This window comes from Micromonospora jinlongensis, from assembly GCF_013410645.1.
GTDB lineage: Bacteria > Actinomycetota > Actinomycetes > Mycobacteriales > Micromonosporaceae > Micromonospora > Micromonospora zamorensis.
In genome coordinates this window covers 2853400-2909232 of record NZ_JACCHK010000001.1, presented here as the reverse complement: position 1 = coordinate 2909232, position 55833 = coordinate 2853400, and the positions used below count along the sequence as shown (strand labels likewise).

Below are 55833 nucleotides of genomic sequence, written 5' to 3'. Positions count from 1 at the left end.
CACCGGGCGGGGGATAGCCGCCGGGCGGGGGGTAGCCACCCGCCGGAGGGTAGCCGCCTGACGGCGGTTGGTCACCGGTGGGCGGCGGATAGCCACCGGCCGGGGGATAGCCGCCCGGGCCGGGTGCCCCGGACAGTGGTGCGGTGGGCGGCTCCGACGACGGAAACGAGCCAGGGGAGGTCGGCTCCGGCGGGTAGTTACCGGGGTCACCCGCGCCGGGAGGGCGAGGAGGTTCAGTCATGGATGCCACCGTAGGGGCACGTGGCAACGCGGCACCAGAGCGACACCGCCCGGCCGTGAGGGTCGATCGGCCCGGCGGGGTGGCGCGGGCCGCACCGACGGGCAGCCGTTGATCATCGCGCTGGCGGGCACGCCGACGTAGACTGGCACTCGTTACAGTCGAGTGCCAGGACGGCCTGGCCGGCCGAGGACGCCGGCGGCCGACGTGCGACAGGAGGTGCGGAGGATGGGTCTCGACGACCGGAAACTCGCCGTGCTCCGCGCCATCGTCGAAGACTACGTCTCCACCCAGGAGCCGGTCGGCAGCAAGGCGCTGGTCGAGCGGCACCAGCTCGGGGTCTCCCCGGCCACGGTCCGCAACGACATGGCCGTGCTGGAGGAGGAGGGCTACATCCGGCAGCCGCACACCAGTGCCGGCCGGGTGCCCACCGACCGCGGCTACCGACTCTTCGTCGACCGGTTGTCCCGGGTCAAGCCGCTGAGCCCGGCCGAGCGCCGGGCCATCGAGCGCTTCCTGGTCGGCGCGGTCGACCTCGACGACGTGGTGCACCGCACGGTGCGGCTGCTCGCCCAGCTGACCCGGCAGGTGGCCGTCGTGCAGTACCCGAGCCTGGCCCGCTCCTCGGTGCGTCACCTGGAGCTGGTGCCGATCTCCACCACCCGGTTGATGGTCGTCATGATCGCCGACACCGGGCGGGTGGAGCAGCGTCTGGTGGAGCTGCCCGGGCCGGTGTCCGCCGACGACGTCACCGACCTGCGCCGACTGGTCAACGAGAAGCTCGCCGGCGCCCGGCTGTCCGACACGCCGCCGCTGGTGCAGGCACTGGTCGAGGAGTCGTCGCCCAAGCTGCGTCCGGCGATGACCACGCTCGCCACGGTGCTGCTGGAGACCCTGGTCGAGCGGCACGAGGAACGCATCGCCCTGGCCGGCACCGCCAACCTCACCCGGGGCGGCCTGCTCGACTTCCAGGGTTCCCTGCGACCGATCCTCGAGGCGCTGGAGGAGGAGGTCGTGCTGCTCAAGCTCATCGGCGAGACCGAGCCGAGCACGACCCGGGTGCTGATCGGCGACGAGAACGAGTTCGACAACCTGCGGGCCGCCTCCGTGGTCAGCACCGGCTACGGCCCGGGCGCCACGATCGTCGGCGGCCTGGGGGTGCTGGGGCCCACGCGGATGGACTACCCCGGCAACATCGCCACGGTTCGCGCCGTGGCACGCTACGTGGGCGAGTTGCTGGCCCAGAACTGATTGGTCAGGGCCGATGCGGCCGGCTGCGGCCGCCGACCGGCACAACGCGAGACGAACATGAGGACACGGAACGCAGTGGCCAGGGACTACTACGGCATTCTCGGTGTGAGCCGGGAAGCCTCCGATGACGAGATCAAGCGCGCCTACCGCAAGCTGGCGCGCCAGTTCCACCCGGACGTCAATCCGGACCCGGAGGCACAGGAGAAGTTCAAGGACATCAACGCCGCGTACGAGGTCCTCTCGGACGACCGGAAGCGGCAGATCGTCGACCTGGGTGGCGACCCGCTCGCCCCGGGCGGCGGCGGTGCCGGAGGCCCCGGAGGTCCCGGAGGTGCCGGCCCGTTCGTCGGTTTCCAGGACATCATGGACGCGTTCTTCGGCGGTGCCGCGGGCGGCGCCCGTGGTCCGCGTCCGCGTACCCGGCCGGGCGCCGACGCGATCCTGCGCCTCGAACTGGACCTGCACGAGACGGCGTTCGGCGTCGAGGCCCCGATCACCGTCGACACCGCGGTGCTGTGCACCACCTGCTCCGGCGCCGGCACGGCGGCCGGCACCCACCTGGCGACCTGCGAGGCGTGTGCCGGTCGGGGCGAGGTGCAGTCGGTGCAGCGCACCTTCCTCGGCCAGGTGGTCTCCGCCCGGCCGTGCACCGTGTGCCAGGGCTACGGCACGACCATCCCGCACCCCTGCCCCACCTGCGCCGGCGACGGCCGGGTGCGCACCCGCCGCTCGCTGACCGTCAAGATCCCGGCCGGCGTCGAGGACGGCATGCGGATCCGGCTCGCCCAGCAGGGTGAGGTCGGCCCGGGTGGTGGCACCGCCGGCGACCTCTACGTGGAGATCCACGAGCGGCCGCACGACGTCTACTCCCGCAAGGGCGACGACCTGCACTGCCGTGTCACCGTGCCGATGACCGCGGCGGCGCTGGGCACCCGGCTGACCATCAAGACCCTGGACAGCGAGGAGACGGTCGACGTCAAGGCCGGCACCCAGCCGGCGAGCACGCTGCGGCTGCGCGCCCGGGGCGTACCGCACCTGCGCGGCACCGGCCGAGGCGACCTCTACGTGCACCTGGACGTGCGGACGCCTACCAAGCTCGACCCCGACCAGGAAAAGATGCTGCGCGACTTCGCCAAGACCCGCGGTGAGGAGGTCGCCGAGTTGTCCAAGCAGGGCGGCTTCTTCTCCCGGATGCGCGACGCGTTCAACGGGCACGCCTGAGGTGTCCGCGCCGCTGTTCCTGGTCGAGGCGCTGCCCACCGGCGACGCGCTGACCCTGGACGGCCCCGAGGGTCACCACGCCGCCACCGTGCAGCGGCTGCGCGTCGGCGAGGAGCTGCTGCTCGCCGACGGGCGGGGTGGCACGGCCGCCGCCGTGGTCACCGCCGTCCGCCGGGGCACCCTGGAGGTCACCATCACCTCCCGGGGGTACGCGGACGCGCCCGTACCCCGGATCGTCACCGTGCAGGGCATCGCGAAGGGCGACCGGGGCGAGTTGGCCGTGCAGGCGATGACCGAGGTCGGCGTCGACGAGATCGTGCCCTGGGCGGCGTCGCGCTCGGTGGCCCAGTGGCGCGGTGACCGGGGCGTACGGGCCCGGGAGAAGTGGGTGGCGACCGCCCGGGAGGCGGCCAAGCAGGCCCGCCGGCCGTGGCTGCCGGTGGTGGCCGGTGCGCCGGACGAGTCGACCGCCACGGTGGTCCGCCGGATCGCCGGCGCCGCCGCCGGGTTCGTGTTGCACGAGGAGGCCGACGAGCGGCTCACCACCGCCGAGCTGCCCGCCACCGGTGAGATCGTCCTGGTGGTCGGCCCCGAGGGTGGCATCGCCCCGGCCGAGCTGACCGCGTTCCGCGAGGCCGGCGGCCGGCCGGTGCGGCTCGGGCCGGCGGTGCTGCGCACCTCCACCGCCGGAGTGGCGGCGCTCAGCGTGCTCGCCACCCGCCTCGGCCGCTGGTGACCGTGGGCTTCGGGCCCGTTCAGGGCCGGGGGAACACCGGCACCACCTCTTCCTCCGGCCGTAGGTCCAGCCCGGCCGACCCGATGATCTGTGGGTCGGGCGTGCCGACCACCTCGGGGTCCTTGCCGGCGTAGTCGAAACGGTGCAACACGTGTCGCATCGCCTCCAGCCGGGCCCGCTTCTTGTCGTTGCTCTTCACCACCGTCCACGGCGCGTCGGCGGTGTCGGTCCAGAAGAACATCGCCTCCTTGGCCTCCGTGTACTCGTCCCAACGGTCCAGTGACGCGATGTCCATCGGCGACAGCTTCCACTGCCGGACCGGGTCGACCTGGCGGATCGCGAACCGGGTGCGCTGCTCGTTCTGCGAGACCGAGAACCAGAACTTGACCAGCCGGATGCCCGAGCGCACCAGCATCCGCTCCAGCTCCGGGGCCTGACGCAGGAACTCCAGGTATTCCTTGCGGGAGCAGAAGCCCATCACCCGCTCCACGCCGGCCCTGTTGTACCAGGAACGGTCGAACAGCACGATCTCACCGGCCGCCGGCAGGTGCGCCAACCACCGCTGGAAGTACCACTGGCCGGCCTCCCGCTCGTCCGGCTTGGCGAGCGCCACCACCGACGCCCCACGCGGGTTCAGGTGTTCCATGAAACGTTTGATGGTGCCGCCCTTGCCGGCCGCGTCCCGACCCTCGAAGACGATCACCAGACGCTCGCCGGACTCCTTGATCCAGTCCTGGAGCTTGAGCAGCTCGATCTGGAGCAGCCGCTTGTCGCGGTCGTACTCGTCGCGGTCCATCCGTTCGTCGTACGGGTAGTCCTCCCGCCAGGTGTCGACGGGCGTCCCGTCGGGTCGGAGCAGGACGGGGTCGTCGTCGTGGCCATCGGCCACCCGGTAGTCGGCGGTGAGGTCCAGCAGCGCGGAGTCGGCCATGTCGGAGAGACTTACCCGCCCTCGGGCCGCGAACCACCCCCTGGCCGGGTGATGTGGGCGGCTGTTCCGCCGTCAGCTGCGCAGGTAGGAGGCGCCGTTGAGGTCGACGATCGTGCCGGAGGCCCACTCGGCCTGGGGCGAGGCCAGCCAGTGCACCGCGGCGGCGATCTCCTCCGGCTCGGCCACCCGGTCGAACGGGCTCTGCGCCCGGATCGCCGCACCGTGCTCGCCGCGCAGGTGCTCGGTGGTCATGTCGGTCGCCACGAAACCTGGCGCGACGGTGGCGACCGTGATGCCGTACGGCGCGAGCGCCACGGCGAGCGACTGACCCAGCGCGTTCAGACCCGCCTTGCTGGCGCCGTACGCGGGCTGGTCCGGCTCGCCCCGGAACGCACCACGGGACGAGACGTTGACGATCCGCCCACCGCGTTCGCGCATGTGCTGGGCGGCGCACCAGGTGACGTTGCCGGCACCGGTGAGGTTGGTTTCCACCACCCGCCGCCAGCGCTGCTGCCACTGCTCGTAGGAGGTGCCGAAGATCGGGTGCGGCTCGTCCCGCTCGCCGTACGTTCCGGCGTTGTTGACCAGCACGTCCAACCCGCCGAGCAACTCGGCGGCCCGGTCGACCATGGCCCGGACGGCGTCCGGGTCGGTGAGGTCCGCGCGGACCACCACGTGCCCGTTGCCGGGCAACTGCGCGCGCAGCTCCTCGGCCGCGTCGGCCGAGTCGCGGTGGTGGATTGCCACCCGGTCGCCACCGACCGCGAACGCCGTCGCCACCGCAGCGCCGATCCCGCGCGAGGCCCCGGTCACGAGTACCGCCCGATCCGTCATGCCGGCCATCCTGCCTCAGCCGGTCTCTCCTGCGAACAGGCCGGCGGCGCATGCTGCGCCGGGGCGCCCCCGGCCCGTTAGTCCTTACACTGCCCCGATGGGATCCGACTGCCTGTTCTGCCGCATCGTCGCCGGGGAGATCCCGGCCACCGTGGTCCGGGAGACCGACACCACGCTCGCCTTCCGCGACATCGACCCGAAGGCGCCGGTGCACGTCCTGGTCATTCCGAAGGAGCACTACGCCGACATCGCCACGCTCGCCCAGGGTGACCCGGCGCTGGCCGCCGACGTGCTGGCGACGTCCGCCGCGGTGGCGGAGGACGAGGGCCTGCTCGGCGACGGCTTCCGGTTGATGTTCAACACCGGCGCGTACGGCGGTCAGGAGGTGTTCCACGTGCACGCACATCTGCTCGGTGGCGCGCCGCTCGGCCCGATGCTCGCCCGGGACCTGACGTGAACGAGCGGACCAGCGGGCGCAGTTTCTCGGCGCCGCACCGCGGAGCGGTGGCGTGAGCGCCGGTCCGGCGCCGGACAGCCGGGTGGATGAGCGCCTTGGTCGGTTGGTCCGGCGGGTGCAGGCCGACGCCCGGGTGCCGGCGGTGTCGGCGGCGCTGCACCGGGCCGACCGCCCGCTCTGGAGCTGCACCGTCGGCGAGACCGGCACCGACAGCCCGCTGGGGCCGGGCACCCAGTTCCGGATCGGCTCGGTCACCAAGACCTTCACCGCGGCCCTCACCCTCCAGTGTCGCGACGACGGGCTGCTGGACCTGGACGACCCGGTGGGCCGGCACCTGGACCTTCCCGCGCATGGCGAGCTGACCGTGCGCCGGTTGCTGTCACACACCGCTGGTCTGCAACGCGAGCCGTTCGGCGACGTCTGGGACAGCCTGCGCGCACCGGACGCCGACCAGTTGGTGGCAGAGCTGGACCGGGCCGAGCGGGTGTTGCCGACGGCCCGCCGGTTCCACTACTCCAACCTGGGCCTGGCCGTGCTCGGTCAACTGGTCGCGCGGCTGCGCGGCGAGAGCTGGGCGCAGGCCCTCACCGAGCGGATCCTCACGCCGCTGGCGCTGACCGACACCACGGTGACCCCTCGGCCGACGGCGGCCACCGGCTTCCTGGTCGACGCGTACTCCGACGAGGCGCACCCGGAGCCGCCGACCGACTTCGGCGCGGTCGGCCCGGCCGCCCAGCTCTGGAGCACCGCGACCGACATGGCGCGCTGGGCGGCGTTCCTGGCCGACCCGGCGGCACTGGACCCGACCGGTACGGTGCTCGCCCCCGCCACCCTGGACGAGATGCGCTGGCCGCTGACCACCACCGACGAGACGCTCTGGGGCGCGGGCTTCGGGCTCGGTCTGATCCTCATCCCGCAGGGCGAACGGGTGATGCACGTGGGGCACGACGGGGCGATGCCCGGTTTCCTCGCCGGGGTGTACGGCCGGCGGGGCGGCGACGGCACGGCCGGCGCGATGGGTGCCGCGGTGCTCGGCTCGTCCGGCACTGCGGCCGAACTGTTCGACCTGCCGCACCGGCTGCTCGCCGCAGCGGTCGAGCACGACCCGGCCGAGATCGAGCCATGGCGACCTGGGGCACCCGCCCCGGCGGCCCTGCGGGGCGTGCTCGGTCGCTGGTGGGGGGAGGGTTTCGAGTACGTGTTCTCCTGGCGCGACGGTGCCCTGCGGGCGAGCGGGGCCGGTGACGCGGCCGGACGCCCGCCAGCGATCTTCACGCCCCTGCCGGACCAGCCGGACGTGTTCCGCACCGCCTCCGGTCGGGAGGTCGGTGAGCTGCTGCGGCTGACCCGGGACGAGGCCGGCGCGGTGGTCCGGATGCACTGGGCGACGTACCGGTTCACCCGCCACCAGGAGACCTTCGAGGGGTACGACTTCCGGGCCGGGAGTTGATCGCGGCCAGCGGAAATGGGCGCGATGCGGCCCGCGTTGAACGGATACGATGGGTGTAACGTCCGCACGCCAGGCCAGCAGGCCGGCGCCGAGATCGAGAGCAGGTGGCGCAGGGCCCTACGGGCCCGACCTATGACCGGCACCCCACCTCCCGGCCCGCCCCGGGTGCAGACCAGGATCACCGTGCCCGACTCGAAGATCATGGTCAATCTGCTCGGCGCAGGCGACGAGATCCTCCGACTCGTCGAACGCTCGGTCGCCAGTGACGTGCACGTTCGCGGCAATGAGATCACCATCACCGGTGAGCCCGCGGACAACGCCCTCGCCGAGCGGGTCTTCAGTGAGCTGCTCGAACTAATCGAGAAAGGCGAGACCCTGACCACTGACGCCGTCCGGCGTACCGTCGGCATGCTCGAGCAGGGCAGCGCCGAGCGGCCCGCCGAGGTTCTGACGCTCAACATTCTCTCCCGCCGCGGGCGCACCATCCGCCCCAAGACGCTCGGTCAGAAGCGGTACGTCGACGCGATCGACTCGAACACCATCGTCTTCGGCATCGGCCCGGCCGGCACCGGCAAGACCTACCTGGCGATGGCGAAAGCCGTCCAGGCGTTGCAGGCCAAGCAGGTCAACCGGATCATCCTGACCCGGCCGGCGGTGGAGGCGGGTGAGCGACTGGGCTTCCTGCCCGGCACGCTCAACGAGAAGATCGACCCGTACCTGCGTCCGCTCTACGACGCGCTGCACGAGATGCTCGACCCGGAGACGATCCCCAAGCTGATGGCCGCGGGCACGATCGAGGTCGCGCCTCTGGCATACATGCGGGGCCGGACGCTGAGTGACGCGTTCATCATCCTGGACGAGGCGCAGAACACGACGCCCGAGCAGATGAAGATGTTCCTCACCCGGCTCGGCTTCAACTCCAAGATCGTCGTGACCGGTGACGTCACCCAGGTGGACCTTCCCGGCGGGACGAGCAGCGGCCTGCGGGTCGTCCGGGAGATCCTGGGAAACGTCGACGACGTGCACTTCGCCCAGTTGTCCAGCACCGACGTGGTCCGCCACCGTCTGGTCGGGGAGATCGTCGACGCGTACGCCCGCTGGGACGCCGAGCGGGAGAACCAGCAGGCGCAGGGCGTCCACGCCGTGCCCGGGCGACCCGCCCAGGGCGGCCGGGCCGGCCGTCGCCGCTAAAGCAGAGGAAAGCAGTTGTCCATCGAGATCGCCAACGAGTCCGGTGTCGACGTCGACACTGACGCCGTGCTCGCCGTCGCCCGGCACGCCCTCGACGAGATGGGAGTCAACCCCCTCGCCGAGTTGTCCGTGCTGTTGGTCGACATCGACTACATGACCGAGCTGAACCACCGCTGGATGGGTGGCGAAGGCCCGACCGACGTGCTCGCCTTCCCCATGGACGAGGGCAGCGTCGACCACGGCCCGGGTGAGTCCGCGCCGGCCGGCGGCGAGCCCGCCCTGCTAGGCGACATCGTGCTGTGCCCCGAGGTCGCGGCCAAGCAGGCGGCGACCGCCGGGCACGCGCCGGCCGACGAGCTGCACCTGCTCACCGTCCACGGGGTGCTGCACCTGCTTGGCTACGACCACGCCGAGCCGGAGGAGGAGCGGGAGATGTTCGCGCTCCAGGCCCGACTGCTGGCCAGCTGGCGGTCGACCCGCACCCAGTGATGTCCACTCCTCCGTTACTTGCGGCCGGTGCCACCGCCGGCCTCCCTGACCTGCAGCTGATCGTCTTCGCGGCTGGCCTGGTGGTGCTGGCCGGTCTGATCGCGATGACCGAGGCGGCTCTCGCCGCGGTCTCGCCGGCCCGGGCTGCCGAGCTGGCCCGTGACGGTGTGCGCGGCGCGCGTACCCTCCAGGTCGTCGCCGGCGACGTCGTCCGGCACCTCAACCTGCTCCTGCTGTTGCGGCTGCTCGCCGAGTTGACAGCCACCACGCTGGTGGCGCTGGTCGCGGTGGACAGCTTCGGCGCCGGCTGGCGGGCCGCGCTGGTGACCGCCGGCGCGATGACCGTGGTCAGCTTCGTGGTGGTCGGCGTCGCGCCGCGCACCATCGGCCGGCAGCACGCGTACGCCGTGGGTCGTGCGGTGGCGCCGATGGTCCGCTGGCTGGGCCGGGCGCTCAACCCGCTCGCGTCGTTGCTGATCCTGATCGGCAACGCGGTCACCCCGGGGCGCGGCTTCCGTGAGGGACCGTTCGCCACCCAGGTGGAGTTGCGGGAGCTGGTCGACCTGGCCGAGCAGCGCGGCGTGGTCGAGCACGGCGAGCGCCAGATGATCCACTCGGTCTTCGCCCTCGGCGACACCATCGCCCGCGAGGTGATGGTGCCGCGTACGGAGATGGTGTGGATCGAGGAGGGCAAGACGCTCGCGCAGGCGCTGGCGCTCTTCCTGCGTTCCGGTTTCTCCCGCATCCCGGTGATCGGCGAGAGCGTCGACGACGTGCTGGGTGTGCTCTACCTCAAGGACCTGATCCGGCGCTCCCGGGGCGGTGACCCGGAGGCCGAGCAGTTGCCGGTGGCCGAGCTGATGCGTCCGGCGACCTTCGTGCCGGAGTCCAAGCCGGTCGACGACCTGCTCTCGGAGATGCAGGCGGCCCGCAACCACCTGGTCATCGTCGTCGACGAGTACGGCGGCACCGGCGGTCTGGTCACCATCGAGGACATCCTGGAGGAGATCGTCGGTGAGATCACCGACGAGTACGATGTCGAACGCCCGCCCGTCGAACGTCTGGCGGACTCCACGGTGCGGGTGACCGCCCGCCTGCCGGTGGAGAACCTGGGCGAGATGTTCGACACCGATCTGCCCACCGACGAGGTGGAGACGGTCGGTGGCCTGCTCGCCCAGTCGCTGGGGCGGGTGCCGATCCCCGGTGCGGAGGCGGAGGTCGCCGGCCTCCGGCTGGTCGCCGAGGGCACCACCGGCCGGCGCAACCGGATCGACACCGTCCTGGTCAGCCGGGTGGAGTCGGGCCACGAACAGGACAGAGCGGGGCGGGACGACCACGCCGGCCCCGGGGACGACACGGACAACTACCGAGATGACGAGAGGCAAGCTGCCGATGCCTGACACACCCGCCGCGCCCGCCGCCCGACCCGCCCCCACCGCGTCGGCGACGCTCAGCGCCGAGGACGGCAAGCTGGTCGTCCTGGCCCGGGGAGCCCGCGGACGGGTCGGCGCCGTGGAGGGCGCCGCGGTCCGGGATCAGGACGGCCGGACGTACGCGGCGGCCAGTGTCGCTCTGCCCTCGTTGACCCTCACCGCGTTGCAGTTGGCGGTCGCGTCGGCCGTAGCGGCCGGTGCGAGCCGGCTGGAGGCCGCGGCGGTGGTGACCGAGGCGTCGACGCTGGACGGCGCCGGTCATGCGGCGGTGCGTGACCTCGCGGTGGACGCGCCGATCCACCTGGCCGCTCCCGACGGCACGGTGCTCGGCACGGTGACCCAGTGAGCCCCGTGCAGGACCCGGAGGCGCGGCCGTACCGTGCCGGGTTCGGCTGCTTCGTCGGCCGGCCCAACGCGGGCAAGTCGACGCTGACGAACGCCATCGTCGGCACCAAGATCGCGATCACCTCGAACAAGCCGCAGACCACCCGGCACGTCATCCGGGCCGTGCTGCACCGACCGGAATCGCAGCTGGTCCTGGTCGACACCCCGGGCCTGCACCGCCCCCGTACGCTGCTCGGTGAGCGCCTCAACGACCTGGTCCGGTCCACCTGGACGGAGGTCGACGTGATCGGCCTGTGCATCCCGGCGGACGAGCCGGTGGGGCGCGGTGACCGGTTCATCACCGGTGAGCTGGCCGAGTTGAAGGCGACAGTGCTGGCGGTGGTCACCAAGACCGACCTGGTCGACAAGCGCCGCCTGGCGGAGCAGTTGCTCGCGGTGAGCCAGATGGGGGAGTTCGCCGAGATCGTGCCGGTGAGCGCGGTGTCCGGGCACCAGGTGGACACCCTGGTAGACGTGATGACCAAATATCTGCCGCCGTCGCCGCAGCTCTACCCGGACGACATGCTGACCGATGATCCCGAGCAGGTTCTCGTCGCGGAGCTGATCCGGGAGGCCGCCCTGGAGGGGGTCCGCGACGAGCTGCCGCACTCCATCGCCGTGGTGGTGGAGGAGATGATCCCCGAGGGTCAGGTCATGAAGATCTACGCCGACCTGTACGTGGAGCGGCCCAGCCAGAAGGCCATCGTTCTCGGTCACAAGGCGAGCCGGCTCAAGGAGGTCGGCACGAACGCCCGCCGGCAGATCGAGGAGTTGCTGGGCGGCCGGGTCTACCTCGACCTGCACGTCCGCGTCGCGAAGGACTGGCAGCGCGACCCGAAGCAGCTGCGCAAGCTGGGTTTCTGATTCACCAGCACCGACCGGCCGGGTGATCCGGTTCGGTCGGTGCGGGCGGAGGCGCCGCCGTACTCCATGGTCGTCTTCGGTCAGCTGGGTGGAAAGCCTCACGTTTGGTAGGGGTGGTGACCGTTTCGCGCGGGCACCGCGCAGGGTAGGGGAGTTACGCCCCGCGTCCCCGACCCAGATGCAGGCTGATGCGCAACCGCTATCTCGATCTGCTCCGTTTCCTGGCCATCGTTCGAGTTGTCGTCTATCACGTCACGGGATGGGCGACCCTCACCCTCGTCTTCCCCGCCATGTCGGTGATGTTCGCGCTGGCCGGCTCGCTGATGGCCGCGTCGCTGACCCGGTCCGGGCCGGCGGCGGTCGGGCGGCGGCTGCGGCGGCTGCTGCCGTCGTTGTGGGTGCTCGCGGTGGTCTTCGTGCCGGCCATGCTGCTCAGCGGGATGCCGATGAGCCCCCGGGTGCTGCTGTGGCTGTTTCCGATCGCCGACCCGCCGGCCAACAACTGGGGCGCACTGGCGCTGAGCATCATCTGGTACCTGCGCGACTACCTGTGGTTCGTGCTCGCCTCACCGGTCGCGTTCTGGCTGTTCCGGCGTGCCCCGCTGCTCACCCTGCTCGCCCCGTACCTCCTGCTGGTGGCGATCGAGGTGGGGATCTACCCGGCGCCTTCGGTGCTGCGCGAGTTCGGGCTCTACTTCGGAGCGTGGATGCTTGGCTTCGCCCATCACGCCGGGATGCTGCGCCGGCTCGCCGGCCGGGTGCTGTACCCGGTGGCCCTCGCGCTCGCGGTGATCGGCGGCGCCTGGATCGTCGGGCATCCCGGCCCACGCGGGTACGACCTCAACGACAACCACCTCGGCAACGCGCTCTGGTCGGCCGCGTTCATCCTGATCGTGCTGGGTCGGGCCCCCGCCGGGGTGGCCTGGCTGGGCCGAAGCCGGCTGGCCGACCGGGCGGTGACCCTGGTCAACCGGCGGGCGCTCACCATCTACCTCTGGCACATGCCGTTCGTGGTGGCGCTCACCCCGCTGGTCGACGTGGTGGGTTGGTCCCATCAGGACCCGGTGGGACTGGCCATCCGGGTGGCGCTGGTCTTCGCGCTGGTCGGGCTGGTCACCCTGGCCGTCGGCTGGGTCGAGGACGTCGCGGCCCGCCGCCGCCCGGAGCTGATCCCCGGCGGCCCGGTCCAGGCCACCGAGCTGGCCGGCCAGCCCGACGCCGAACGCCGCGAACAGCCCGACACCGGGCGCCGCGACCGTCCCGACGAGCAGCCCGCCGGGGCCACCCTCGGGCGGACGGTGGTGCCGCCGCAGCGGGCTGCGGCGGCACGGAGCGACGTCAGCGCTGGCTGATCGTGACGTCGCCGCTGCCGGCCGAGCCGTCGAGCACGTCGGTCGCGGCCGGGTCGTGCGTGACGGTGATCCTCGCGTCGCCGGAACCGGTGCTGGAGCGCACCTGGTAGCTGCCCGCCGGCACCAGCATCGTGACGTCGCCGCTGGAGGCGTGCGCCCGGGCCGAGGCGGGCTTGTCCAGCTCGACTGTGACATTGCCGGAGCCGGCCTCGGCGTCCGCCGCGCCACCGAGGCGGCGCGCCGTGATGTCCCCCGAGCCGGCGCGCAGGCGGATCGTCCCGCTGGCCTCGCTCACGTCGATGTTCCCGGACCCGGTCTCCACCCCGACCGTGCCGGAGGCGCCGGCGACCCGGACGTCACCGGAGCCCAGCCGCAGGTCCACCGCGCCGACCCGGCTCAGCTCGACATCGCCGGAGCCGGACTCGCCCTGGAGGGCGACGCCCTCCGGCACGGCCACCTCGTAGGAGACGCTGCACCGGTCGCCACAGTCGGTGTCCAGCACCAGCTCGCTGCCCTTGATCTCGTACCGGGCCTTGGGCTCGCCACCCTGGTAGCGCACCACCCGCTTGATCCGCGCCTCCGCGGCGGCGGCGGTGCCCCGGACGATCACGTCGCCGGCACCCGGCAGCACCCGGATGGTGGTGATCTTCACGGCCTCGGTGTCGTCGTAGTCGAGCCGCCGCATGGCCAGGTTGTCGCACCCGGCGAGCACGATGAGGGCGGTTGCCAGCCCCAGGGCGATGGGGGTGGCGGCGCGACGACGGCGGGCGTCGGTGGTGGGTTGCATTGCCATGGCCAGCACGCTACGGCCGGTGCGGAGCCACGCGCATCGGGGTTCATCCGCGCATCCACCCCGAACCGACCCTGATTTCACACCCCGAGGGAGAATGGCCCGATGGCCGGGTATCGCCGACAGCTCTACCGCGACGACGCGGTGGTGCTGCGTGTGCAGAAACTCGGCGAGTCCGACCGGATCATCACCCTGCTGACCCGTCGACATGGCCGGCTGCGCGCGGTGGCCCGAGGGATCCGCCGCACCACCAGCAAGTTCGGCGCCCGACTGGAGCCGTTCGGCCACGTCGACCTCCAGCTCGCCGGCGACCCGAAGGGCAACCACGGCAGCTCACTGCACACCGTCAGCCAGGTCGAGGGCATCGACCTGTACGGCAAGCGGTTCCTGGGGGATTACCCGCGCTACACGGCGGCGAGTGCGATCGCCGAGACCGCCGAGCGGCTGACCCCGGTGGAGCGGGAGCCGTCGCTGCGGCTGTTCCAGCTCACCGTGGGCGCGCTGAAGGCGCTGTCCCGGGGCGAGCACGCCACCACCCTGGTGCTCGACGCGTACCTGCTGCGGGGGATGGCCCTCGCGGGCTGGGCGCCGGCGCTGATCGCCTGCGCCGTCTGCGGCACCCCCGGCCGGCACCGGGCGTTCTCCGTGCCCGCCGGCGGCGCGGTCTGTCCCGATTGTCGGCCACCCGGCGCGGCCCACCCCGCGCCGGCCACCGTCGACCTGATGTCCGCGCTGACCACCGGCGACTGGGTGCTCGCCGACGCCACCGAAGCTGGCGTACGCCGGGAGTGCAGTGGGCTGGTCGCAGCTCACCTCCAGTGGCACCTGGAGCGCGCGCTACGCTCGCTGCCGCTGGTCGACCGGGGTCCCTCGGCGACCAGCACGGCCTCGCCGCCGGATGGCACCGGGGCCGTGGTGCTCCGGCCACGTGGCGACGTCGAGGCCGGGGCGGACGGCGCGAACAGGGAGTGACCGAGTGATCCGATCGAAGAAGGCCGGCCGGCGCGCGCCGACGCCGCCGACACCACACCCGTCCGGCGCCCGGCCGCCGGCGCTGCCCGGCGACGCGGTGCCGAAGCACGTGGCGGTGGTGATGGACGGCAACGGCCGCTGGGCCAAGGACCGCGGGCTGCCCCGCACGAAGGGGCACGAGGCGGGGGAGCACAGCCTCTTCGACACCATCGAGGGTGCGATCGAGATGGGCATCCCGTACCTGTCGGTGTACGCGTTCTCCACCGAGAACTGGCGACGCTCGCCCGACGAGGTCCGGTTCCTGATGGGGTTCAACCGGGACGTGATCCGTCGCCGCCGCGACGAGCTGGTCGACCTCGGCGTCCGGGTGGTCTGGTCGGGCCGGTCCGGGCGGTTGTGGAAGAGCGTCATCTCCGAGTTGCAGACCGCCGAGGAGATGTCCCGCGGCAACTCGACGCTGACCCTGCAGTTCTGCGTCAACTACGGCGGGCAGGCCGAGATCGGCGACGCCGCCGCCGCGATCGCCCGGGACGTGGCGGCCGGCCGGCTGGATCCGGCGAAGGTCACCGAGAAGACCGTCGCGAAGTACCTCTACCACCCGGAGGTCCCGGAGGTAGACCTGTTCCTGCGCCCCTCCGGGGAGGAGCGGATCTCCAACTTCCTGCTCTGGCAGGCCGCGTACGCCGAGCTCGTCTTCCTGGACACGCTCTGGCCCGACTTCGATCGCCGCCACCTCTGGTACGCGTGTGAGCTGTACGCGCAGCGGGACCGGCGCTTCGGCGGGGCGCTGCCCAACCCGGTCGCCCCGGTTCTCTGAATCGACGCGCTTACCCGCACGTCACTCTGGGTATCAGAGACGTCAGAAGCCACTGACGGAGGTGAACCCACATGATCCAGAAGCGCATTGCCCAGTGGGCGGTGATGGCGGTTGCGGTGCCACTGGCGGCTGCCGGTGCTCGCCGGCTCAGCCACACCCTGGAGGCCCGGCGTGGTCCCTCCGGGGTGACCCGGTTGCTGACCAAGGGCGCTGACCTGATGCGCCCGCAGAAGGCCAAGCGCCGCCGCTTCTTCTAACCCCAGACCCCCACCCTCCCCGGCGCCGCCCACACCTCGTGTGGGCGGCGCCTCCCCGTGTGCCCACCTCCGACCCCGTCGATCATGGAGTTGTGGTAGGGGGTTCCACTCCTTTCGCTACTTCTGTGCGGCACCACAACTGCATGATCGACGCGGCCGGGGCGGAGGGGTTCCGGCTGGGGGACGGAGTCTTCGTTTCGGGGTCTCGCGGAAGGGCGGCGGGTAAGGTCCGGAAGTGGCGGATTACGGCGGTTTGGGGTGGGTGTGCGGGATCTTCGGTTCAAGATGATCATGGCGTTGAACGCGGCCGATCTGGGTGACCCGATCTGCGAGCAGGTGGCCGAGATCTGCGCCGAGATCGCCGAGCAGCACTGCGCCGAGTTCGGCCACACCCCGCAGCTGCGCACCGGCGAGATCGCCGAGCTGGCCACCGGCGACCCGGCGCTGACCTGGGCGCCGTCGACCCCTGACGCCGGGCAGCGTGCCTGGTGACCGCCCCCGCCCCCGCCGTCGACGTCCGTCGTGGCGAGGACCGCTTCTCCACCCGGATCTCCTGGCTCGACTCCCACCACTCGTTCTCGTTCTCCCGGCACTACGACCCGGCCAACACCCACCACGGTCTGCTGCTGGTCAACAACGACGACGTGGTGCGACCGGGTGCCGGCTTCGAGACCCACCCGCACCAGGACATGGAGATCGTCACCTGGGTGCTGCGCGGTTCCCTGGTGCACCAGGACTCCACCGGGCACTCCGGGGTGATCTACCCGGGGCTGGCGCAGCGGATGAGCGCCGGCACCGGCATCCTGCACTCGGAGAAGAACGACGCCTGGCGACTCGACAACCAGGAGCCGCACAGCGACCCGGTCCACTTCGTGCAGATGTGGGTGCTCCCCGACGAGCAGGGCGGCGACCCCGGCTACGAGCAGTTGGAGATCGAAGACGAGCTGCTCCGCGGCGGCCTGGTGCCGATCGCCTCCGGGATGGAACGCTACGACGGGGCGTCCGCCATCCGGATCCGCAACCGGTACGCGACACTGCACGCCGCCCGGCTCGCCCCCGGCGACGAGGTCACCATCCCCGACGCGCCCTTCGTGCACCTGTACGTGCCCAACGGCACTGTCACCCTGGAGGGCAGTGGGCCGCTCGGCACCGGCGACGCGGCCCGGCTCACCATGACCGGCGGCCGGCGGGTCACCGCCGACGAGCCAGCCGAGATCCTCGTCTGGGAGATGCACGCCACGGTCACCTGACCCCACTGCGGGCGGGGCCAGGTGACCGTTGCCCAGGTCAGGCGGGGGACTCGGCGCGGTCGCCGGCCCAGGTGGTGTGGAACGAGCCGTCCCGGTCCACCCGCTGGTAGGTGTGCGCCCCGAAGTTGTCCCGCAGGCCCTGGATCAGGGCGGCGGGCAGCCGCTCGGCGCGCAGCGCGTCGAAGTACGCCAGCGACGACGAGAACGCGGGCGTCGGCACGCCGGCCCGGGTCGCGTCACCCACCACCCGGCGCCAGCTCGGCACACCGGCGGCGACCGCCTCGGCGAAGTACGGTGCCACCAGCAGCGTCGACAGGTCCGGCTGCTGGTCGTACGCCTCGCGGATCCGGTTGAGGAAGCGGGCACGGATGATGCAGCCGCCCCGCCAGATCGTCGCGGTGCCGCCGAGGTCGATGTCCCAGTTGTACTCTTCGCTGCCGGCCCGGATGTGGTCGAAGCCCTGCGCGTACGCGACGATCTTGGAAGCGAGCAGCGCCCGGCGGACGTCCTCGATGAACGCCTCCCGGTCGGCGACCTGCCACTTGTCACCCGCGTCCGGGAACGCCCGACGGGCCGCCTCCCGCTGGTCGACGTGGCCGGAGAGCGAACGGGCGAAGGTCGCCTCGGCGATCCCGGTGATCGGGATGCCCAGGTCCAGGGCGCTCTGCACGGTCCACCGGCCGGTGCCCTTCTGCTCGGCACGGTCCTGCACGATGTCCACGAACGCCCGGCCGGTCGCCGCGTCGGTGTGCGCGAGCACATCGGCGGTGATCTCGATGAGGAACGACTCCAGCTCGCCGTTGTTCCAGTCGCGGAAGATCTCCGCGATCTCCGCCGGCTCCGCGCCCAGACCGGCCCGCAGCAGGTCGTACGCCTCGGCGATGAGCTGCATGTCGGCGTACTCGATGCCGTTGTGCACCATCTTGACGAAGTGCCCGGCGCCGTCCGGTCCGACGTGCATGCAGCACGGCACACCGTCCACCTGCGCGGCGATCTTCTCGAACATCGGCCCGAGCTTGGCGTACGACTCGGCGGAACCGCCCGGCATGATGCTCGGCCCCCGCAGCGCGCCCTCCTCGCCACCGGAGACGCCGGTGCCGCTGAAGTGCAGGCCCTGCGCGCGCAGCGCCTCTTCCCGACGGCGGGTGTCGGCGAAGTGGGCGTTGCCGCAGTCGACGATGATGTCGCCCTCTTCCAGCAGCGGCACCAACTCGTCGATCACCGCGTCGGTGGGCGCGCCGGCCTTGACCATGACGATGACCGCGCGGGGGCGCTCCAACGACGCCACGAAATCGGCCATCGACTCGCCGGGCACGAACGTGCCCTCGTCACCGTGCTCGGCAACCAGGCTGCGGGTGCGTTCCGGCGACCGGTTGTGCACTGCCACCGTGAAGCCGTTGCGGGCCAGGTTGCGGGCCACATTCCGACCCATCACCGCCAGCCCTGTCACACCAATCTGCGCCCTCGCCTGCTCAACCATCCGTGCCGCCACCTCTCGCCGTCGTGTCAATGTGCTGCGACGGTATCGCGACGCAGGGGCCATGGGGGAGCGCTGCCCAACAGCCGGTCACCGACCGGTGGCGCTCAGCCCTGGGCCAGCCGGTCCTCCACGTGCGCCACCTTCGCGGTGAGCGCGTCGGTCACTCCCGGCCGGATGTCGGCCTTGAGCACCACACTCACCCGGGGCGCCTGCGCGGCCACCACGTCGACCGCCTGTTTGACGACCGCCATCACCTCGTCCCACTCACCCTCGACGGTGGTGAACATGGCATCGGTGCGGTTGGGCAGGCCCGAGTCGCGGACCACCCGTACCGCCTCGGCGACCAGGTCACCGACGGACTCACCGACACCGAGCGGGGTTATCGAGAACGCGATCAGCATGCCGCCGATGGTGCCAGGAAATTCGGCTGCACCGCCCCACCTGGGGCCGATAGAGTGCGGGCATGCGCAACTGACGCCCCATCTTCCGAGCCGGCCCGCCGCCCCGCGTCGCGGTCCGTGCGCTCCCGGGCGTCCCGCATCTCCCACCCGCCGTTCGGCGGCGCTGGCTGTGTTCCGACCCCGGTGAGCAGTCCCTTCCCCGTTGGACCGTCGCACGACGACGGTCACCAGCCGAACCGACCGACCGCCGGAGCGCGGGACCGGCCGTGTCGATCGGCCCGAAGGAGGCCCGGATGCCTGCCAGACGCAACCCGAAGAGGTCCCGTACCGCCACACCCACCTCCGCCGGCACAGACCCGGCGGCCGGCCATGACGCGCTCCTACCAAGCCGCCCCGATGTGGACCTCGCGGTCGAACCGGCGTTCCTGGCCGAGCTGGCGCTTCCCGCAGCGTTGGGTGAGCCGTCAGTCCTGGTCGAGCCGCCGCTGCCGGCGGTGCTGAATCAGACGGCTCTGCCGGGTGAGCTGGTGCCGCCGGTCGACGTGCCGGCAGTCGCCGACGCGCCGGTGGTGGCAGACCTGCCGAAGGTGACCGGGCGACCGAAGGCACCGACGGCCGGACCGCCGCAGGGTGGCGGGACGCGGGCGATTGGCGGGCGTGGCCAACAAGCTGGCCAAAGCCGCCGCTACGCCTTCCGCCGCAGCTGACCGACCCGCACCCACCGGCCGCGGTGTCCCGACGCCGTGGGCGGTGAGGCAGACAGCAACTTCAGGGATGGTGCTGCCTCACCGCCCAAGGAAGCAGCACCATCGCTGATGTTGTGCGGATCATGCCGGCGTGGCGACGCGGAGAGACGCCGGCCGGCGCGCTGGGTGGAGAGAAGGGGTCAGGTCAGCCGATCAGGGGGCGGAAACTGCCGAGGAGAATGCTCGTGGTCAGTGCGGCGCCGGCCAGGGCGGCCGCCCCGGCGACGAGCAGCCCGTCGGCCCGGGTGAAGCGCTGCCTGCGGGCCACGGTCCGGGGGGTGCCGGCGTCGAAACCACGCGCGTCCATCGCCACGGCCAGCCGGGTGCCCCGGCGGATCGCCCCGACCAGCAGCGCGAACGCTGTGGAGGCGAACAGTCGTAGCTTCGCCACCGGGTTGCGTCCCGCGTCGACGCCCCGCGCCCGCCGGGCCATGCTGATCATCTGCCACTCCTGACCGAGCAGCGGCACCAGGCGGAACGCGGCGAGCGCCCCGATGGCGAACCGGGCCGGCGCCTTCGCGTTCTGGATCAGCGCGTCGGCCAGGTCGGTGGGGTCGGTGGTCGCGAAGACGATCACGCCCGGCAGTGCCACCGCGAAGACCCGCAGCACCAGGCCGAGCGCGGTGAGCAGCACGCCGGTGCTCACGAACACCGGCCCCGCGTCCAGCAGGACCCGACCGGACCGGTCGGCGGCGAAGAGCACCAGGGTGACGAGGATGCCGGCGGCGCTGAGGAGCAGCGGCCAGGCCCGCCGGGCCAGCACCCGGTAGCGGATGCCGAACAGCGGGAGTACGGCGAGTTCGAGCGCGATGGCGATCGCCGGGGCCACCGGGTCCAGGGTGGCCAGCAGGGTGAACGAGAAGACCAGCGCCGCGGCGACCTTCGCCACCGGGTTGCGGCGGGCCAACGGCGCACCGGGCGCGGCGACCGGCTCGATGCTGATCATCGGGCACCGTCGCCGGTCACGGCCCGGTGCAGGGTGACGGTGCGGTCGGCGAGCGCGGCGACGAAATCCGCGTCGTGGGTGACCGCGACCACGCCGTGCCCGCCGTCGCGCAGCTCGGCGAAGAGGTCGACCAGCTCCCGCCAGGTCCGCCGATCCTGGCCGAAGGTCGGTTCGTCGCAGATCAACAGACGGGGCGCGGTGGCCAGGGCCGTCGCCACGCTCAACCGCCGCGCCTCGCCCCCGGAGAGGGTGTATGGGTTGGCGGCGGCGAGCCGATCCAGTCGTAGTCGCTCCAGCAGCCCGGCCACGGTCGCCCGCACTGCTGCCTCGGGTTGACCGGTGCGGCGCGGGCCGAGCGCCAGCTCGTCGAAGACGGTGCTCGTGACGAACTGGTGCTCCGGGTCCTGAAAGACCGACCCGATCCGGCGGGTCAGCGCGGGTGCCCGCCAACGGTGCGGGGGAGTGCGATGGTCCGCGCCGGCCAACCCGGCGGACGCGGTGACCCGGCCGGTGCCTGGCCGGAGCAGCCCGCCGAGCAGCAACGCCAGGGTGGACTTGCCGGCGCCGTTGGGTCCGCGTACGGCGAGGGCCTCTCCGGCGCGTACCGCGAGATCGGTGGAGGCCAGCCGGGGAGGCAGGCCGAGCCGGTCGGCGGTGAGCAACAGCTCGCCGGGGGCGGCGGTGGCCGGCCGGGGCGCGATGGGGTGACCCGGCACCCAGACTCCCTCGGCGGCCAGGGCGGCGCCGTGGGCGGCGAAGACCGCCTCGGGCGTGCCGTCCGCACGGACCCCGCCTCCCGGGTCCAGGACGACCACCCGGTCGACCAGTGGCAGCGCCTCGGCGACCCGGTGCTCGACCAGGATCAGCGTGGTGTCGGCGTCCAGCGCCCCGGCAACCGCCTGCCGGATCAGCTCGGCCCCGGCCGGGTCGAGATTCGCGGTCGGCTCGTCGAGCAGCAGCAGGCCGGGGCGCAGGGCCAGCGCGCCGGCCAGGGCCAGGCGTTGCTGCTCGCCGCCGGAGAGCGCGGCCGTGTTGCGGTCCCGGGAGTACGGGAAGCCGACCCGGTGCAGCGCCTCGTCCACCCGGGGCCAGATCTCGTCGGCGGGCACTCCCCGGTTCTCCAGCCCGAAGGCGACGTCGTCGCCGCAGCGGGCCATCACCAGTTGGGTTTCCGGGTCCTGGAAGACGATGCCGACCCGTTCCCGGCCCTTGCGGGGGTCGAGCCCGTCGATCTCGACGGTGCCCTCCTGCTCGCCGGAGTCCTCGGGCAGCAGTCCGGCCAGCGCGCTGAGCAGGGTGCTCTTGCCGGCCCCCGAGGGCCCGAGCAGCAGCACCCGCTCCCCGACCTCAACCCGCAGGTCGACCCCGCGCAGAGCCCACGCGCGCCGCCCAGCATGCCGCCAACCGAATCCGCGCAGCAGTACCCCGCCCACCAAACACCCCCTCCCAAGCCCCGGCTCCACCCTGCACGGTCGATCATGAGGTTGACGGTGGTTCTGAAGATCCATCCGCCCGTCAACCTCATGATCGACGCGAGTGGGCGGGGTCAGATCAGGGCGCGGTCCCGGCCTACCGGGAAACGGTCCAGGACACCGGTGTTGGCCAGGGCCCTGGTCAGCAGCCAGCCGCCGGCACCGGCGATCACCGTGGCGCTGACGATGGTGATCAGCGCGTACGGGATGCGGTAGTCGGCCAGCGCGTAGTCGACGTTCCAGATGAAGAAGTCGAACAACGCGGCGCTGAGACCGGTCAGCGCGCCGGCCACCACCGCGGTGGGCAGCCGGAACGACCGGTACCGGAAAGCGGCGAACGCCAGCTCGGCGCCAATGCCCTGCACGATGCCCTGCGGGATCACCGTGCCGGCCCACTGGCTGCCCAGCAGCGCGGAGAGGACCGCGGCCACCGTCTCGCAGTAGAGCGCGGCACCGGGCTTGCGGATGACCAGACCGCCGATCACGGCCGGCATCAACCAGACGCCGTACAGCAGCGCCTGCGCCGGCGGGAAGAAGGCGAACGCACCCTCGGTGGCGCTCCAGACCAGGCCCCACGCCCAGAAGATGACGCCGAAGGCGACCGCGATCACCGAGGCGACCACGATGTCGATGGTCCGCCAACGGTTGGTGGTGTTGTCCATGCTGTGCTCCCAGTTCAGTAAATCGAACCAGGAGAAGACGCACGCCGCGTCCGGTGGCACCGGACTGCGGCGCGGCTGGAGGTCGACCGAACTCCCTGCGCTGGCATTACCCAGATCAGGTTCGAGGGTCTGCGGGCGTGCCCGCACTCTCAGCGCTGTGCGCTCCCCTGTCGGATGTGAAGTTGTCTCGCTGACGCTAACACCGACCTGAGCCGCTGGCCCAGGAGGGCATCCGCCTGACCTGCGGCGAGCAGCCGGCCCGTCGTCGGCTGGGTACGCTTCCGATCATGCGGGTTGACGCGCGAGGCTTCACGTTCGAGGTAACCGCCGGTGGTCCGCCGGAGGGCGTACCCGTCCTGCTGTTGCACGGGTTCCCCCAGCACAGCGGCGAGTGGGACGAGGTCGTGCCGGCGCTGCACGCGGCCGGGCTGGGCACGTACGCGCTGGACCAGCGCGGTTACTCGCCGGGTGCCCGGCCCACGGCGGTGGCTGACTACCGGATCCCCGAGCTGGTCGCCGACGTCGTGGCGGTGCTCGACGCCCTCGGGTTGGACGCCGTCCACCTTGTCGGCCACGACTGGGGCGCGATCGTGGCCTGGGCGGTCGCCGCCGGGCACCCCGAGCGGGTCCGCACACTGACCGCGGTGTCCGTGCCACATCCGGCGGCCATGGCGCACGCCCTGGCCAACGACAGCCAGCAGAAGGCCCGCTCGTCGTACATCGCGCTGTTCCGTAAGCCGGACAAGGCGGAGAAGGTGCTGCTGGCGTGGCACGCCACCGCGCTGCGCAAACTGCTCGGCGGGGTGGGCGACGGGCCGCGGGTGGACCGCTACGCCGACCCGATGCGCGAGCCGGGAGCCCTCACCGCCGCACTGAACTGGTACCGGGCGATGTCCCGCTCCGACCTGGCGGCGGTCGGCCCGGTCGCGGTGCCCACCACGTACGTCTGGAGTGACCGGGACGTCGCCATCGGCCGGACCGCCGCCGAGGCGTGTGCGGCGAACGTCACCGGGGACTACCGCTTCGTGCAACTGGCCGGGGTGAGCCACTGGATCCCGGACGCGGCCCCGGGCCCGCTCGCCGAGGCGATCCTGGCCCGAGTCAGCGCAACGGCCTGAGTCGTGCGGGTCAGCGGGGGAGGACCATCATGACGACGGACGGCAGCGGGCCGGGCAGCCGCCGCTCGATCGCCGCGCAGCTACGCCTGCTGGGCGTACGCCCCGGCGCGACGCTGCTGGTGCACGCCGGCCTCCGTCCGCTGGGATTCATCAGCGGTGGTCCGCACGCGGTGGTGCTGGCCCTGCGTGACGCGCTCGGCCCGGACGGCACGATCGTCGTGCCCACCCACACACCGGAGAACAGCGACCCCGCCCAGTGGCGCAACCCGCCGGTGCCGGCGGACTGGTGGCCGCTGATCCGCTCGGAGATGCCCGGCTTCGACCCGGCGATCACCCCGAGCCGGTTCATGGGGGCGCTCGCCGAGACGGTCCGCGGCTGGCCCGGCGCTCTGCGCAGCTCGCATCCCCAGGTGTCGTTCGCCGCGCTCGGGCCGGCCGCCGAGCAGGTGGTGGCCGGGCACGCCCTGGCCGACATGCTCGGCGAGCAGTCCCCGCTGGCCCGGCTCTACGACCTGGACGCCGACGTGTTGCTGCTCGGTGTCGGCCACTCGGCGAGCACCTCGCTGCACCTGGCCGAATACCGCCGCGCCGGCTCACCTCGGGAGCGGGTCGGCGCCGCGGTGCGCACCGCCGACGGCGGCCGGGAGTGGGTGTGGTGGCAGGACGTACGGCTCGACGCGGGTGACTTCGACGCGTTGGGCGCGGCCCTGGAGGCCACCGGAGAGGTTCGCACCGGCCCGGTGGGTGCCGGGACCGGCAGGTTGATGCGCCAGCGGGCGGCGGTCGACTTCGCGGTGCACTGGTTGGCCCGCAATCGGACGACGGAGGACGCATGACGGTGAGTGCCGAGGACTACCTGGCCGTGGTGACCGAGACGATCGGCCGGGTGGCCGAAAGCCAGCGGGAGGCGGTGGGGCGGGCCGCGGATCTGATCGCCGACGCCGTACGCGCCGACGGCGTGGTGCACGCGTTCGGCACCGGGCACTCGGAGGCCCTCGCCATGGAGATCGCCGGCCGGGCGGGCGGTCTGGTGCCGACCAACCGGATCGCGCTCCGCGACCTGGTGCTGCTCGGCGGCGAACCGGCCGATCGGCTGGGCCCGATGCTGGAGCGGGACCCGTCGGTCGCGCACCGCCTCTACGAGCTGGCGCCGGTGCAGCCCACCGATGTCTTCGTGCTCGCCTCGAACTCCGGGGTCAACGGCGCGATGGTGGAGTTCGCCACGCTGGTCAAGGAACGCGGCCACGGGCTGGTCGCCATCACCTCCGCGCAGCACTCCGGTCGGATGACCTCCCGGCACCCGTCGGGGCGCAAGCTGGGCGACCTCGCCGACGTGGTGCTCGACAACGGCGCCCCGTACGGCGACGCGACGCTGCCGCTTCCCGGTGGTGGCGCGGTCGGCGCGGTCTCCTCGATCACCGCTGCGCTGCTCGCCCAGCAGATCACCGTGGAGGTGGTGGCGCGGTTGCTGGCAGCGGGGGAGCGTCCACCGGTCTACCTGTCGGCGAACATCCCGGACGGCGACGCGCACAACACGGCGTTGGAGGCCCGGTACGCGGGCCGCATCCGTCGCGGGTCCTGACGCCGCCGCGCGGTGCTCACGGTCGGCCCGGCATCGATTCTCGCTGCTGCTGGTGACCGACCTGCGTCCCCGAGGTGAACGGGAGATGTCGTGAACTTGTTTCGCGCTCGGGCGGGTGGGGCATTGGCGTTGCTGCCGGCGGCCGGGACCGCCGGCAGTAGCGTCTCACCGGAGGTAGCGCGTGTCCAAGGAGACCGACAAGCAGCGTTGGCAGCGCAATTTCGCCGACCTGCTCCAGGAGTTGCGGGTCGCACAGACCGGCGTGCAGATCCTCTTCGCCTTCCTGCTCACCCTGCCGTTCAGCAACGGGTTCACCGAGACCACGGAGTTCCAGCGGGACGTCTACATCGTGGCGTTGCTCGCGGCGGCCGCCGCCACCGCGCTGATCATCTCGCCGGTGGCGTTCCACCGGGCGCTGTTCCGGCAGGGGCGCAAGCCGGAGCTGGTGCGCTTCGCGCACCGGATGGCCACCGGTGGTCTCGCCTTCATGCTGGTCGCGATGGTCAGCGCGGTGCTGCTGATCACCGACTTCGTGCTGGACCGGCCGATCGCCTTCCTGCTCAGCGCGCTGACCGGTCTCTGGTTCCTGATGTTCTGGATGATCCTGCCGTTCGCCCGGCGCAGCTGGGGTGAGGACGACATCGACGATGATGACGACGACCCGGACACGATCGCCGGTCGCTGATCGCTGATCGCTGATCGCGCAGATCTTTACGCAGCGCTACCCCTGGGTAACAACCGGGGGTAGCGTGGCGGGTAGTCGCGCACGTCGACGCAGCCGCACCGAGCTTCGAGGGGGCAGCCGTGACCACGACGCAGGACGGCCGACCGGCACCGGACGGCCCCGACTCCGAAGCCGCGCCCAGCACCGCCGGTGCCGCGGCCCCGTTGCCCAAAGAAGCCGGGCAGGTCTCCGAGAAGGAGGCCCGGCAGGTCGCCGAGGCAGCCCGCGAGTCCACCTGGGACCGACCCAGCTTCGGCAAGGAGTTGTTCCTCGGTCGGTTCCGGCTCGACCTGATCGACCCGTGGCCCCGGTCCGACCCGGAGGACGTGGCGCGCGCCGAGGAGTTCCTCGGTCGCTTGCGCGCCTTCCTGACCACCGAGGTCGATGGCGCCGCCATCGAACGCGACGCGTCCATTCCGGACTCGGTGTTCCACGGTCTGGCCGACCTCGGCGCGTTCGGCATGAAGATCGACCGGAAGTACGGCGGGCTCGGGCTGAGCAACCTGCACTACTGCCGAGCGCTGATGCTGGCCGGTTCGGTCAGCCCGGCCATCGGCGCGCTGCTCTCGGCGCACCAGTCGATCGGGGTGCCACAGCCGCTGAAGATGTTCGGCACCGCCGAGCAGAAGCAACTCTTCCTGCCCCGCCTCGCCGCCGGTGAGGTGTCCGCGTTCCTGCTCACCGAGCCCGATGTCGGCTCCGACCCCGCCCGCCTGGGCACCATCGCCGAGCCGACCGAGGACGGCACCGGCTACCGGCTCAACGGGGTGAAGCTCTGGGCCACCAACGGCATCCTGGCCACCCTGCTGGTGGTGATGGCCCGGGTGCCGGCCACCGAGGGGCGTCGGGGCGGGATCACCGCGTTCGTGGTGGAGGGCGACAGCGAGGGCATCACCGTCGAGCGGCGCAACGAGTTCATCGGCCTGCGCGGCCTGGAAAACAGCCTCACCCGGTTCCACGACGTGTTCGTACCCGCTGAGAACGTCATCGGCGGCGAGGGCAAGGGTCTGAAGATCGCCCTGACCACGCTGAACACCGGCCGGCTCTCGCTGCCGGCGATGTGCGTGGGCGCCGGCAAGTGGGCGCTGAACGTGGCCCGGGGCTGGGCGGCCGACCGGGTCCAGTGGGGCCGGCCGGTGGGCGAGCACGAGGCGGTCGCGCAGAAGCTGTCCTTCATCGCCGCCACCACGTACGGCATGGAGACCATGCTCGACCTCTGCTGCCTGCTCGCCGACGACGACCGCAACGACATCCGGATCGAGGCGGCGCTGGTCAAGCTGTACGCCAGCGAGATGGCCTGGAAGATCGCCGACGAGCTGATCCAGATCCGGGGCGGACGCGGCTACGAAACGTCCGACTCGCTGGCCGCCCGTGGCGAACGCCCGGCCGCCGTCGAACAGATGCTGCGCGACCTGCGGATCAACCGGATCTTCGAGGGCTCCACCGAGATCATGCATCTGCTGATCGCCCGGGAGGCGGTCGACGCCCACCTGTCGGTGGCCGGCGACATCATCGACCCGGACGCGGGGCTGGGCCGCAAGGCACGGGCCGGCGCCCGAGCCGGTGCCTTCTACGCGAAGTGGTTGCCCACCCTCGCCGTGGGTCGGGGGCAGAGGCCCTCGGCGTACGCCGAGTTCGGGCCGCTCGCCGCGCACCTGCGCCAGGTCGAGCGCTCGTCGCGCAAGCTGGCCCGCTCGACGTTCTACGCGATGTCCCGCTGGCAGGGAAAGATGGAGCGTAAGCAGGCGTTCCTGGGCCGGGTGGTGGACATCGGCGCCGAGTTGTTCGCGATGTCCGCGGTCTGTGTCCGGGCCGTCGCCGAACGGGACAGCCGACCGGAAAACGTGGAGCTGGCCGACCTGTTCTGCCGGCAGGCGCGGGTGCGGGTGGACGCCCTGTTCGCCGCACTGTGGGACAACACCGACTCGGTCGACACCGCGGCGGCGAAGCGGATCCTCGCCGGCCGCTACGCGGGTCTGGAGGAGGGTGTGCTCACCCCGTCCGAGGAACTGCCGTGGGTGGCCGGCTGGTCACCCGGCCCGTCCACCGCCGAGGACGTCCGCCGCCGCATCCCACCAAGGCCGTAGGCCGCGCGGCCGTTGGGCCGGGCCGGTCGTTGCCCGCGTGTGTTGGTGGCGGGCTGGTCGTCGGCCCGGTGTGGGTGGCCGGGCTGGTCGTCGGCCGCGGTCAGCGGGAGACCGCCCAGGCCAGCACCCCGGCCAGGATCAGGCCGTTGAGCCCGGCCAGCGCCAGGTACGCCGCAGGCGGGATCTTCCTGCCCCGGCGCACGAAGGAGACCAGGACGGCGGCGTAGCCGAGCAGCAGGACGGCGATGACGACGAGGAAGTAGAACACCCGAAGACCTTAGCGGCTCCTGCCGCGCAGGCCGAGTTGGCGCAGCTCCAACGCGGCGAGGGCGTCGACAGTGGCGTCGTCGCCACGTCGCCACGCCTCGGCGACGTCCGGCGCGATCCGGGTCAGCCGGCCCAGCGGCTGGGTGGCCAGCGCGCGCAGGGCGAGCAGGTCCCGGCCGGCCGGTCCGGCGGCCAGCTTCGCCGCTGACCCGGCCCGACGCATCCAGCGCACCCGCAGCGGCAGCCAGCCGAGCAGCACGATGCCGAGCGGGAAGATCAGGACCGCGATGGCGAGCGCGAGGGCGAGCTGGTCGACCAGGTGCTGCTGGTCGCGGCCGGCGTCGGCGAGCCCCCGGGCCGCGTCGGCGGCCCGCTGGAAGGGTGCGGTCAGATCGTCACCGACCAGCGGGACCCGGCGGACCTTGCCGCCTGCGTCGGCGAGGTTGTCGGCGAGGCCGCTGCCCGCGCCCTCCAGCTTCTGCCCCGGTACGGCGAGCTTCTGCACCAGGTCGTGCAGCCACAGCGCGCCGCGGATCGCCACGTACACCCAGGCGACGACGAGCAGGTCGGTGAGCAACTGACGGGCGGCGGTCGGAAACCGATCGGCATAGATTTTCACGCCGGACAGCGTGTCACGAACGGCCCGGCGCGGCACCCGTCAAATCAGCCGACGGGACGGCCCGGGCGGCCCGGGCAGGCAGCAATATCGGGGATATTGCTGCCTCGCTGTCGAATGAGGCCGCAACATCGGGGATATTGCTGCCTCAAGGCGCGGCGACCAGTCCGCGGTGTGGAGTCAGCGGACGCAGGTCGGGCAGGTGCCGAAGATCTCCAGGGTGTGGCTGACGTCGGCGTAGCCGTGCTGCGCGGCGACCCGGTCGGCCCAGCTCTCCACCGCCGGGCCGGCCACCTCGACGGTGCGCCCGCAGGCCCGGCAGACCAGGTGGTGGTGGTGCCCCTCGCTGCACCGGCGGTAGAGGTGCTCGCCGCCGGGTGGGCGCATCACGTCGATCTCGCCGGCGTCGGCGAGCCCCTGCAGGGTGCGGTAGACGGTGGTGAGGCCGACCCGCTCGCCGCGCTGCCGCAGCATGGCGTGCAGGTCCTGGGCGCTGTGGAAGCCCTCCATCTCGCCCAGCAGCGCGCTAACCGCCGAGCGCTGCCGGGTGTTGCGCACCGCGGCGGTGCTCTCGCTCATGATCCCTCCCCGGCGTGGCTGACCGCGTCTGCCACGATGTGCGCGACGTGCTCGTCGACCAGGCTGTAGGCGATCTCCCGGCCGCGGCGGGAACCTCGCACCACTCCCGCGCCGCGCAGCACCCGCAGGTGCTGGGAGACCAACGGCTGTGCGGCACCGAGCTTCTCCACCAGCTCGTGCACGCACCGCTCACCGCCGGCCAGCTCGCTGACGATGGCCAGCCGGATCGGCGCGGACAGAGCGCGGAGCAACTCGCTGGCCCCGTCGAACCCGTCGTAGCCCGTCGCGCTGGTCATTCCGCAACGGTACCCATTACCACCGACGGTTCGCTGATCAGGATCAGCTCAGCACGACCTCGTGCGGTTCCGGCGTCGGCGTGGCGGCCGGTGTCGCCCGGCGGCGCAACGTCCGCCAGACGCCGCCGGCCACGGCCACGACCAGGAACGAGGCGATCGCCACCAGCACCACCGAGGCGCCCGGCGCGGTGTCCGCCGTAGCCGCCACCCAGACACCGGAACCGGCGGCGAAGAACCCGAGCGCCATCGCGGCGACCATCGTGCTGCGGAAACCCCGGGTCACCTGCTGGGCGGTGGCGACCGGCACCACCATCAGCGCGCTGATCAGGAGCACTCCGACAGCTCGCATCGCAATGGTCACGGTGACCGCGGTGGCGACCGCGATCAGCAGGTTCAGCGTGCGCACCGGGAGGCCGGAGACCCGGGCGTACTCCTCGTCGTGGCTGACCGCGAACAGCGCCGGGCGCAGCGCGATCATGGTGACCAGGATCGCCGCGCCGAGCACCGCGATGGTGACCAGGTCGTCGGGCGAGATGGTGGTCAGCGACCCGAACAGGTAGGCGTTGAGGTTCGCGCTGGTCGCGTCCGAGAGGCCGACCAGCAGTACGCCGCCCGCGATGCCGCCGTAGAAGAGCAGGGCCAGGGCCAGGTCACCGGACGTACGCCCCCGGGCGCGGACCACCTCGATGGCGATCGCGCCGATGGTGGCGGCGATCACCGCGACCAGCACCGGTGAGCGGTTGAGCAGCAGGCCCGCCCCGACGCCGGTCAGCGCCACGTGCCCGACACCGTCACCGATCAACGCCAGGCGGCGCTGCACCAGGTAGATGCCGAGCGCCGGCGCGGCCAGGCCGATCACCAGCGCGCCGATCAGGGCACGCTGCATGTAGGGGTACTGGAAGAGTTCCATGCGTCAGTTGCTCCACAGCCCGGCGGGCTCGTCGTAACAGTGCGGGTGCACGTGGTCGTGGTCGGGCTCCGCGTGATGGCCCGCCGGGTCCGGCACCGCGCCGTCGTGGATGATGCCACCCTCGTGGACGACGACCGCCCGGCTGATCACCGGTCGCAGCGGGCCCAGCTCGTGGGCGACCAACAGCACTGTCCCACCGTCGCCGACGAAGTCGCGCAGCGCGCCGGCGAACGCCTCCTGGCTGGCCGCGTCCACCCCGGCGGTGGGCTCGTCGAGGACCAGCAGTTCCGGTTCACCGGCCAGGGCGCGGGCGATCAGGGTGCGCTGCTGCTGGCCACCGGAGAGCGTGGACACCGGGTCGCCCGCCCGGTCGGCGAGCCCGACCGCGAGCAGTGCGGCGTCCACGGCGACCCGGTCGGCTCGACCCGGCGGGCGGAGCACCCCCCGGCGGGCCAGCCGGCCGGAGGCCACCACCTCGCGGACGGTGGCTGGTACGCCGCCGCCGGCGCCCAGGCGCTGCGGGACGTACCCGATGCGCGCCCACTGCCGGAACCGGCGCAACGGCCGGTCGAAGAGGGCGACCGAGCCGGCGCTGAGTGGCACCAGCCCGAGCACGGCGCGGATCAGGGTGGACTTGCCGGAGCCGTTCGCGCCGAGCACCGCGACCACCTCTCCGGCGGTCACGGTGAGCGAGATGTTCCGGAGCACGGGGCGGCCGTCGTAGCCGACCACCCCGTGCTCGACGGTGATGACAGGTGAGGTCACGAGCAGCTCAAGGCCGTCTGCAGGGTCTGCAGGTTGGTACGCATCACCGAAAGGTAGTCCCCGTTGCTGCCGGCGGCGAGCCCTTCGATCGGGTCGAGCACCGCGGTCTTCGCGCCGACCTGACCGGCGATGGTCTCGGCGACCTTCGGGCTGACCAGGGTCTCGAAGAAGATCGTGGTGGCCTGGTGCTCCTTCGCCTCCTCGATCACGTGCGCGAGTCGCTGCGGGGAGGGCTCGACGTCCGGGCTCAGCCCGGTGATGCCGACCTGGTCGAGCTGGTAGCGGTCGGCGAGGTAGCCGAACGCGGCGTGGCTGGTGACGATCTCGCGCCGCTGGCAGGTCGCCAGGCCCTGTTTGAACTCCCCGTCCAGGGTCGTCAGGTCGGCGCGCAGCGCCGCGGCACGGGCGGTGTAGTCGGCGGCGTGGGCAGCGTCGGCCTTGCCGAGCCGCTGGGCGAGCTGGTCACCGATGCCGGCCAGCCGGGTCGGGTCGAGCCAGACGTGCGGGTCCTTGCCGCCGCTCTCCTCGGTGTGCCCCTCCTCGCCCTCGTGGTCGTGCCCGCCGGCGGTCGCGTCCAGCAGCGGCTGCACGCTGGTCACGTCGAACGCCCGGTCTCCACCGTTCTGCGCGACGGCGTCGTCCACCGCCGGCTGGAAACCCTTGAGGTAGACGATCAGCTCCGCGTCGCTGACCTGGCCGACCTGACTCGGGTTGAGCTCCAGGTCGTGTGGCTCGGCACCCGGCTTGGCCAGGTTGGTCACCCGGACCGCGTCGCCGCCGATCCGCTCGGCCAGGAACTGGAGGGGGTAGAACGCGGCTACCACGTCGACCCGTTGGGGGTCGGCGCCGGCCGCGTCGCCGCTGGAGCAGCCGGCCCCGGCACCCAGGGCGAGGAGGGCGGTCGCGGCGGCCAGGACACGGTACGTGGTGCGGTTGGTCATGTCGTCAACTGTCCGTGGCAACGATAATGATTGTCAAAAACGCATGATTGCATGTCAGAGCAGCTTGGCGAGGCCCACCGTCACCAGCAGCGTGAGCATCACCAGGCGAATCAGGCGGGTCTGCGGCGCCTGAACCGCCCAGGTCGTCGCCAACAGGGCGATCAGGCCCGCGGCGAGCGCGAGCGTCAGCAGCCCGCCGATCACCCCGGGCGTGAAGAACGCCACCAGCACCACCACAAGGGTGAGCAGGAACACCGACGTCGGGTTCGCCCCGGCCAACCGGGCGAGCAGGGGGCGCTGCGTACGCTGCATCCCACAGACTCTACGAGGAGGGACCACCGTTGCTGGTGACCAACCGGTTCGTGGTCGACGTCGATGTCGCCGACGACTTCACCGAACGGGCGCACGCCGCCCTCACCGCCCTGGCCGCCTGCCCCGGCTACCTGCGCGGTCAACTGGTCCGGGCGCTCGACGACCCCCGGCACTGGTCGCTGGTCACCGAATGGGAGTCGGTCGGCACGTACCGGCGGGCCCTGGGCGCCTTCGAGGTCAAGGTCAGCGCCGTGCCGCTGCTCGCCGAGTCGGTCGACGAACCCTCCGCCTACGAGGCGCTGGCGACCGCGGCGCCCGGCGGAGCGGTGGTCGTCGCCGAGAGTGATCGGGCTGCGGGTCCTTACCGCTGAGCCGCCGGACACTACGCTGCTCCTATGACCGCACCCGCCCCGCCACCCGGTCCCGGGGTGGCTCCGCCGTTCGCCGCGCCGCCCACCGAGGGGCGCCGGACCCGGCTCTGGATCGGCCTCGGCGTCGGCGCGCTCGCCGTGGTGCTCTGCTGTGGCGGGGGCGGCGCCGCCGTCGTCGGCCTGGCCGTCAGCGGCGTGCAGGCGATCCGGGAGCAGGCCCGCACCGTGACCGGTGACTACTACCAGGCGCTGGTCGAGCGGGACTACGGGCGGGCGTACGAGCAGCTCTGCGACGACGCGCAGCGGCGTGAGTCCCGGCCCGAGTTCGAGCGGCGGGCCTCCGCCGAACCTCAGGTCTCGGCGTTCCGGGTGGGTGAGGTGGACACCACCAACCTGACCGTGCCGGTCGACGTGACACTCGCCGGTGGTGACCGGGAGCAGCAGCAGGTCAGCCTCGGGCAGGACGGGGAGACCGGCGGCGTGGAGGTCTGCGGGGTGAGCTGACCCGCCCCCGGTATTCTGCTGGGCTCAGGGCGACGGTGGTCGTACCGTTGTCCCGAACTGACCGTTCCATCCACATCTCGCCCCCGCCGACCGCCAGCCGGCGTAGGAGGAAACATGCCAGCCGACCGTATCGACGCCGTCGTCAGCCTCGCCAAGCGACGAGGCTTCGTCTTCCCCTCCAGCGAGATCTACGGAGGCACCCGATCGGCGTGGGACTACGGTCCGCTCGGCGTGGAGCTCAAGGAGAACGTCCGCCGGCAGTGGTGGAAGACCATGGTCCAGCAGCGCGACGACGTCGTCGGCCTCGACTCCGCCGTGATCCTTGCCCGCAAGGTGTGGGAGGCGTCCGGCCACATCGCCGAGTTCGTCGACCCGCTCACCGAGTGCCAGTTCTGCCACAAGCGCTTCCGGGCGGACCACCTGGAGGAGGCGTACGCCGAGAAGCACGGCAAGCCGCTGACCTCGCTCGCCGAGCTCAACTGCCCCAACTGCGGCAACAAGGGCACCTTCACCGAGCCGAAGATGTTCAACGGCCTGATGAAGACCTACCTGGGCCCGGTGGAGAGCGACGAGGGGCTGCACTACCTGCGCCCGGAGACCGCGCAGGGCATCTTCGTCAACTACAAGAACGTCGAGACGGTCGCCCGCAAGAAGCCGCCGTTCGGCATCGCGCAAACCGGCAAGTCGTTCCGCAACGAGATCACCCCGGGCAACTTCATCTTCCGGACCCGTGAGTTCGAGCAGATGGAGATGGAGTTCTTCGTCGAGCCGGGCACCGACGAGCAGTGGCACGAGTACTGGCTCCAGGAGCGCTGGAACTGGTACATCGACCTCGGCCTCTCGGCGGACAATCTGCGCCTCTTCGAGCACCCCGCCGAGAAGCTCTCGCACTACTCGAAGCGGACCGTGGACATCGAGTACCGCTTCCAGTTCGGTGGCACCGAGTTCGCCGAGCTGGAGGGTGTCGCCAACCGCACCGACTTCGACCTCTCCACACACAGCAAGCACTCGGGCGTCGACCTGTCGTACTTCGACCAGACCAAGAGTGAGCGCTGGATGCCGTACGTCATCGAGCCGGCCGCGGGTCTGACCCGCGCGGTGCTCGCCTTCCTGCTGGAGGCGTACGACGAGGACGAGGCCCCCAACACCAAGGGCGGCGTGGACAAGCGCACCGTGATGCGGTTCGACCCGCGCCTCGCCCCGGTCAAGGTGGCGGTGCTGCCGTTGTCCCGCAACGAGGCGCTGTCGCCGAAGGCCAAGGATCTCGCGACGCTGCTGCGCAAGCGCTGGGTGGTGGAGTTCGACGACTCGCAGGCGATCGGCCGCCGCTACCGCCGGCAGGACGAGATCGGCACCCCGTTCTGCGTGACTGTCGACTTCGACACGCTGGACGACAACGCCGTGACGGTGCGCAACCGGGACACGATGGCCCAGGAGCGGGTCTCCCTCGACCAGGTCGAGCGTTACCTGATCGAGCGTCTGCCCGGCTGCTGAGGCTGTGCGCACGGGGCCTCGGCCGACGCGATGAGCGCCGGTCGGGGCCCCGTACACTTGTCCGGTGACTGTCTCGACCATGCCCGCGCTGCGCCCGTTGACTCTCGGGCCGTACCAGGTGTGGCCGCCGGTGGTGCTCGCGCCGATGGCCGGGATCACCAACGTCGGGTTCCGCCGGCTCTGCCGTGAGCAGGGCGGCGGCATCTACGTCTGCGAGATGATCACCACCCGGGCTCTGGTCGAGCGGAACCCGAAGACGCTGCGCATGATCACGTTCGGCGACGACGAGAAGCCGCGCAGCCTCCAGCTCTACGGCACCGACCCGGAGATCACCGCCGCCGCCGTCCGGATCGTCGTCGAGCGCAACCTGGCCGATCACATCGACCTCAACTTCGGCTGCCCGGTCCCCAAGGTCACCCGGCGTGGCGGCGGCGCGGCGTTGCCGTGGCGACGCCGGCTCTTCGCCCGACTGGTGCGGGCCGCGGTGGACGCCGCGTCACCGGCCGGGGTGCCGGTCACGGTCAAGATGCGCAAGGGTATCGACGACGACCACCTGACGTACGTCGAAGCGGGGCTCGCCGCCCAGGAAGCCGGCGTGGCCGCGGTGGCCCTGCACGGGCGGACGGCCGCGCAGCGCTACTCGGGCACCGCCGACTGGGACGCGATCGCCACCCTGAAGCAGGCCCTCGACGTGCCGGTGCTCGGCAACGGTGACATCTGGGAGGCCGACGACGCGCTGCGGATGGTCGCGCACACCGGCGTGGACGGCGTGGTCGTCGGGCGCGGCTGCCTGGGTCGGCCGTGGCTCTTCGCCGACCTGGAGGCCGCCTTCAACGGCCGGCCGGAGCGGCGACTGCCCACCCTCGGCGAGGTGGCGGTGACCATGCGCCGGCACGCCGAGTTGCTGGTGGACCAGTTCGTGGCCGGTGCCCGCAACCCGGCCCGGGGCGAACGGGACGGCTGCACCGACTTCCGCAAGCACGTCGCCTGGTATCTCAAGGGCTTCCCGGTCGGTGGCGAGCTGCGCCGCTCATTGGCGATGATCGAAAGCCTGGCCCAGCTCGACGACCTGCTCGGCAAGCTCGACCCGACCGAGCCGTTCCCGGTGACCGCTCTGGGCCAGCCCCGAGGGCGCACCAACTCGCCGGGCAAGGTCTCCCTGCCCGACGGGTGGCTGGCCAGCCGGGACGACGACACCGTCCCCGAAGGCGCCGAGATGGACGACTCCGGCGGCTGACCGCCGGGTGGGCGGCGAACTCTGGACATGCCGAAGGGCCGGACCCCGTGGTGGGATCCGGCCCTTCGTCGTGCGTGCCTCTTAGCTGGCGGCGTAGCCGCGGGTGGCGATCCAGTCGGCGAGGTGCTCGACGGTGACCTCGTAGGAGGCGGTGTTCGGGTCGGCGGAGTCGGCGATCTTGACGATGTTGCCGTTGTCGCGGTAGCCGACGACGCTGATGTAGTGCCCACCCTCGAAGGAGTGGATACCACCGTCGGTGTCAGTGGTGGTGCCGGCGATGTTGGCGACCACAGCACGGCCGTCGTCGACGGTCTTGACGATGTCGGCGCGCAGCTTGTCGGTCTGCTTGTCGTCTGCCGCGGGCGTGCTGATCTCGACGGAGTGGTAGGCGTCGTTCTTGCCGGTCTCCTTGTTCAGCACGGGAGTGATGTCGTTGATGGAGTTGGTGCCGGCCTCGGTGGTGCCCATCTCCTTGGCCATGGCGTCGACGCTGATGTCCTTGCCCTGTACGGACAGGGCGTTGCGGGCGGCGGCGGGGCCGCAGTAGTAGAAGTTCGGCTGCGCCTCGTAGCGCACGCCCAGCTGACGCTCACCGTGGCCCTTGCGGTCGGTCTGCGCCTGCGACGCCGGCTTGCTGGTGTTCGGGGCGGCGAACGCGGTGGTGACGGGTCCGGCGATGGCGCCACCGGTGAACGCGAGACCAGCGGCGGTGAGTGCGGTCTTACGAATCAGATCGGTACGCATGATGGCGTGCTCCTCTGCATCGGGGGTGCACGGCACGCCCGGGGGGTGGGCGTGCCGCACCTTCAAGGGGGGAAGCTTCGAAGTTCTTGCCCGGCGGCCATGGGGGGCCGGCGTCGGGTAAGGGTGTAACGGTGCGGGGCGGCGGGTGATTCCACCTGGCTCCCCGGCTTGTGGTGCTCGGGGGTGCGGGGTGTGTAACCGGCCGGGCCGGCGAGTCATTCCGCCGGGCTCCCGGCCTGTGTGGCTCGGGGTGTAACCGGCCGGGCCGGCGAGTGATTCCGCCGGGCTCCCCGCCAGGGTGCTCCGGGGTGTAACCGGCCGGGCCGGCGACGCATTCCGCCCACTGGCGGTGGATGCTCCGGGGGAGGTAACCGGGGCGGCCGGTCGGGTGTTCCCGGCGGCTGCCGCGCCCCACGACCCGAAGTCGCGGTGGCATGCCAGGTATAACGACCCCGCCCGGCCCACGATTCCGCCGTCAGGGTGGCCCCGACCACGGGACGACATCCGACAAAACGGACAAGATACCCGACCCGGCCGCGCTCGCCTCGCTTGATCCACTCGGGTTTGCTGATGTCGGGGTATCCGGGCGGCGGGACACCCCGACATCAAGGAAACCGAGTGGATCATGGCGGTTTGCGTGGTTTGCGCAGGTCGGGGTGCGCGACCGAGACCGGGGTCTCCGCGACTGCGGGCCGCGTCAGTGGGCCGCGTCAGTGGGCGGCGGTGTCGGTCCGGGGCGTGTCGCGCTGGGTGGGGATGGTGGGGGTGGTCGGCCAGGGGATCTCGGGCGCGCGGTGGAAGGTGACGCCGGCGGTCGCCCAGCGCGGGCCCTGACCGGCCAACCGGTCACGGAAGTCGGCCCAGTCGTGGGTCGCCCGGCTGGACCAGCCCAACTCGGCGATGGCGGGGAGTCGGGGCAGGAGCAGGAACTCGATGTCGGCCAGCGAGGTGACCGATTCGGTCCAGAGCGGGGCCTCCACACCGAGCACAGCCTCGGCCGGTACGCCTGCGACGTGCGTGCCGGGGTCCCAGTCGTACGCCTTTCGTACGTCGATCAGACCGGCCCAGTCGTGCCCGATCGGGGTGTCCGGGGCGTACTTCATGTCCAGGTAGGCGTGGTTGCCGGGGGAGAGGATCAGCCGGGCGCCCTGACGGACGGCCTCGGCGGTGGTGGGGTCCGCGCTGGTGGTGCCCCACCACTGCAGGACCCGGCCGTCCAGGTGGGCGGCCGGCGCGAGCTGGTGCCAACCCACGACGGTCTTACCGAGGTCGGCCACGATGCGCTGGACCCGCTCGACGAAACCGGTGTAGACCTCGCCGGTGACCTTGAACGCCTCGTCGCCACCGATGTGCAGCCACGGCCCGGGGGTGAGCGCGGCCACCTCGCCCAGCACGTCGGCGATGAAGTCGTACGTCCGCTCGTCGGCCGGGTCGACGTAGCTGAAACCGACCTCGGTGCCGGTGTACGGCGGTGGCGCGATCTTGTCCGGTGCCAGCACCGGGTACGCGACCAGCGCCGCGTTGGTGTGGCCGGGGAGGTCGATCTCCGGGACGACGGTGATGTGCCGGGCGGCCGCGTAGGAGACGATCCGCGCGTAGTCGGCCTTCGTGTAGTGCCCGCCGGGGCCGCCGCCGACCTCGGTCGCCCCGCCGACGGTGGTCAGCCTCGGCCACGAGTCGACGGCGATCCGCCAGCCCTGGTCGTCGGTGAGGTGCAGGTGCAGGTGGTTGAGCTTGTAGCGGGCCAGGTGGTCGATCACCCGCAGCACGTCCTCGACGGCGAAGAAGTGCCGGGCGACGTCGAGCATCGCGCCCCGGTACGGGAAGCGGGGTGCGTCGGTGATCGTCCCGCCGGGCAGCGCCCAGTGCTCGGCGACCGGGGTCGGGCTCTCGATCGCGGCCGGCAACAGTTGGCGCAGGGTCTGCACGCCGTGGAAGAGGCCGGTGGCGGTGACGGCGGTGAGGCGTACCCCGTCGGTGGCGACGTCGAGCCGGTAGCCCTCCGCGCCGAGATCGGCGGCCTCGTCCAGCACCAGCGCGATGCCGCCGACCCGCCCTGGCCCGGTGGCGTCGGCGACCCGCAGCGGGTGGGCGGCAGTATCGGTGACCGGGAGCGGGTAGCCGGTGGCCGGGCGCAGCAGTTCGGCGAGCTGCTCGGCGACGGCCAGCGCGGCCGGGTCGGCGCTGACCACGATGACCGCTCCGGCCGGCAGCACCCAGTCCGCGGTCGGGTCCGGCTGGACCTGCTGCGGGGCGGGCACGACGTCGGCGAGCCGGTGCGGGGTTGCCGCGGTGAGCACGGTGACCGCCGTCTGCTCGGCCGCGCGGGCCAGCGTGGCCGCGTCCGGCTCCCCCGCCGACAGTGGCGCGGGAACGGCGGTGGTGCTGGGGGAGGGGGTGGTCGACACGGCGGCGACTCCGGGGGTGTATTCGCGTCGGTTATGGCAAAAGCGACGTTCACCGGCTGGCGTGCCATTCAGCGTACGGCGCGCGGCCGGGATGCGTGATGGTGCGCATGGAAGCGTTCCCAAAAACCGGTACGAACACGGATAGTCGTGATGGCTGTGCCAATTGTCACCGAACGGTCCCAGGTCGCTCGATGTTCGCTTAACCTTCGCCCACCGATCGGCGTCGACCCGGGGATTACCGGTGGTCCGCTGCGGGGTAGAAGAAAACTGAACCTTCGTTAAGTGTCAATCCGGCGCGTGTGTTGTGGAGGCTCTGGTGGCAGCGCAAGAGACCGTCGATCACAAGTACGTCTACGACTTCTCTGAAGGAAACAAGGACCTCAAGGACCTGCTCGGCGGCAAGGGGGCCAACCTCGCCGAGATGACCAACCTCGGCCTGCCCGTTCCGCCCGGCTTCACCATCACCACCGAGGCCTGCAAGGCGTACCTCGCGACGGGTCGGCAGCCGGACGGGCTCGCCGGTCAGATCGAGGCGCACCTGGAATCGTTGGAGCGTGCGATGGGCAAGCGTCTCGGCGACCCGCAGGATCCGCTGCTGGTCTCCGTCCGCTCCGGCGCCAAGTTCTCCATGCCCGGCATGATGGAGACCGTCCTCAACGTCGGCCTCAACGACCAGAGCGTCGTCGGGCTCTCCGCACAGGCCGGCGGGAACGACAGGTTCGCCTGGGACTCCTACCGCCGCCTCATCCAGATGTTCGGCAAGACCGTCTGCGAGGTGCCGGGCGAGGAGTTCGAGCACGCGCTGGACGAGGCCAAGAGCGCCAAGGGCACCCACAACGACCTGGACCTGGACGCCGACGACCTCCGTGGGCTGGTCGACGCGTACAAGAAGATCTTTTTGAAGCACACCGGTCGGGAGTTCCCGCAGCAGCCGCGCGAACAGCTCGACCTGGCCATCCGGGCGGTCTTCGAGTCGTGGAACGCCGAGCGCGCGATCCTCTACCGTCGCCAGGAGCGGATCCCGACCGACCTCGGCACCGCGGTCAACGTGGTTACCATGGTTTTCGGCAACCTCGGCCCGGATTCCGGCACCGGTGTCGCGTTCACCCGCGACCCGGCCAGTGGCGCGCAGGGCATCTACGGCGACTACCTGGCCAACGCGCAGGGCGAGGACGTCGTCGCCGGCATCCGCAACACCGTGCCCCTGCAAGAGCTGGAACAGCTCGACAAGACCTCCTACGACCAGCTGCTCGGCATCATGGCTCGGCTGGAGGAGCACTACAAGGACCTCTGCGACATCGAGTTCACGATCGAACGCGGCAAGCTGTGGATGCTGCAGACGCGGGTCGGCAAGCGCACCGCCGCCGCCGCGTTCGTCATCGCGGGGCAACTCGTCGACGAGGGTCTGATCGACCTGGACGAGGCGCTGCACCGGGTCAACGGCGCGCAGCTGGCCCAGCTGATGTTCCCCCGTTTCCAGCTCGACCACGAGTTCCAGCCGGTCGCCAAGGGCATCGGCGCCTCGCCCGGCGCGGCGTCCGGCACTGTGGTCTTCACCTCCGCGCGGGCCGTCGAGATGGCCGCAGAGGGCAAGTCGGTGATCCTGGTCCGGCGGGAGACCAACCCGGACGACCTGAACGGCATGATCGCCGCCCAGGGCATCCTCACCTCACGCGGCGGCAAGACCAGCCACGCGGCGGTGGTGGCCCGCGGCATGGGCAAGACCTGCGTCTCCGGCGCCGACGAGATCGAGGTGAACGTCCCGGCGAAACGCTTCACCGTGGCCGGGCAGACCGTCAACGAGGGCGACGTCGTGTCCATCGACGGCACCACCGGCAAGGTCTACCTGGGCGAGGTGCCGGTCATGCCGTCGGAGGTGGTGCAGTACTTCGAGGGCAGCCTCGACCCGGAGCACATCGACAACGCGTTGGTCCGGGCCGTACACCGGATCATGACGCACGCCGACGGTAAGCGGCGGCTCGCAGTCCGCACGAACGCCGACACCGGCGCGGACGCCGCCCGGGCCCGGCGCTTCGGCGCCGAGGGCATCGGGCTGTGCCGCACCGAGCACATGTTCCTCGGCGACCGGCGGGAGCTGGTCGAGCGGCTGATCCTGGCCCGCGCCGAGGGCGAGCGGGAAACGGCGCTGGAGGCGCTGCTGCCGTTGCAGCGGGCCGACTTCGAGGAGATCTTCCGCGAGATGGACGGGCTGCCGGTCACCGTCCGGCTGATCGACCCGCCGCTGCACGAGTTCCTGCCTCCGCTGGAGCAGCTCGCGGTCAACGTCGCGGTCGCCCAGGAACGGGGCGAGGACGTGGCCAAGGAGGAGGCGCTGCTGGCCGCCGTCCGGCGGATGCACGAGGAGAATCCGATGCTCGGGCTGCGGGGCGTCCGCCTCGGCCTGGTCATCCCCGGCCTGTTCGCGATGCAGGTCCGGGCCATCGCCGAGGCGGCCGTCGCCTGTGCCCGTGCTGGCGGGGTGGCCAAGCCGGAGATCATGGTGCCGCTGGTCGGGGCGGTGCAGGAGCTGGAGACCGTCCGCGCCGAGGCCGAGAAGATCATCGCGGAGGTGGTCGGGGACAGCGGGGTCGAGGTGCTGATCGGCACCATGATCGAGGTGCCCCGGGCGGCGCTGACCGCCGGACAGATCGCCGAGGCGGCCGAGTTCTTCTCCTTCGGCACCAACGACCTGACCCAGATGGGCTGGGGGTTCTCCCGCGACGACGTCGAGGGCGCGTTCTTCTGGCGGTACCTGGAGCTGGGCATCTTCGGCATCTCGCCGTTCGAGTCGATCGACCGCGACGGCGTCGGCCGGCTGGTGCGGATCGCCGCCGAGGAGGGCCGGGCCGCCCGCCCGGGGCTGAAGCTCGGCGTCTGCGGCGAGCACGGCGGCGACCCCGACTCGGTGCACTTCTTCCACGAGGTCGGCCTGGACTACGTGTCCTGCTCACCGTTCCGGGTGCCGGTGGCCCGGCTGGAGGCCGGCCGGGCCGTGGTGGAGACCGGCGGGTCGGACAGCCGCTGACGTGGGCCGGCGGCGGACCGGTGGCCCGGTCCGCCGCCGGCGGTCAGATCGGCGGGCGACGCCAGGTGGGCCGGGACGAGCGGCGCAACTGCGCCGGCAGGGTCGCCATCGGCGTACGCACGGCGAGCGGCCCGTGCGCGTCCTGAATCGAGGTGGCGCCGACTGCCCCGCCGCGTCTGTCCAGCACCGAGCCCGCCCGGCGGGCCACGGCACGGGCCTCCTCGTGCAGCGCTTCCAGATCCTCGGCCGCAGACACCGTGACCAGGGTCAGCAGGGCGGCGCGCCCGGCCGGGTAGGTCACCACGCAACCGGCGGTGGTGCAGACGACCGACTCCCGGAACTCACCACGTTGGACCGTGTCGGCCACCCGGTGGCCGAGCCCGAAGCTGGCTGCGGCGAGCGCGGCGAGATGGGTGGCGTCGGTGCTGGGCAGATCGCTGGAGATGAGCAGCCCGTCGGTGCCGGCCAGGACCGTGCCCGCGATCTCGGGCCGGCGGCGGCGCAGCCCGCGTAGTTCCGTTCCCACCACCGTGTCCGCGTCCACGAGATTTCCCCTTACCGGTCGGGCTCCGCATGTCGGTCGGCTGGTCACGTTCCGCGCTGGGAACGCTACCGGGCGCGACTTCCGCCCGCGAGCCCATAACCCTCAGCGATCGGATGACAACTCCGAGCCAATCGGCGGTTGTGGACCAATCGTCGATGCGTCGCGGGCGGGTCGACCAGCGGTGGCGGGCGTAATCTTGGCTCGCTCGCACACGGCCGATTGCGTACGCCGTCGAACGGGAAAGGTGACTGAATGACCAGCGTCTGGGAGAACCTCACCGTCGATGCCCGCGATCCGGCGCGACTGGCCCGTTGGTGGGCCGAGGCGCTCGGCTACCAGATCGTCACCGAGAGCTCGGACGAGGTGGAGATCCGCCAGTCCGCGGACCGCCTGCCCGGCCTGGTCTTCGTACCCGTGACCGACGCCAAGGACCGCAAGAACCGCCTGCACATCGATCTGCGCCCCGCCAACCGCGAGGCCGAGGTCGAGCGGCTGGTCGACATGGGCGCCCGGCACGTCGACATCGGTCAGGGTGACGTCGAGTGGACGGTGCTGGCAGACCCGGAGGGCAACGAGTTCTGCGTCCTGCGTGAGAAGTGAGCCTGCTGCGGCGGACGCTCGGCTGGTCGAGGAGCCGCCCAAGGACACCGGGCACCGCCGCTCACCGTACGAGCGTGATCGTGCCCGGGTGCTGCACTCCGCGGCGTTCCGGCGGCTGGCCACGAAGACCCAGGTGCACACCGCCGGCACCGACGACTTTCTGCGTACGCGGCTGACGCACTCGCTGGAGGTGGCCCAGATCGCCCGGGAGATGGGCGCTCGGCTGGGTTGCGACCCGGACGTCGTGGACGTGGCGGGGCTCGCCCACGACCTGGGGCACCCGCCGTTCGGGCACAACGGCGAGGCGGCCCTGGATCTGCTGGCCACACCATGCGGCGGCTTCGAGGGCAACGCGCAGACCCTGCGGGTGCTGACCCGGCTGGAGGCGAAGGTGCTCGCCCCGGACGGGTCGTCCGCTGGGTTGAACCTGACCCGGGCGTCGCTCGACGCGATCGGCAAGTACCCCTGGCCGCGCCGCCCCGGCGAGCGCAAGTTCGGGGTGTACGCCGACGACGTGACCGTCTTCGACTGGATCCGGGAGGGTGCGCCCGGCGATCGGCGCTGCCTGGAAGCGCAGGTGATGGACTGGGCTGACGACGTCGCGTACTCGGTGCACGACGTGGAGGACGGCATCCACGGCGGGTACGTGTCGCTGCGTCCGCTGCTCGGCGACGCCGACGAGCGGGCCGCGCTCTGCGCCGACGTGGCCGGCGCCTACTCCGGGGAGTCGGCGGCCGACCTGGCCGAGGTGCTGGTCGAGTTGCTGGCCGACCCGCTGCTCGCCCCGCTGGCCGGGTACGACGGCAGTCATCGCGCGCAGGTCGCGTTGAAGGCCACCACCAGTGGGGTGACCGGGCGATTCGTGTCCGCTGCGGTGGCTGCAACGGAGGAGCGCTTCGGCCCCGGACCGCATCGCCGCTATGCCGCCGACCTGGTGGTGCCTCGGCTGGTCCGGGCGCAGTGCGCCCTGCTCAAGGGCATCGCGCTGCGGTACGTGATGCGTCGGGCCGGCTTCCGGGGTCGCTACGAGCGGCAGCGGACGATGTTGGCCGAGCTGGTCGCCGCGCTGGTGCGGCGGGCGCCGGAGGGGCTCGACCCGATCTTCGCTCCGCTGTGGCGGGCCGCCCCGGACGACACCACCCGACTGCGGGTGGTCATCGACCAGGTCGCCTCGCTCACCGACCCGGCGGCGGTGACCTGGCACACCCGTCTCGTCGACGGGGACACACCGCCGACCCACGACGGGGCAGCTTAGGCTAACCTAACTGTCATGACGGAACGCCCCAGGAACGTCACTTCGGCCCGGGTGCTGCGCACCGAGCGGCCCACCCCGCACCTGATCCGGCTCGTCCTCGGTGGGGACGAGCTGACCGGTCTGCCGGTGGGCGAGTTCACCGACCACTACATCAAGGTGGTGTTCCCGCAGCCCGGTGTCGAGTATCCGCAGCCGCTGGACCTCGCCGCGATCCGTCGGGACCTCCCCCGGGAGCAGTGGCCCCGGCTGCGCGCGTACACGGTGCGACGCTGGGACCCGCTGGCCGAGGAGCTGACCGTGGACGTGGTGCACCACGGCGACGAGGGGTTGGCCGGCCCGTGGGCCGCCGCGTTGCGCCCGGGTGACCCGGTGCACTTCGTCGGCCCCGGCGGCGCGTACGCCCCGAGCCCGGACGCGGACTGGCACCTGCTGGTCGGCGACGAGAGCGCCCTGCCGGCGATCGCCGCCGCGCTGGAACGGCTGCCGCTGGGTGCACCGGCCCACGTCTTCGTGGAGATCGCCGACCCGGCGGAGGAGCAGAAGCTGCTCAGCCCCGGTGCGGTCGAGGTGACCTGGCTGCACCGCGGCGACCGCCCTGTGGGCGAGGCGCTGGTGGCGGCGGTGCGGGCGTTGGAGTTCCCCGCCGGCACCGTGCACGCCTTCGTGCACGGTGAGGCTGCCTTCGTACGGGACCTTCGCCGGCTGCTGCGCGGCGAGCGCGGCGTGCCTCTCGATCGGCTCTCCATCTCCGGCTACTGGCGGCGCGGCATGGACGACGAGGGCTGGCGTTCCACCAAGGCCGACTGGAACCGGCAGGTGACCGCCGAGGAGGAAACCCCCGCAGTGGTGGCCGAGCAGGCCACGGCCGCCTGAGGGCCGCTCATCCCTCCTGCGTCCGGTTCGACTCGCTGGCCCGGGCGAGTCGGCGGCTGAGCAGCACGGCGTACCCGACGATCGCCGCGGCGAGCAGGGACAGCATCAGCCTGGGCTCGTGCACCGTCGCGGTGATCACGCTGACCGAGACCACCCCGTAGGCGGCGATCGCCAACCGGGCGAGGCTCGGCCGGGTCCACAGCCAGTACAGGGCCAGGCCGCACACCGTCCACACCACCATCGAGGCGGCCAGCAGCAACCGCAGCTCCAGCGGCAGCCGGGGCGCGTCGTCGTCGGCCAGCCGGACCACCTGCCCGAGCGCCCAGCCGAGCAGCAGCAGCGCGCCGCCGAGCGGAATGTGCAGGTAGCTGTACGCCTGCCCGCCCCGCAGGCGACTCTGAAGGAGTCGGGTGGTGACGAAGGTGGTGTAGACCCACCAGACGGCCGCCGGGATCAGGAAGGCCAACCCGGCGGTGAGGATCATGTGGGGCGGGGGATGGTCCGGCACGGCAAAGAGCAGGCTGGCCAGCGCGCTACCCAGCACGATGATCGTGAACTGCCCGATCCGTTCCGGCAGGTGCCGGTTGTCCACCGGCCAGCGGTTGAGCCAGCGCGCCCCGACCCAGGGCGTGGCCAGTTCGATGGTCATCGCGACCACCCACAGCGTCGGGCGCAGGTCCGGGGGCGTGGTCAGCGACACCAGCCAGATCAGCCAGCCCGACCCGAAGCCGATCAGGTAGACCGTCGTCACCATGCCGGCCATCGAGCTGGTCGGCCGGGCTCGCAGGTAGAGAAGGAGCAGCACCCCGCGCACGATCAGGTACCCGACCGGCAGGAGCACGCTCTCCGGCACCTCGTCGACGCCGAGCGTCATCGCGCCCGCGCCGACCAACGCGAACAGCACCAGCACCCGGTGCAGCGCGTCGTCCGGGTCGAACCGGGTGTCGTAGAAGACCTGCCCCACCCACGCCCACTGGATCACCACGAACAGCCCGATCACGGCCAGCACGGCGTTCGGCGACGGGGTCGGGTCGCTGCCCAGCCGGGCGACGACCGCCGCCAGCGCGTACACGAAGATGAGGTCGAGGAAGAGCTCCAACCAGGTGGCATGACGGTGTCCGGCCTCGTCCGCCGGCGGGGCCTGTCCGCGTAGCCCGATCCGACCGGCCAACCATCTGGGCAGGCGAGGGACGTCGGTCCGTACCCTGCGCATCTGGTCATGGTCCCCGGGCGGGCCCGGCCTGCGGGCCGGAACCGCCCAGCCGGCAGCGGCGGCCGCCACACCGGCGTCCCCCGGCCGGCGTGTCGTCGGCCCGGCAGGGCAGGATGTACGCCGAGGGGGTGGCGCATGGCTGGGCGGATCCGGGACGAGGACATCGCACTGGTCCGGGAACGCACCTCGATCGGGGATGTGATCTCCGAGACGGTCACCCTGAAGTCCGCCGGCGGCGGCAACCTCAAGGGTCTGTGCCCGTTCCACGACGAGAAGAGCCCGTCGTTCAACGTCTCCCCGGCCCGCAACGTCTGGTACTGCTTCGGCTGCGGGGCCGGCGGTGACGCCATCAAGTTCCTGATGGACGCCGACCACCTCAGCTTCGTGGAGTCCGTCGAGCGGCTCGCCGGCCGCGCCGGCATCCAGTTGCGCTACATCGAGGACGACAAGAGCGCCCCGCGCCCCCGCCCGCAGCAGGGCCAGCGCCAGCGCCTGGTCGCCGCGCACGCCGCCGCGGTCGAGTTCTACCGGGCGCAGCTCAGCACCGCGGGTGCCCGCCCGGCGCGGGAGTTCCTGGCCCAGCGAGGGTTCGACCGGGCCGCCGCCGAGCGTTACGGCTGTGGCTTCGCGCCGGACGGTTGGGACCTGCTCACCAAGCACCTGCGTCAGCAGGGCTTCACCCACCAGGAGCTGGTCACTGCCGGGCTGTCCCGGGAGGCCCGCTCCGGCAGCCTGATCGACCGGTTCCGCCGCCGGCTGCTCTGGCCGATCCGCGACCTCGCCGGCGACGTGATCGGCTTCGGAGCGCGCAAGCTCTTCGACGACGACGACGGCCCGAAATACCTGAACACCCCCGAGACGCCGATCTACAAGAAGTCGCACGTGCTCTACGGCATCGACCAGGCCAAACGGGAGATCGCCAAGCAGGGGCGGGCGGTGATCGTCGAGGGTTACACCGACGTGATGGCCTGCCACCTTGCCGGGGTGACCACGGCGGTGGCGACCTGCGGCACGGCGTTCGCCGCAGACCACATCTCGGTTCTGCGCCGTCTCCTGTTCGACAGCGACGAGGTGGCCGGCGAGATCATCTTCACCTTCGACGGCGACGCCGCCGGCCAGAAGGCCGCGCTGCGTGCCTTCGAGGACGACCAGCGCTTCGTCGGGCGCACGTTCATCGCCGTCAGCCCGGACAACATGGACCCGTGCGACCTGCGACTGGCCAAGGGCGACCTGGCGGTGCGTGACCTGGTCGCGCGCCGTGAGCCACTTGTCGACTTCGCGCTGCGACACGTGATCGGTCGCTTCGACCTGGACACCGTCGACGGCCGGGTCGAGGCCATGCGCCACGCCGCGCCGCTCGTCGCGCGACTCAAGGACCGGGAAAAGCGCCCGGAGTACGTCCGCAAGCTCGCCATGGACCTCGGCATGGAGATCGAGCCGGTGCAGCGGGCGGTGCTCGCCGCCGCCAACACCCCGCCGGCCGGCACCCGCGACGCCGCACCCGCCGCCCGCCCCGCGTCGGCCCGCCCCGAGCCGGCCCTGGACAGCCCGCAGTCGATGGTCGAGCGGGAGGCGCTGAAACTCGCCCTCCAGCAGCCGGTCCTGGCCGGGCCCATGTTCGACGCGGTCGAGGCCACCGAATACCGCCACCCGGTGCACGTCGGGGTGCGCACGGCCATCGCGGCGGCCGGTGGTGCCGCGTCGGCGACCGGCGGCGCGGTCTGGATCGAGTCGGTCCGCGACGCCTGCGACGACCTGGCGTCGGCGGCGCTCGTCGGTGAGCTGGCGGTGGAGCCGCTGCGGATCGACGGGGAAGCCGACCCACGCTACGTGTCGATCACCATGGCGCGGGTGCAGTTCGGGTCGGTGACCTCCCGGATCCGGGACATCAAGTCCCGCATCCAGCGGATCAACCCGGTCAACAACAAGGACGAGTACTTCGCCGCCTTCGGTGAGCTGCTGTCCCTGGAGCAGCACGCCCGGGCGCTGCGCGAGCAGGCTGCGGGAGGCCTCTAGATGGGACTGTTCAGCCGCAAGCCGAAGCTGCCGCCGGCCGACCGGCCGCCGCTGACCGCCGACGAGCGGGTGCTGGCATGGGCGGCCGTTGGCAACGGCGAGGGCGACGGAGTGGTGGTCGCCACCAACCTCGGGCTGTGGTTGCCCGGTCGAGGGCACCGGCTCGGCTGGCACACCATCCTCAAGGCGGTCTGGTCCGGCCGGGAGCTGACCGTCACCCCCGCCGAGACCGTCGTCGAACGCGACGGCTACACGGTGGTCGCCGACGGCCCGGCCGAGACGTACTTCCTCCTCGACCCGCGCGAGCTGCCGCACCAGGTGCGGGCGCGGGTGACCCGCTCGGTCGCGTACACCGAGCACCACCCGGTGCCCGGTGGCGCGGCGCGGGTCGCGGCCCGCCGCGTGGCCGGGGCCGACGGTCTGACCTGGACGGTCCGACTCGACCCCGGCACCCCGGCGGACGACGAGGCCCTGCTCGCCGAGACCGATCGTCTGGTCGGTGCGGCCCGTGCCGCCACCGCGCCGGCCGATCTCTGACCGGTTGGGTCAGTTGGCGCCGAGATCCTTCAGCGCCTTCTCCGCACCGCGGTGCAGCGGCACCGGCAGGGTCCTGCGGGCCTTTTCCAGCGAGATCCCTTTTGCCGCCGGGTTGGCCTGGGCCAGGGCGTCGCGCTTGTCGAACACCGTCCGGGTGATCGCGCAGGCGACATTGGCGTCCAGGTCCTTGCGGACCAGCAACACGTTGGGTACGACGATGGTCGGGGTGTCGGTTGCCGTCCCGTACGCGTCCCGCCCGATCGTGCCTTCCTGGTAGCCGGGGCTCAGCGCGGCCATCTTCGGCAGCAGCGGCGCGATGTCGACGAGCTTCACCGAGTCGCCGGCGGTGGTGAACAGGTCGGTCAGGCCCCCGGTGGGCAGACCGCCGGACCAGAAGAAGCCGTCGACACTGCCGTCCTTGACCCCCTCGACCGTCTTGGTCAGGTCCAGCCGCTGCGCCCGGATGTCCTTGGCCGGGTCGAGGCCGGCGGCCTCCAGCAGCCGGTTGGCGATCACCTCCGTACCGGACTTCGGTGAACCGGTGGAGATCCGCTTGCCGCGCATGTCGGCCACCGAGGTGATCCCGGAGTCGTTGCGGACCACCACCTGCGTGTAGTTGTCGTAGATGCGGGCCAGCGCCTCCACCGGCTGCGGCGCGGTGAAACTGCCCTTGCCCTCGACCGCGTTGACCGCCGTGTCGAACAGGGAGAACGCCACGTCGTACTGGCCACCGACGAGCTGTTCGACGTTCTGCACCGAGGCGCCCGTCTCGGCCGCGGTGCCGGTGAGCTTGCCGCCGGTCGCCCCGGACAACTGCCCGGCCAGGGCGTTGCCGACCACGTAGTAGACGCCCGTCGCGTTGCCGGTGGCGATGCCGACGCGGGTCTCCTTGGTCACCTCGCAGGTGACCTCGCTGGCCGTGTCGTCAGTGGCGGCGCCGCCCTGCTGACCTCCACAAGCCGTGGCGCCGACCGTGACGAGGGCGAGCGCGCCCAGGCCCGCCGCGAGGCGTACGTCGATTCGTCTCACAGTTGTTCCTCCACAGGATTGACTGGTGATCCGGACGATGGCCGACCGGCGGATCCACGTCGGACGAACACACCCGCCGCCGCGACGGCGGCCAGTGCCGCGCCGACCATGACCGGCACGGGTTCGAGCCAGAGCAGGGTGACACCGGCGAGGGCACCGAGCACGCGTTCCGGGGCGCCAGCGGGCCCCACCCCGGGCAGCCAACCACCGGCGGCGACGGCGAGCACGGCCACGCTGAGCGCTGTCACCACGGCGGCGAAAGCGATCCGCTGGACGCCACCGATGCCGAGCAGACCGAGCCCGGCCGGGGTGATGACGAACGCGACCGGGGTCAGATAGGCCGGCAGCGCATACCGCAGGGTCTGCCACATGGTCGGCACCAGCCGGCCGCCGGTCACCGCGGCGGCGGCCACCGCGGCGAGCGCGGTCGGCGGGGACACCTCGGACAGGACCGCGAAGTAGAAGACGAACATCGCCGCGGCGGGCGCGCTCACGCCCAGGTCGAGCAGAGCCGGGCCGACGATCACCCAACCGATCACGAACGAGGCGGTGACCGGCACCGCCAGGCCCAGCAGGCTGAGGGCGACGGCCGCGAGCAGCGCGGTGAGCACCAGGACCAGGGTCGGGTCCGAGGTGGCCGCCTTCGCCCCACCGATCAGCAACGCCGCCGCCTGCGGTCCGAGGCCGGTCTTCGTGGTGGTCGCCGTGATGATGCCGGCGGCGGCACAGACCGCGGACACCGCGAGTACGCCGCGTACGCCGGTGACGAGCGCGGTCACCAGCCGGGCCGGGGTCAGCCGGTACGCGCGGTCCTTCGTGCGGTCCAGGAAGGAGAGCGCGACCGCCAGGAGGGTGGCGAAGACGACAGCCCGCGTCGCGGACATCCCGACCGCGAGGAACACGATGATCGCGATCAGCGAGGCGAAGTGGTAGCCGAAGCGGGCCAGCAGACGCCAGGGCGAACCGACGTCGATCACGACGGGGCGTACGCCGGAGCGGCGGGCGTCGATCTCCACCGAGAGCAGGATGCCGAGGTAGTAGAGCACCGTCGGCACCGTCGCCCAGCCCAGCACCTGCAGGTACGAGACGCCCAGGTACTCGGCGATGATGAACGCCGCCGCACCCAGGGTCGGTGGGGAGAGGATCGCGCCCACCCCCGCCGCGGCCAGCATGCCGCCGGCCCGCTCCGGGGGATAGCCGGCGCGGCGCAGGAGGGGCCAGGTGACCGCCCCGATGCTCACCGTCGTCGCCGCCCCGGAACCGGAGACGGTGCCGAGCAGGAAGCCGGAGGCCACCGCCGTCCGACCGGCGGCGGTACGCGAGCGGCGGAACGCCGCAGCCGACAGCTCGACGAAGAACCGACCGGCCCCGGACAGCTCCAGCACCGCGCCGTAGATGGTGAACAGCACGATGTACGACGCGGCCACGTCGAGGGGAGTGCCGTAGAAGCCGCTGTCGGAGTTGTAGAAAGCGTCCACCAGTTGGCTGAAGTCGAGCCCGGCATGGGCGACCGGCCACGACTGCGGGAGCAACCCACCGTAGTAGCCGTAGCCGAGGAACAGCAGGCAGACTGCGGGCAGGATCCAGCCGGTCGTGCGTCGGCACGCCTCCAGCAGCAGGAGCAGCAGGACGGTGCCCATCGCCAGGTCCGCCGGCACCAGCAGACCCTGCCGGTCGAGGAAGGCGTTGTAGCCGCCGCCACCCGAGCCGAGCGGGACCGGCAGGACGGGGTAGAGGCAGGCCGCCACCGCCAGCACGACCAAAACCCAGTCCGCTGCGGTGGGCGTTGTGGACGTCAGCCGTGTCAGGACAGGTGCGTCAGTGTCGTGGTTGCCGTTGCCTTTGGTGCTGCGCCACCGTCGCCGGGCTGCCAGGCGGGCCCGCAGCCGCAGGTCGGCCGGGTAGGCGAGGAAGACCAGCGGGAGTACGCCGGCCAGGAAGATGATCAGGTAGTACTTGCTGCCCTGCGACAGCGGGCGGAACACCTGCCAGAGGGAGAGGGCGCCGACCGCCAGCGCCGCCGCGGTGAGGAGCAGACCCGCCGGCCCGGACAACACGCGGCCCGGTTTCTCGTCCTCGAACTGGGCAGCCAGATCCCGGGTCGCCCGTTCAGCGACGGAGTCGCCGTCGTCGTACCCGGTCGGGTCGTCCTTGCTCGGGTCGCGCCTGTTCGGGTCGTGCCTGCTCGCGTCGTGCCTGCTCGGGTCGTCGCCGGTCGCAGGGGTTTCGGCGGGCTCGGTGGGCTCGGCTGATGGTCGCGGTCGGGGGGCCGCGCTGCCGGGGCCCGTCGCGGGCTCGATGGCGGGAGAGTTGGCTGGTCGGACGGGTGACGAAGAACCATCGGGCGAGCTGATGGGCGACACGAGGGGACGATACACGTCGATCGGCGAACGGGTGGGGCACCGATCGGTGTTTCGCCGTTGACGGGCTGGCCGGTTGGGCGCGGGCGGATATTTGCGTGGAGGGCTGTCGGACCGGGCGGTTAGGGTCGGGCGGTGACTTCGGGGCGACCATTGATTCAGGCTCGCGGGCTGGTGAAGCGGTTCGGTGACTTCACGGCTGTGGACGGCATCGATGTCGAGGTGCGCTCGGGTGAGGCGTTCGGCTTCCTCGGGCCCAACGGCGCCGGCAAGTCCTCCACCATGCGGATGGTCGGCTGCACCTCTCCACCGAGTGGGGGCGAGCTGCGCATCCTCGGCCTGGACCCGGTGGCTGACGGGCCGGCGATCCGGGCGCGGCTCGGGGTGTGCCCGCAGCTCGACAATCTCGACCCGGAGCTGACGGTCCGGGAAAACCTCACTGTCTACGCCCGCTACTTCGGCATCTCACGGCGGGCGGCCCGCGAGCGGGCCGACGAGCTGCTCGACTTCGTCCAGCTCACCGAGCGCGCCGACAGCAAGGTCGACCCGCTCTCCGGTGGGATGAAGCGTCGGCTGACCATCGCCCGCGCGCTGGTCAACGACCCGGAGATCGTGCTGCTCGACGAGCCGACCACCGGGCTCGACCCGCAGGCCCGGCACCTGGTGTGGGAGCGGCTGTTCCGGCTCAAGCAGCAGGGCGTCACGCTGGTGCTCACCACTCACTACATGGACGAGGCCGAGCAGCTCTGCGACCGGCTGGTGGTTATGGACGGCGGCCGCATCGTCGCGGAGGGCTCGCCCCGGGCGTTGATCGAGCAGCACTCCACCCGCGAGGTGGTCGAGTTGCGCTTCGCCGCCGAGTCGCAGGAACCGTTCGCCAGCAAGCTCGACGGGCTGGGGGAGCGGGTCGAGGTGCTGCCCGACCGGGTCCTGCTCTACGTGCCCGACGGCGACGCGGCGGTCGCCGAGGTCACCGCGTTGGGGCTCAACCCGGCCAACGTGCTGGTGCGGCGCAGCGGCCTGGAGGACGTGTTCCTGCACCTGACCGGCCGCACCCTGGTCGACTGACCGACCTCGGCTGATCCTCGCCAGTCCTGGTGATGCTGCCAGCTCATCCGCGACAATTCCGGCTTATCGACCCCGATCCAACGAAGATCCACTCGGTTTTCTGGAAGTTGGGGTGACACGGCGGGGCGGACAGCCCGCGTTCCTGAAATCCGAGTCGATCAAGCGGCCAGGGCGTGGGCGCGCGGTCCGGGGTTGGGCGAGCGGCCGTGGTCTGGGCCTGGGCCAGTGTTGGAGGCCCCCGCGCAGGGTGAGGGCGGGCGGCGGGGTGCAGAGCGGGGCGACAAGTCGACGGGGTCGTCGTAGGGTGACCGGCGATCTTTCGTACCTGGGGGTTTCATGTCCGATCTGCTGATCGCCAACCGACGTCAGGCCGGGCTGACCGCCGTCTACCTGGGTATCTTCGCGATGGTCTGGTTCAGTGTGCCGGCGGCGGAGCAACCACTGCGTGCCCTGCTCGTGGTGGGCAGCATCGTCGCGCTGCTCACCGCCGTGGCGGGCGGGATGTTGTCGGCCCGACTTCGAGGGGCCGGCAGCCCTCGGGACCGGGCAGCCGACCGCCCCTACCTGCTCATCGTGGTGGCCGAGTTCGCCGCCGCTGGCCTGGGTGCCGCCGTGCTGGTCGCCGCCAACTGGTCCGAGTACGTCCCGGTGCTGGTCTGCCTGGTGGTCGGCCTGCACTTCTTTCCGCTCGCCCCGCTGTTGCGAGACCCGCTGCTTCGGCCGCTGGGTGCCGCGCTGTGCCTGGTGGCGGCGGCGGGTCTCGTCACGGGCCTCGCCTCGGCGGTGTCCGCCGGGTTGGTGATCGGTGTCGGCGCGGGGGTGCTGCTGCTCGGTTACGCCGTGCAGGCGCTGGTCCGCGCGTACCGACCGGCCTGACCGGCACGCGCGGCAGGCGTGAATTGCGCGCGCGGCAGGCGTGAATCGCGCGCACCCGCGCGCCAGGGGTTGATCGACTCGGCTTTCGGGAAGTCGGGGCATCGGGGCGGCTCTGACACCGCGAGTTCCTGAAAACCGAGTCGATCAACGCCGCTGAAACCCGGGCGACACGCTGCCGGGGGCGTCGTAGGGTGACCGGCGGCCTGTCGTACCCCGGCGGTAGACAGGTCGTGGTGGTCGGCTCGGTGGGTGGGGGTGGTCGTGGTGAGCGTGGCGACAGCGACGCGCGGACGGTTCCCGTGGGTGCCTGCGTACGCCGTCTTCGAGCACTATCTGGTGGGTCTACGACGCACCTGGCGGGCCGGGGTGTTCTCGTCGTTCCTGCTGCCGGTGCTGACCGTGCTCGGCTTCGGGCTGGGTGTCGGCGCCTACATCGACCAGGGCGTCGGCGGGGTGCGCTACCTCGACTGGCTGGTGCCCGGGCTGATCGCCTCGACCGCGCTCCAGGTGACCGTCGGTGACTCGACCTGGCCGGTCTTCAGCAACTTCCAGTGGGTCAAGACCTACTTCGCGCAGAGCGCGTCGCCGCTGCGGGTGGGCGACATCGTGGCCGGGCACCTGGCCTTCGTGCTGTTCCGGGTGCTCACCACGATCGTGGCGTTTCTGCTGGTCACCGGGTTGTTCGGGGCGCTGCGGTCGCCGTGGGCGGTGGTCACCCTGCCGGTGGTCGCGTTGCTCGGGCTGGCCGTCGCCGCGCCGACCTTCGCGTACGCCGCGTCGGTGTCCAGCGACAGTTGGCTCGCGATGCTGTTCCGGTTCGCCGTCATCCCCATGACGCTCTTCGCGGGGGTGTTCTTC

56 protein-coding genes, 2 pseudogenes and 1 riboswitch (2 of these 59 cut by a window edge) are annotated in these 55833 nt (G+C 71.8%); of the genes and pseudogenes, 35 read left to right on the top strand and 23 right to left on the bottom strand.

The features are described 5' to 3' along the window. A protein-coding gene (locus tag HNR22_RS12545; protein WP_179780526.1) for a DUF4870 domain-containing protein crosses the window boundary here: on the bottom strand, positions 1-241 show its 5' end (the start). Its footprint begins 407 nt before the window's first position; only the first 241 of its 648 coding nucleotides appear in the window; it begins with the start codon at positions 239-241; its stop codon lies beyond the left edge, outside the window. 225 nt (positions 242-466) lie between these two features. Here HNR22_RS12545 and hrcA point away from each other — a divergent pair, with 225 nt between their 5' ends. The 3 genes from hrcA to HNR22_RS12530 all read left to right on the top strand — a co-directional run bounded on the left by hrcA (position 467) and on the right by HNR22_RS12530 (position 3446). Continuing rightward, positions 467-1489 carry a heat-inducible transcriptional repressor HrcA gene (gene hrcA / locus HNR22_RS12540; RefSeq protein WP_179780525.1) on the top strand — a complete coding sequence of 341 codons (1023 nt, stop codon included), beginning with the start codon at positions 467-469 and terminating at the stop codon, positions 1487-1489. Positions 1490-1564: 75 nt separating this feature from the next. Then, a complete protein-coding gene (gene dnaJ, locus HNR22_RS12535) occupies positions 1565-2710 on the top strand; it encodes a molecular chaperone DnaJ (protein ID WP_172862226.1) in 1146 nt (381 codons plus the stop codon). A 1-nt stretch (position 2711) separates the two neighbouring features. Then, on the top strand, positions 2712-3446 hold the full coding sequence (locus HNR22_RS12530) for a 16S rRNA (uracil(1498)-N(3))-methyltransferase (protein WP_179780524.1): 735 nt from the start codon (positions 2712-2714) through the stop codon (positions 3444-3446). Between the two features lie 19 nt (positions 3447-3465). Here HNR22_RS12530 and ppk2 read toward each other — a convergent pair whose 3' ends face one another. Together ppk2 and HNR22_RS12520 are read right to left on the bottom strand one after the other, a co-directional pair. After that, a complete protein-coding gene (gene ppk2 / locus HNR22_RS12525; protein ID WP_179780523.1) occupies positions 3466-4377 on the bottom strand; it encodes a polyphosphate kinase 2 in 912 nt (303 codons plus the stop codon). A gap of 72 nt (positions 4378-4449) precedes the next feature. After that, entirely contained in the window at positions 4450-5211 is a 762-nt protein-coding gene (locus tag HNR22_RS12520) for an SDR family NAD(P)-dependent oxidoreductase (RefSeq protein ID WP_179780522.1), read from the bottom strand. Between the two features lie 97 nt (positions 5212-5308). Between HNR22_RS12520 and HNR22_RS12515 the strand changes: the two genes are divergently transcribed. From HNR22_RS12515 to HNR22_RS12480, 8 genes are all read left to right on the top strand, one after another. Further along, positions 5309-5668 (top strand): histidine triad nucleotide-binding protein, encoded by a 360-nt coding sequence (locus HNR22_RS12515; RefSeq protein ID WP_179780521.1) that lies wholly within the window; start codon positions 5309-5311, stop codon positions 5666-5668. 52 nt (positions 5669-5720) lie between these two features. Then, positions 5721-7118 carry a serine hydrolase gene (locus tag HNR22_RS12510; protein WP_179780520.1) on the top strand — a complete coding sequence of 466 codons (1398 nt, stop codon included), beginning with the start codon at positions 5721-5723 and terminating at the stop codon, positions 7116-7118. Positions 7119-7250: 132 nt separating this feature from the next. Next, a complete protein-coding gene (locus HNR22_RS12505; protein ID WP_179780519.1) occupies positions 7251-8309 on the top strand; it encodes a PhoH family protein in 1059 nt (352 codons plus the stop codon). 15 nt (positions 8310-8324) lie between these two features. Further along, a complete protein-coding gene (ybeY, locus tag HNR22_RS12500; protein ID WP_088949688.1) occupies positions 8325-8798 on the top strand; it encodes an rRNA maturation RNase YbeY in 474 nt (157 codons plus the stop codon). Further along, on the top strand, positions 8774-10198 hold the full coding sequence (locus HNR22_RS12495) for a hemolysin family protein (protein WP_179783526.1): 1425 nt from the start codon (positions 8774-8776) through the stop codon (positions 10196-10198). Before ybeY ends, HNR22_RS12495 begins: the two co-directional genes overlap by 25 nt. Next, positions 10191-10577: a cytidine deaminase gene (locus tag HNR22_RS12490; protein ID WP_179780518.1), complete on the top strand. Its 387-nt coding sequence runs from the start codon at positions 10191-10193 to the stop codon at positions 10575-10577. The genes HNR22_RS12495 and HNR22_RS12490 overlap by 8 nt, the downstream gene beginning before the upstream one ends. A 5-nt stretch (positions 10578-10582) precedes the next feature. After that, positions 10583-11479 carry a GTPase Era gene (gene era / locus HNR22_RS12485; protein WP_372492387.1) on the top strand — a complete coding sequence of 299 codons (897 nt, stop codon included), beginning with the start codon at positions 10583-10585 and terminating at the stop codon, positions 11477-11479. Between the two features lie 188 nt (positions 11480-11667). Continuing rightward, the gene (locus HNR22_RS12480) at positions 11668-12831 is read left to right on the top strand and encodes an acyltransferase family protein (protein WP_179780516.1); all 1164 of its coding nucleotides are present in this window, start codon (positions 11668-11670) and stop codon (positions 12829-12831) included. On the opposite strand, the gene HNR22_RS12475 is transcribed toward HNR22_RS12480, so the two are convergent. Continuing rightward, complete coding sequence (locus HNR22_RS12475; RefSeq protein WP_179780515.1) at positions 12818-13624, bottom strand: DUF4097 family beta strand repeat-containing protein; 807 nt, start codon at positions 13622-13624, stop codon at positions 12818-12820. The two genes, HNR22_RS12480 and HNR22_RS12475, sit on opposite strands and share 14 nt — an antisense overlap. Before the next feature lie 102 nt (positions 13625-13726). On the opposite strand from HNR22_RS12475, the gene recO reads away from it, so the two are divergent. The 5 genes from recO to HNR22_RS12450 all read left to right on the top strand — a co-directional run bounded on the left by recO (position 13727) and on the right by HNR22_RS12450 (position 16917). Continuing rightward, positions 13727-14593, top strand: a complete 867-nt coding sequence (gene recO, locus HNR22_RS12470) for a DNA repair protein RecO (protein WP_179780514.1) — start codon at positions 13727-13729, stop codon at positions 14591-14593. Between the two features lie 4 nt (positions 14594-14597). Continuing rightward, a complete protein-coding gene (locus tag HNR22_RS12465; RefSeq protein ID WP_179780513.1) occupies positions 14598-15410 on the top strand; it encodes an isoprenyl transferase in 813 nt (270 codons plus the stop codon). Positions 15411-15481: 71 nt separating this feature from the next. Next, positions 15482-15667: a hypothetical protein gene (locus HNR22_RS12460; RefSeq protein WP_179780512.1), complete on the top strand. Its 186-nt coding sequence runs from the start codon at positions 15482-15484 to the stop codon at positions 15665-15667. 264 nt (positions 15668-15931) lie between these two features. Then, a complete protein-coding gene (locus HNR22_RS12455) occupies positions 15932-16159 on the top strand; it encodes a thioredoxin reductase (protein ID WP_343059798.1) in 228 nt (75 codons plus the stop codon). Next, a complete protein-coding gene (locus HNR22_RS12450) occupies positions 16156-16917 on the top strand; it encodes a pirin family protein (RefSeq protein ID WP_179780511.1) in 762 nt (253 codons plus the stop codon). The genes HNR22_RS12455 and HNR22_RS12450 overlap by 4 nt, the downstream gene beginning before the upstream one ends. A gap of 37 nt (positions 16918-16954) precedes the next feature. On the opposite strand, the gene gndA is transcribed toward HNR22_RS12450, so the two are convergent. Together gndA and HNR22_RS12440 are read right to left on the bottom strand one after the other, a co-directional pair. Continuing rightward, positions 16955-18397: an NADP-dependent phosphogluconate dehydrogenase gene (gene gndA, locus HNR22_RS12445; RefSeq protein ID WP_179780510.1), complete on the bottom strand. Its 1443-nt coding sequence runs from the start codon at positions 18395-18397 to the stop codon at positions 16955-16957. Positions 18398-18501: 104 nt separating this feature from the next. After that, entirely contained in the window at positions 18502-18798 is a 297-nt protein-coding gene (locus HNR22_RS12440) for an MTH1187 family thiamine-binding protein (protein ID WP_179780509.1), read from the bottom strand. A gap of 293 nt (positions 18799-19091) precedes the next feature. Here HNR22_RS12440 and HNR22_RS12435 point away from each other — a divergent pair, with 293 nt between their 5' ends. Then, positions 19092-19505 carry a hypothetical protein gene (locus HNR22_RS12435; RefSeq protein ID WP_179780508.1) on the top strand — a complete coding sequence of 138 codons (414 nt, stop codon included), beginning with the start codon at positions 19092-19094 and terminating at the stop codon, positions 19503-19505. Positions 19506-19689: 184 nt separating this feature from the next. Here the strand turns inward: HNR22_RS12435 and HNR22_RS12430 are convergent, their stop codons facing one another. The 3 genes from HNR22_RS12430 to HNR22_RS12420 all read right to left on the bottom strand — a co-directional run bounded on the left by HNR22_RS12430 (position 19690) and on the right by HNR22_RS12420 (position 22624). Next, positions 19690-20490, bottom strand: a complete 801-nt coding sequence (locus HNR22_RS12430) for an energy-coupling factor transporter transmembrane component T family protein (protein WP_179780507.1) — start codon at positions 20488-20490, stop codon at positions 19690-19692. After that, on the bottom strand, positions 20487-21923 hold the full coding sequence (locus HNR22_RS12425) for an ATP-binding cassette domain-containing protein (protein ID WP_179780506.1): 1437 nt from the start codon (positions 21921-21923) through the stop codon (positions 20487-20489). Before HNR22_RS12425 ends, HNR22_RS12430 begins: the two co-directional genes overlap by 4 nt. A 113-nt stretch (positions 21924-22036) precedes the next feature. Beyond that, complete coding sequence (locus HNR22_RS12420; protein ID WP_179780505.1) at positions 22037-22624, bottom strand: ECF transporter S component; 588 nt, start codon at positions 22622-22624, stop codon at positions 22037-22039. Between the two features lie 74 nt (positions 22625-22698). Next, positions 22699-22803, bottom strand: a riboswitch (TPP riboswitch). 108 nt (positions 22804-22911) lie between these two features. Here HNR22_RS12420 and HNR22_RS12415 point away from each other — a divergent pair. The 5 genes from HNR22_RS12415 to HNR22_RS12395 all read left to right on the top strand — a co-directional run bounded on the left by HNR22_RS12415 (position 22912) and on the right by HNR22_RS12395 (position 28135). Then, a complete protein-coding gene (locus HNR22_RS12415; protein WP_179780504.1) occupies positions 22912-23742 on the top strand; it encodes an alpha/beta fold hydrolase in 831 nt (276 codons plus the stop codon). A gap of 29 nt (positions 23743-23771) precedes the next feature. Further along, positions 23772-24578, top strand: coding sequence for an AAC(3) family N-acetyltransferase (locus tag HNR22_RS12410; protein WP_179780503.1), 807 nt, complete (start codon positions 23772-23774; stop codon positions 24576-24578). Beyond that, the gene (locus HNR22_RS12405) at positions 24575-25324 is read left to right on the top strand and encodes a sugar isomerase domain-containing protein (RefSeq protein WP_179780502.1); all 750 of its coding nucleotides are present in this window, start codon (positions 24575-24577) and stop codon (positions 25322-25324) included. Before HNR22_RS12410 ends, HNR22_RS12405 begins: the two co-directional genes overlap by 4 nt. A gap of 181 nt (positions 25325-25505) precedes the next feature. After that, on the top strand, positions 25506-26009 hold the full coding sequence (locus HNR22_RS12400) for a DUF6328 family protein (RefSeq protein ID WP_179780501.1): 504 nt from the start codon (positions 25506-25508) through the stop codon (positions 26007-26009). A 119-nt stretch (positions 26010-26128) separates the two neighbouring features. Next, entirely contained in the window at positions 26129-28135 is a 2007-nt protein-coding gene (locus HNR22_RS12395; RefSeq protein WP_179780500.1) for an acyl-CoA dehydrogenase family protein, read from the top strand. 100 nt (positions 28136-28235) lie between these two features. Here HNR22_RS12395 and HNR22_RS12390 read toward each other — a convergent pair whose 3' ends face one another. The 8 genes from HNR22_RS12390 to HNR22_RS12355 all read right to left on the bottom strand — a co-directional run bounded on the left by HNR22_RS12390 (position 28236) and on the right by HNR22_RS12355 (position 32821). Continuing rightward, positions 28236-28403, bottom strand: coding sequence for a hypothetical protein (locus HNR22_RS12390; RefSeq protein ID WP_179780499.1), 168 nt, complete (start codon positions 28401-28403; stop codon positions 28236-28238). Between the two features lie 9 nt (positions 28404-28412). Further along, on the bottom strand, positions 28413-29021 hold the full coding sequence (locus tag HNR22_RS12385) for a hypothetical protein (protein WP_179780498.1): 609 nt from the start codon (positions 29019-29021) through the stop codon (positions 28413-28415). Positions 29022-29198: 177 nt separating this feature from the next. Continuing rightward, positions 29199-29597 carry a Fur family transcriptional regulator gene (locus HNR22_RS12380; RefSeq protein ID WP_088949670.1) on the bottom strand — a complete coding sequence of 133 codons (399 nt, stop codon included), beginning with the start codon at positions 29595-29597 and terminating at the stop codon, positions 29199-29201. After that, positions 29594-29893: an ArsR/SmtB family transcription factor gene (locus HNR22_RS12375; RefSeq protein WP_030338189.1), complete on the bottom strand. Its 300-nt coding sequence runs from the start codon at positions 29891-29893 to the stop codon at positions 29594-29596. Before HNR22_RS12375 ends, HNR22_RS12380 begins: the two co-directional genes overlap by 4 nt. A 43-nt stretch (positions 29894-29936) precedes the next feature. After that, positions 29937-30803: a metal ABC transporter permease gene (locus tag HNR22_RS12370; RefSeq protein ID WP_179780497.1), complete on the bottom strand. Its 867-nt coding sequence runs from the start codon at positions 30801-30803 to the stop codon at positions 29937-29939. A 3-nt stretch (positions 30804-30806) separates the two neighbouring features. Then, positions 30807-31568 carry an ATP-binding cassette domain-containing protein gene (locus tag HNR22_RS12365; RefSeq protein ID WP_179780496.1) on the bottom strand — a complete coding sequence of 254 codons (762 nt, stop codon included), beginning with the start codon at positions 31566-31568 and terminating at the stop codon, positions 30807-30809. Further along, complete coding sequence (locus tag HNR22_RS12360) at positions 31565-32509, bottom strand: metal ABC transporter substrate-binding protein (RefSeq protein WP_141910751.1); 945 nt, start codon at positions 32507-32509, stop codon at positions 31565-31567. The genes HNR22_RS12365 and HNR22_RS12360 overlap by 4 nt, the downstream gene beginning before the upstream one ends. 54 nt (positions 32510-32563) lie before the next feature. After that, positions 32564-32821: a hypothetical protein gene (locus tag HNR22_RS12355; RefSeq protein WP_088949666.1), complete on the bottom strand. Its 258-nt coding sequence runs from the start codon at positions 32819-32821 to the stop codon at positions 32564-32566. A gap of 29 nt (positions 32822-32850) precedes the next feature. Between HNR22_RS12355 and HNR22_RS12350 the strand changes: the two genes are divergently transcribed. The 4 genes from HNR22_RS12350 to dusB all read left to right on the top strand — a co-directional run bounded on the left by HNR22_RS12350 (position 32851) and on the right by dusB (position 36427). Continuing rightward, a complete protein-coding gene (locus HNR22_RS12350) occupies positions 32851-33192 on the top strand; it encodes an antibiotic biosynthesis monooxygenase family protein (RefSeq protein ID WP_179780495.1) in 342 nt (113 codons plus the stop codon). A 24-nt stretch (positions 33193-33216) separates the two neighbouring features. Further along, positions 33217-33696 carry an Rv0361 family membrane protein gene (locus HNR22_RS12345; RefSeq protein WP_179780494.1) on the top strand — a complete coding sequence of 160 codons (480 nt, stop codon included), beginning with the start codon at positions 33217-33219 and terminating at the stop codon, positions 33694-33696. Between the two features lie 114 nt (positions 33697-33810). After that, positions 33811-35190, top strand: a complete 1380-nt coding sequence (locus HNR22_RS12340) for a glycine--tRNA ligase (RefSeq protein WP_179780493.1) — start codon at positions 33811-33813, stop codon at positions 35188-35190. 79 nt (positions 35191-35269) lie between these two features. Next, positions 35270-36427, top strand: coding sequence for a tRNA dihydrouridine synthase DusB (dusB, locus tag HNR22_RS12335; RefSeq protein WP_179783524.1), 1158 nt, complete (start codon positions 35270-35272; stop codon positions 36425-36427). A gap of 81 nt (positions 36428-36508) precedes the next feature. On the opposite strand, the gene HNR22_RS12330 is transcribed toward dusB, so the two are convergent. Together HNR22_RS12330 and HNR22_RS12325 are read right to left on the bottom strand one after the other, a co-directional pair. Continuing rightward, positions 36509-37171, bottom strand: coding sequence for a C39 family peptidase (locus tag HNR22_RS12330; protein WP_179780492.1), 663 nt, complete (start codon positions 37169-37171; stop codon positions 36509-36511). Between the two features lie 697 nt (positions 37172-37868). Then, a pseudogene (locus tag HNR22_RS12325) lies at positions 37869-39651 on the bottom strand (beta-N-acetylhexosaminidase). A 244-nt stretch (positions 39652-39895) separates the two neighbouring features. On the opposite strand from HNR22_RS12325, the gene ppdK reads away from it, so the two are divergent. After that, the gene (gene ppdK, locus HNR22_RS12320) at positions 39896-42604 is read left to right on the top strand and encodes a pyruvate, phosphate dikinase (protein ID WP_179780490.1); all 2709 of its coding nucleotides are present in this window, start codon (positions 39896-39898) and stop codon (positions 42602-42604) included. A 43-nt stretch (positions 42605-42647) separates the two neighbouring features. Here ppdK and HNR22_RS12315 read toward each other — a convergent pair whose 3' ends face one another. Continuing rightward, positions 42648-43148 carry a roadblock/LC7 domain-containing protein gene (locus HNR22_RS12315; protein ID WP_179780489.1) on the bottom strand — a complete coding sequence of 167 codons (501 nt, stop codon included), beginning with the start codon at positions 43146-43148 and terminating at the stop codon, positions 42648-42650. A gap of 252 nt (positions 43149-43400) precedes the next feature. Between HNR22_RS12315 and HNR22_RS12310 the strand changes: the two genes are divergently transcribed. Genes HNR22_RS12310 through HNR22_RS12300 form a run of 3 tightly spaced genes read left to right on the top strand, consistent with a single transcriptional unit; the run spans position 43401 to position 45876 of the window. Then, positions 43401-43748, top strand: a complete 348-nt coding sequence (locus tag HNR22_RS12310; protein WP_179780488.1) for a VOC family protein — start codon at positions 43401-43403, stop codon at positions 43746-43748. Further along, positions 43738-45003, top strand: a complete 1266-nt coding sequence (locus HNR22_RS12305) for a deoxyguanosinetriphosphate triphosphohydrolase (protein WP_179780487.1) — start codon at positions 43738-43740, stop codon at positions 45001-45003. Before HNR22_RS12310 ends, HNR22_RS12305 begins: the two co-directional genes overlap by 11 nt. 15 nt (positions 45004-45018) lie before the next feature. After that, positions 45019-45876 carry a siderophore-interacting protein gene (locus HNR22_RS12300; RefSeq protein ID WP_179780486.1) on the top strand — a complete coding sequence of 286 codons (858 nt, stop codon included), beginning with the start codon at positions 45019-45021 and terminating at the stop codon, positions 45874-45876. 7 nt (positions 45877-45883) lie between these two features. Here HNR22_RS12300 and HNR22_RS12295 read toward each other — a convergent pair whose 3' ends face one another. Further along, a complete protein-coding gene (locus HNR22_RS12295; protein ID WP_179780485.1) occupies positions 45884-47089 on the bottom strand; it encodes a low temperature requirement protein A in 1206 nt (401 codons plus the stop codon). A 113-nt stretch (positions 47090-47202) separates the two neighbouring features. Between HNR22_RS12295 and dnaG the strand changes: the two are divergent. Further along, positions 47203-49105 (top strand): annotated as a pseudogene (gene dnaG / locus HNR22_RS12290) (DNA primase). Next, positions 49106-49642 (top strand): hypothetical protein, encoded by a 537-nt coding sequence (locus HNR22_RS12285; protein WP_179780483.1) that lies wholly within the window; start codon positions 49106-49108, stop codon positions 49640-49642. Positions 49643-49651: 9 nt separating this feature from the next. On the opposite strand, the gene HNR22_RS12280 is transcribed toward HNR22_RS12285, so the two are convergent. Next, positions 49652-50671 carry a TAXI family TRAP transporter solute-binding subunit gene (locus tag HNR22_RS12280; RefSeq protein ID WP_179780482.1) on the bottom strand — a complete coding sequence of 340 codons (1020 nt, stop codon included), beginning with the start codon at positions 50669-50671 and terminating at the stop codon, positions 49652-49654. Further along, entirely contained in the window at positions 50668-53034 is a 2367-nt protein-coding gene (locus tag HNR22_RS12275; RefSeq protein WP_179780481.1) for a TRAP transporter fused permease subunit, read from the bottom strand. Before HNR22_RS12275 ends, HNR22_RS12280 begins: the two co-directional genes overlap by 4 nt. Before the next feature lie 132 nt (positions 53035-53166). On the opposite strand from HNR22_RS12275, the gene HNR22_RS12270 reads away from it, so the two are divergent. The 3 genes from HNR22_RS12270 to HNR22_RS12260 all read left to right on the top strand — a co-directional run. Next, positions 53167-54099 (top strand): ATP-binding cassette domain-containing protein, encoded by a 933-nt coding sequence (locus tag HNR22_RS12270; protein WP_179780480.1) that lies wholly within the window; start codon positions 53167-53169, stop codon positions 54097-54099. 336 nt (positions 54100-54435) lie between these two features. Continuing rightward, on the top strand, positions 54436-54975 hold the full coding sequence (locus tag HNR22_RS12265) for a hypothetical protein (RefSeq protein ID WP_179780479.1): 540 nt from the start codon (positions 54436-54438) through the stop codon (positions 54973-54975). A 261-nt stretch (positions 54976-55236) separates the two neighbouring features. Continuing rightward, positions 55237-55833, top strand: partial view of an ABC transporter permease gene (locus tag HNR22_RS12260; protein ID WP_179783523.1) — the 5' portion only. Its footprint extends 201 nt past the window's final position; 597 of the gene's 798 nt are visible here — the first part of the coding sequence; its start codon is at positions 55237-55239; its stop codon lies off the right edge, out of view.

Coding starts and splice junctions, on each gene's coding strand:
- HNR22_RS12295 (WP_179780485.1), bottom strand. CDS start 47,089: ATGCGCAGGGTACGGACCGACGTCCCTCGCCTGCCCAGATGGTTGGCC.
- dusB (WP_179783524.1), top strand. CDS start 35,270: ATGCCCGCGCTGCGCCCGTTGACTCTCGGGCCGTACCAGGTGTGGCCG.
- hrcA (WP_179780525.1), top strand. CDS start 467: ATGGGTCTCGACGACCGGAAACTCGCCGTGCTCCGCGCCATCGTCGAA.
- gndA (WP_179780510.1), bottom strand. CDS start 18,397: ATGGTTGAGCAGGCGAGGGCGCAGATTGGTGTGACAGGGCTGGCGGTG.
- HNR22_RS12440 (WP_179780509.1), bottom strand. CDS start 18,798: ATGCTGATCGCGTTCTCGATAACCCCGCTCGGTGTCGGTGAGTCCGTC.
- HNR22_RS12405 (WP_179780502.1), top strand. CDS start 24,575: ATGACGGTGAGTGCCGAGGACTACCTGGCCGTGGTGACCGAGACGATC.
- HNR22_RS12515 (WP_179780521.1), top strand. CDS start 5,309: ATGGGATCCGACTGCCTGTTCTGCCGCATCGTCGCCGGGGAGATCCCG.
- HNR22_RS12505 (WP_179780519.1), top strand. CDS start 7,251: ATGACCGGCACCCCACCTCCCGGCCCGCCCCGGGTGCAGACCAGGATC.
- ppk2 (WP_179780523.1), bottom strand. CDS start 4,377: ATGGCCGACTCCGCGCTGCTGGACCTCACCGCCGACTACCGGGTGGCC.
- HNR22_RS12330 (WP_179780492.1), bottom strand. CDS start 37,171: ATGCGTACCGATCTGATTCGTAAGACCGCACTCACCGCCGCTGGTCTC.
- HNR22_RS12490 (WP_179780518.1), top strand. CDS start 10,191: ATGCCTGACACACCCGCCGCGCCCGCCGCCCGACCCGCCCCCACCGCG.
- HNR22_RS12265 (WP_179780479.1), top strand. CDS start 54,436: ATGTCCGATCTGCTGATCGCCAACCGACGTCAGGCCGGGCTGACCGCC.
- recO (WP_179780514.1), top strand. CDS start 13,727: ATGGCCGGGTATCGCCGACAGCTCTACCGCGACGACGCGGTGGTGCTG.
- HNR22_RS12435 (WP_179780508.1), top strand. CDS start 19,092: ATGCCTGCCAGACGCAACCCGAAGAGGTCCCGTACCGCCACACCCACC.
- HNR22_RS12300 (WP_179780486.1), top strand. CDS start 45,019: ATGACGGAACGCCCCAGGAACGTCACTTCGGCCCGGGTGCTGCGCACC.
- HNR22_RS12355 (WP_088949666.1), bottom strand. CDS start 32,821: ATGCAGCGTACGCAGCGCCCCCTGCTCGCCCGGTTGGCCGGGGCGAAC.
- HNR22_RS12285 (WP_179780483.1), top strand. CDS start 49,106: ATGGGACTGTTCAGCCGCAAGCCGAAGCTGCCGCCGGCCGACCGGCCG.
- HNR22_RS12520 (WP_179780522.1), bottom strand. CDS start 5,211: ATGACGGATCGGGCGGTACTCGTGACCGGGGCCTCGCGCGGGATCGGC.
- HNR22_RS12360 (WP_141910751.1), bottom strand. CDS start 32,509: ATGACCAACCGCACCACGTACCGTGTCCTGGCCGCCGCGACCGCCCTC.
- HNR22_RS12430 (WP_179780507.1), bottom strand. CDS start 20,490: ATGATCAGCATCGAGCCGGTCGCCGCGCCCGGTGCGCCGTTGGCCCGC.
- HNR22_RS12475 (WP_179780515.1), bottom strand. CDS start 13,624: ATGGCAATGCAACCCACCACCGACGCCCGCCGTCGTCGCGCCGCCACC.
- HNR22_RS12415 (WP_179780504.1), top strand. CDS start 22,912: ATGCGGGTTGACGCGCGAGGCTTCACGTTCGAGGTAACCGCCGGTGGT.
- HNR22_RS12375 (WP_030338189.1), bottom strand. CDS start 29,893: ATGACCAGCGCGACGGGCTACGACGGGTTCGACGGGGCCAGCGAGTTG.
- HNR22_RS12420 (WP_179780505.1), bottom strand. CDS start 22,624: ATGGACAACACCACCAACCGTTGGCGGACCATCGACATCGTGGTCGCC.
- HNR22_RS12310 (WP_179780488.1), top strand. CDS start 43,401: ATGACCAGCGTCTGGGAGAACCTCACCGTCGATGCCCGCGATCCGGCG.
- HNR22_RS12480 (WP_179780516.1), top strand. CDS start 11,668: ATGCGCAACCGCTATCTCGATCTGCTCCGTTTCCTGGCCATCGTTCGA.
- HNR22_RS12345 (WP_179780494.1), top strand. CDS start 33,217: ATGACCGCACCCGCCCCGCCACCCGGTCCCGGGGTGGCTCCGCCGTTC.
- HNR22_RS12380 (WP_088949670.1), bottom strand. CDS start 29,597: ATGAGCGAGAGCACCGCCGCGGTGCGCAACACCCGGCAGCGCTCGGCG.
- HNR22_RS12410 (WP_179780503.1), top strand. CDS start 23,772: ATGACGACGGACGGCAGCGGGCCGGGCAGCCGCCGCTCGATCGCCGCG.
- HNR22_RS12340 (WP_179780493.1), top strand. CDS start 33,811: ATGCCAGCCGACCGTATCGACGCCGTCGTCAGCCTCGCCAAGCGACGA.
- HNR22_RS12460 (WP_179780512.1), top strand. CDS start 15,482: ATGATCCAGAAGCGCATTGCCCAGTGGGCGGTGATGGCGGTTGCGGTG.
- HNR22_RS12370 (WP_179780497.1), bottom strand. CDS start 30,803: ATGGAACTCTTCCAGTACCCCTACATGCAGCGTGCCCTGATCGGCGCG.